Genomic DNA, 57,671 nt, shown 5'->3' with positions numbered 1-57,671 from the left:
GGCGGTTCGGTGACCGCGGGCGGCGAGGTATTCCAATTGAGCCCGCGCGCATCGGTTTTCGACGGCCCCGCCGACATGGTCTATATCGGCACCGGCCAGACCTACACGCTGGCTGGGGAAGGCCGGTTCGCGATCTGCGGCGCCCGGGCCAAACGCCCGCTGCCGAACCGCCGGGTGGCCGCTAGCGACGTACCGGTCGAGCTCCGCGGCACCGGCAACTGCAGCCGCCAGGTGCACAACTTCGGCACCGCGGGCGTTTTCGAAGCCGACTCGCTGATCGCCTGCGAAGTGATCACCCCCGGCGGCAACTGGTCGAGCTATCCCGCCCACAAACACGATCAGAACACTGCGGTCGAGTCGGAGTTGGAGGAGATCTACTATTTCGAAATCGATTCGGGCCCAGATAGTTCCCGCGGTTTCGGCTACCACCGTGTCTACGGCACCCCGGACCGCCCGATCGAGGTGCTCGAAGAAGTCCGCAGCGGCGACGTGGTGCTCGTCCCGCACGGTTACCACGGCCCGTCGGTCGCCGCGCCGGGCTATCACATGTACTACCTGAACGTGATGGCCGGTCCCGGCGAGGAACGCGCGTGGAAGATCGTCGACGATCCCGAACACGCCTGGTTGCGCGGCACCTGGGAAAGCCAGGAGGTCGACCCACGGCTGCCCCTGCGTTCACGGGGAGTGTGACGTGGTCTCCAAAGCATCCGCATTCAAGGCGCCCGATACCGAGCCGACGGTGCGACTGACGGTCGCCCAGGCCACCATTCGGTTCCTGGCGAATCAGTATGTCGAACGCGACGGTGAGCGCACCAAGTTCTTCGCAGGTTGCCTGGGCATCTTCGGGCACGGCAACGTGGCGGGCATCGGGCAGGCGCTGCTGCAAGCCGAACTCAGCGAGAACGAACCATCGCTGCGATATGTGTTGGGCCGCAACGAACAAGCCATGGTGCACACCGCGGCGGCGTACGCGCGGCAGAAGGACCGGTTGCAGACCTGGGCGGTGACAGCCAGCATCGGACCAGGATCGACGAACATGCTCACCGGGGCGGCGCTGGCCACCATCAACCGGCTTCCGGTGCTGTTGCTGCCGTCGGACACGTTCGCGACGCGGGTCAGCGCACCGGTGCTGCAGGGCCTGGAACAGCCCCACGACAGCGAGTTGACCGTCAACGACGCGTTCAAGCCGCTGTCCCGGTTTTTCGACCGGGTGTGGCGCCCCGAGCAGTTGCCGTCGGCGCTGCTCGGCGCGATGCGGGTGCTCACGGATCCGGTCGAGACGGGCGCGGCGACGATCGCGCTACCGCAGGACGTGCAGGCCGAGGCCTTCGACTGGCCGGAATCGCTGTTCGCCGAACGGACGTGGCACATCGCAAGGCCTGTCCCGGAACGCTCGGTGATCGCCAGGGCGGCGGAGGTGATCCGGTCCGCGCAGCGACCGCTGATCGTCGCGGGCGGCGGCGTGATCTACTCCGGCGCCAACGATGCGTTAGCTGCCTTCGTCGAGAAGACCGGCATTCCGGTGTCGGAGACGCAGGCAGGTAAGGGATCGCTGCCGTACGACCATCCGCAGGAGGTCGGCGCGGTCGGTTCGACAGGCACCACCGCGGCCAACGCGCTGGCCGCCGAGGCTGACGTGGTGATCGGGATCGGCACCCGCTACAGCGACTTCACCAGTGCGTCGCGCACCGCGTTCAACGACCCCAGCGTGCGATTCGTGAACATCAACGTCGCGTCGTTCGACGCCGTGAAGCAGAGTGGCCTTTCGGTGGTGGCCGACGCCCGCGAGGCGCTCGAAGCGCTCTCCGAGGCTCTCGACGGGTACACCGTCGGTGACCAATACCGCTCTCGGACAGTCCAGTTGGCTCAGCAGTGGAATGACACGGTGTCGGCGGCCTACCGGGTGGAGGACGACGGCAGTGCGCTGAACCAGAGCCAGGTGATCGGGCTCGCCAACACGCTGTCAGATCCACACGACGTGGTCGTGTGCGCCGCGGGGTCGATGCCCGGCGACCTGCACAAGCTGTGGCGCACCCGCGACCGCAAGGGCTATCACGTCGAATACGGCTACTCCTGCATGGGATACGAGGTGGCCGGCGGCATCGGGGTGCGGATGGCCGCACCCGACCGCGACGTCTTCGTGCTTGTCGGCGACGGTTCGTATCTGATGATGGCGACCGAACTGGCCACCGCGGTCCAGGAGGGCGTGAAGATCATCCTGGTGCTGGTGCAGAACCACGGTTTCGCGTCGATCGGCTCACTGTCGGAGTCGTTGGGCTCGCAGCGTTTCGGCACCGCCTACCGCTACCGCGACGACTCCGGGCGGTTGGCGGGCGACAAACTTCCCGTCGATCTGGCGGCCAACGCCGCGAGCCTCGGCGCCGACGTGATCAAGGTGACGACGGCCGCCGAATTCACCGACGCGGTCAAGGTGGCCAAGACCAACGAGCACACGACGGTCATCCATGTCGAAACCGATCCGCTGGTGTACGCGCCGGACAGCCAATCGTGGTGGGACGTTCCGGTGAGCCAGGTTTCGACGCTGGATTCCACCGCGGCGGCGTATCAGACGTATGCCGAGTGGAAGAAGGTCCAGCGCCCGTACGTGAAGCCCTACGATTCGAAGGATTGACCGTGAGCACGATTCTCGTCGGTTCGGCACCCGATTCGTGGGGTGTGTGGTTCGCCGATGACCCCCGCCAGACGCCCTACACCCGATTCCTCGACGAGGTGGCCGCGTCCGGCTACCAGTGGATCGAGTTGGGGCCGTACGGCTATCTGCCGACCGACCCGCAGAAACTGTCTGACGAACTCGAGTCGCGCAACCTGAAACTCTCTGCCGGTACGGTTTTCGAGCATCTGCATCAAGAGAATTCGTGGGATGCCGTGTGGCGGCAGATCGAGGACGTCGCGAAGCTGACCGCCGCGGTCGGCGGCAAGCACGTCGTCGTCATACCCGAGATGTGGCGCGACGCGGCCACCGGTGAAGTACTCGAGGACCGCAATCTGACCGCCGAGCAATGGAAGAAGAAGACCGGCGGGATGAACGACCTCGGCAAGGCGATGTTCGAAAAGTACGGTGTGCGTGCGCAGTACCATCCGCACGCCGACAGCCACGTCGACACCGAGGAGCACGTCTACCGCTTCCTCGACGGTACGGATTCCGAGTTCGTGAACCTGTGTCTGGATACCGGCCACATCAGCTATTGCGGCGGCGACAACCTCGCGATCATCAACCGCGCACCCGAGCGCATTGGATACCTCCATCTCAAGCAGGTCGATCCGGACGTGCGCGCCAAGGTGGAGGCTGAGGACCTGCCGTTCGGCGAAGCGGTCAAGTTGGGCGCGATGACCGAACCGCCGCGGGGCATCCCCGAGATGCCGCCTCTGCTCGATGCCATCGCCAAACTCGGTGTCGACGTGTTCGCGATTGTCGAGCAGGACATGTACCCCTGCGATCCCGACCAACCGCTGCCGATCGCGCAGCGCACCCGCAGCTACCTGGGATCGTGTGGCGTCCCGGCCGTGAGGTTCTAGGAAACGCCATGACAGACCTGCGAATTGGCGTGCTCGGTGTGGGCATGATGGGTGCCGACCACGTCGCCCGCATCACCGGTCGGATCAGCGGTGCCGTCGTCTCGGTCGTCAACGACTACCTGCCGGAAAAGGCGGCGGAGGTGGCGTCCGCCGTGCCGGGATCTCGCGTGGCGGCGGATCCGTTCGACGCGATCGCGGCAGACGACGTCGATGCGGTGCTGCTCGCGACGCCGGGCCCGACGCACGAGAAGCAACTGCTGGCCTGCCTCGAACACGGCAAGCCGGTGCTGTGCGAGAAGCCACTGACGACGGACTCGGCGTCGTCCATCGAGGTGGTGCGCCGCGAGGCGGAGCTGGAAAAGCCGCTCATCCAGGTGGGTTTCATGCGCCGGTTCGATCCGGAGTACCAGCAACTCAAGGCGCTGATCGACGGCGGAGAACTGGGCCAACCGTTGGTCATGCATTGCGTGCACCGCAATCCCGCCGTGCCGCCGACTTTCAACTCGGCGATGGTGGTCAGGGACTCGTTGGTGCACGAGGTCGATGTGACGCGTTTCCTGTTAGGCGAGGAGATGGCCTCTGTGCAGATCATCCGGCCCGCGGTGAATCCGGCGGCGCCGGAAGGTCTTCAGGATCCGCAGATCGCGATCTTCCGGACGGCGAGCGGTCGGCATGTCGACGTCGAACTGTTCGTCACCACGGGCGTCGCCTACGAGGTGCGCACCGAGGTGGTCGGCGAACTCGGCAGCGCCACAATCGGTTTGGACGTCGGACTGGTGCGCAAGTCGAGCCCGGGTAGGTGGGGCGGTCGCATCGCGCCCGGTTTCCGCGAGCGGTTCGGGACCGCCTACGACATCGAGGTTCAGCGGTGGGTGGACGCCGTGCGGTCCGGCGTCAACGTCGACGGTCCGACCGCGTGGGACGGATACGCCGCCGCGGCGGTGTGTGAGGCGGGTGTCCGGTCATTGGAGACGGGCGAGATCGTGGATGTGGAACTCGCCGCCATTTGACGGTCGTTTGCGCAAGATGGGCGGGGTGATGCGACTCAACGCGGGAATGGTCGGCGGCGGTCCCGGCGCGATGATCGGCGCCGCGCACCGCCACGCGATGTGGCTGGACAACCGATATGTGCTGACGGCTGGCATCTTCGGCAGAGACGAAGCAGCGTCGGCGCAGTTCGCGCAAACCCTTGGCGTCGAACGCGTCTACGGCGACTACCGCGAGATGGCCGAGCAGGAAGCCGGGCGCCTCGACGTCGTGGCCGTCGTCACCCCGAACGACAGCCACTTCGACATCTCCACCGCGTTCCTCGAGGCGGGCATCGCGGTGGTGTGCGAGAAGCCGCTGACCAACGATTCGGCCACCGCCGAGCAGCTCGTCGCGACCGCGGCCGCCAACAACGTGATTCTTGCTGTCCCGCACATCTATTCGGCGTATCCGATGGTGAGGCACGCGGCCAGGATGGTGCGCAACGGTGACCTCGGCAGGATACGGTTCGTCGCCGCGGAACATGCGTCGGGCTGGGCGGCGGCCGACGTCCACCAGTGGCGGATGGACCCGGCACGCGGCGGCGTCGCGACCGCCGTCGCAGACGTCGGCACCCACGCATTTCATTTGCTGCGCTACATCACCGGTCTCGAACCGATCCGGGTCTCGGCCGAACTCAGCACACTGGTGCCGGGCCGGCCGGTGTTCGACAACGCTACCGTGCGCCTGACCCTGTCCAACGGGGCACCCGCGACGGTGTGGGCGACCATGGCCGCCACCGGTCATGAGCACGGGCTGCGGATCCGGGTGTTCGGCGACAAGGCGAGCCTGGAATGGCGTCACGAAGATCCGCAACACCTGACGGTGCGCGACGCCGGAGGCGGCGCAACGATCCTGGCGCACGGCATGAGCGCGCTCTCCGACGACGCGGCCCGCCTCACCCGCATCGGCCTCGGCCATCCGGAAGGCTTTCTCGAGGCCTTCGCAAACTTTTATTCGGACCTCGCCGACCTGCTGCGCGGCAAACCCGCCCGCGATTTGTCGATCCCCACCGGCATCGATGGGCTGATCGGCGTCCGCTTCGTCGAGGCCACGCTGGCGTCGAACGCCAACGACGCCGTCTGGGTGGATTTCGACTCGGCCTAGGCTGGGGGCATGGGCAGAGTGACCGCGCGCAGGCGCGTCCAGCACGTCACCGCCGACGACGCTGTCGCACGGCCGGACACGCTGGTGGTCGAGGAACCGCTGGAGATCAGAGTCAACGGCACCGCGGTCACCGTCACCATGCGCACACCGGGTTCGGATATCGAACTAGCCCAAGGCTTTCTCCTCACCGAAGGTGTGATCGCCCAACGTGACGACGTGCTGGCCGTGCGGTATTGCCGGGGCGCCACCGACGACGGTGTGAACACCTACAACGTGTTGGACGTGACGCTGGCGCCGGGCGTCCGGATGCCCGATGTGGATGTGACCCGCAACTTCTACACCGCCTCGTCGTGTGGCGTGTGCGGCAAAGCATCGTTGGACGCCGTGCGGCTGAGCAGCCGTCATTGCCCCGGTGACGATCCGTCGACGGTTGCCATGGACACGCTGGCCGCGATGCCCGACAAGCTGCGCGCCGAGCAGAAGGTGTTCGCCAGCACCGGCGGGTTGCACGGTGCGGCGCTGTTCGACACCGACGGCACCATGCTCGCCGTGCGTGAAGACATCGGCAGGCACAACGCCGTCGACAAGGTGATCGGCTGGGCGCTGGAAGCCCGCCGCATCCCGCTGACCGGGACAGTGTTACTGGTCAGCGGACGGGCGTCGTTCGAACTCACCCAGAAGGCCGTGATGGCAGGCATTCCTGTGCTGGCCGCGGTGTCGGCGCCGTCTTCGCTGGCGGTTGATCTGGCGAGCCAGTCGGGACTGACACTGGTGGCGTTCCTGCGGGGCGAATCGATGAACGTATACGCCCGACCCGATCGGGTGACGCGCGGCACTTCGGAATCGGGGCGTTGACGGCACCGAAGCCGTTGGCCGGTGGGCCTTTTCGTAGCGGAGCGTCCGGCAGCCGGAAAAGCCTGAAGTCGAGGCCGGGCTCGAACAACAGCAGCACCCGGCGCCGGACTCCTGCAGAAAGGTGAAAGTGCGGCGCTCAACGTAGGTTTCGAACTGGGCTGGGAAATGCTCGACGAGATTCACGCTGTCCTGGCTTCGACGCAGAATCCGACCTGCCGTGGCAGCGGTGGTCATAGCTGATGATGCGGATGCGGTCGCCCCACTGCCGGGTCAGTTGTCGGATCTGGTCTGCCCATGAGCCCTTGTCCAGGCACAGGCCGTGCAGCAGCACCACGGTGGCCTCGGGGTGTCGCGGGCCATGGTCGCGCACTGCGAGCCGGACGCCGTCGCGTACGACGACGATCCGTTCGGTGCCCAAGCCTGCGGTGACCATGACGAAAATGGTCAGGGATCAGCTAGTGACTCCGTAATCGTCGCGACGCCAGATTCCGCTCCTCGATGGAGAGGGTTTCCTACCCGCCGGGTAAGTCTGCCTGCGATCTCCACCGGATCTCCACACAACCTCCAAGCCCGGGTGCCCGCTGTTGGCGAGCATCGAGCACATGCCCGAAATCCTGATTGCCTCGCTGTCGCCGGTCGGTCACGTCGCTCCCCTGCTGAACGTCGCGCAGGGTTTGGTGGACCGCGGCGACCGCGTCACCGTGCTCAGTTCCGCCGCCCACGCCGCAAAGATCCGCGCCGTCGGCGCGACGCCGGAGGCCATCCCGCCCGAGGCCGACTTCGACCTGACCCGGCTCGACATCGACCTGCCGGGCCGCGCCGAAACCTCCGGCATCAAGCGCGTCAACTTCGACATCGTCCGGTTGTTCGTGCAACCGATGCCGCACCAGACGAGGGCGCTGTCGGCGTTGATGTCGCAGACCCGGTTCGACGCGATCATCGCCGATGCCGGCTTCTTCGGGATACTGCCGTTCCTGCTCGGTGATCGCGCGGCCAGGCCACCGGTGCTGGCCTACAGCACCACCCCGCTGATGATCAGCAGCCGCGACACCGCGCCGGCCGGGATGGGTCTGCCGCCGTCAACGAGCCTGTTGGGCCGGTTACGCAACCGCGCGCTGCACCTGCTGTCGCAGAAGGTGCTGCTGCGCCAGTCGCACAACGCCGCCAACTATCTGCTCGACCAAGTGAACAGCCGGCGGCTGCCGATGTTCCTGCTCGATGCCGGGTTGCTCGCCGACCGCTGCATCGCGCCGACGGTCCCTGAATTCGACTATCCGCGCAGCGACCTGCCCGGCCACGTGCGCTACGTCGGTGCGGTGCATCCGGGGCCGTCGCGGGGCTTTCGGCTGCCGCCGTGGTGGGCCGAACTCGACGGCGACCGGCCGGTCGTGCATGTCACGCAGGGCACCATCGACAACGCCGATCTGGGCAGGCTGCTGACGCCGACGCTGCAAGCGCTCCAGGGTGAGGACGTCATCGTGGTGGCCACCACCGGCGGTCGCGACCCGGCGCAACTGACGCGGCCGGCGAATGCCTATGTCGCCGAATACATTCCGCATGATCTGCTGCTGTCGAAGGTCGACGTCATGGTCACCAACGGCGGTTACGGCGCGGTGCAGCGCGCACTGTCGATGGGTGTTCCGCTCGTCGTCGCAGGCAACACCGAGGACAAGCCTGAGGTCGCCGCACGCGTGGCATGGAGCGGCGCGGGCATCAACCTGCGCACCGGGACGCCGACGCCGGGTGCGGTGCGCGCCGCGGTGCGCGACGTGCTCAACGACGGCCGCTACCTCAACGCGGCGCGCAGACTCGAGGCGGCGTTCGCCAGGCGCTGCGGGGTCGCCGAGATCGCCGCACTCGTCGACGAGGTGATCGGCGAACACAGGGCGGCGGTGCGGCGATGAGTTGCGCCGATCCATTCGGCAGGCCGCCGATTGAACTTCTCGCTACCGACGGCCGTCGTGGAAACAGAAAGTCGCGTAGTCGGCTACTCGTGTGGATCGCCAACGGACGGAGAAGGCTCGAGTCATGTTCACCGAACTGCAATTCGTCGCGGTAGCGGTCTTCTTGATGTGGGGCCTGGCAGCGTCGCTATGCGGGCTAGTCAAACCGGACGCCGACGAACCGAAGCTGGTCCAAGCGGACCGCGGTTCGGGAACAGACTAAGCAGGGCGCAGACTACGCGGACTTATCCCGGCGCTCACTGCGCGACGGCTTACGCGGCACGATCGTCGGAAGCACGTTGTCCTGCACGGTCTCCTTGGTGACGACCACCTTGGCGACGTCGTCGCGGCTCGGGATGTCGTACATCACCGGCAGCAGAACCTCTTCCATGATCGCGCGCAGGCCGCGGGCGCCAGTGCCGCGGTGGATGGCCTGATCGGCGATCGCGTCCAGCGCGTCGTCGGTGAACTCCAACTCGACGCCGTCCATCTCGAACAGCCGAACATACTGCTTGACCAACGCGTTCTTCGGCTTGGACAGGATCTTGACCAACGACTCCTTGTCGAGGTTGGTCACCGACGCGACGACGGGCAGACGGCCGATGAACTCGGGGATCAGCCCGAACTTGATCAAGTCCTCGGGCATCACTTCGGCGAAGTGGTCCTGGGTGTCGATCTCGGCCTTGGAGTGCACCTCGGCGCCGAAGCCCAGGCCCCGCTTGCCGACGCGGTCGGAGACGATCTTCTCCAGCCCGGCGAACGCGCCCGCGACGATGAACAGCACGTTGGTGGTGTCGATCTGGATGAACTCCTGATGCGGATGCTTGCGCCCGCCCTGCGGAGGCACCGACGCCTGCGTGCCCTCCAGGATCTTCAGCAGCGCCTGCTGCACGCCCTCACCGGAGACGTCGCGGGTGATCGACGGGTTCTCGCTCTTGCGGGCGATCTTGTCGACCTCGTCGATGTAGATGATGCCGGTCTCGGCGCGCTTGACGTCGTAGTCGGCGGCCTGAATCAGCTTGAGCAGAATGTTCTCGACGTCCTCACCGACATAGCCGGCCTCGGTCAGCGCGGTGGCGTCGGCGATGGCGAACGGGACGTTGAGCATCTTGGCCAGCGTCTGCGCCAAATACGTCTTGCCGCAGCCGGTCGGCCCGAGCATCAGGATGTTGGACTTGGCAAGCTCGACGGGCTCAGCGCGCGAGTCGCGCATCTTCTCCTGCGCCTGGACCCGCTTGTAGTGGTTGTAGACGGCCACGGCCAACGTCCGCTTGGCGGTGTCCTGGCCGATGACATAGCCCTCGAGGAATTCCCGGATCTCCGCCGGTTTGGGCAGCTCGTCGAGCTTGACGTCGTCGGCGTCTGCCAGTTCCTCTTCGATGATCTCGTTGCACAGGTCTATGCATTCATCGCAGATATAGACGCCCGGGCCCGCAATGAGCTTTTTCACCTGCTTTTGGCTCTTGCCGCAGAACGAGCACTTCAGCAGGTCACCGCCGTCTCCAATGCGCGCCATGGTGGTGGGGTCCTACTTTCCTCGCGGTCGGTAAAAAGCTGTCTACAAGTCACCCGTCAGGTGTTGGTCCCGACGCTACCCGTATGTTCCGGCGCGGTGCGACCGATAAAGCCGAATCGCGTCGGTGGTATTTATCTGTGTTCGCAGAACATATCGCTTGGTACACCCTGTAGCCCCCCGGAACCCGCCGCCGTGTCCCTGGCGTGTCGCCGCCGTTATGAGACCGAGAGGCCGCCCCCGTGCGTGGCCGTAGAGTTGCGATGTGGTGTTCGCTGCGCCCCACGATACCGTGCTGATCGCCGACGGCGGCCTGGCGACCGAACTGGAGGCCCGCGGCCACGACCTCTCCGACGACCTGTGGTCGGCCCGCCTGCTGGTCGACGCGCCCGCCGAGATTGTGGCCGTGCACAGCGCGTTCTTCCGCGCGGGCGCCGCGATCGCGACCACGGCGAGCTATCAGGCGTCCTTCGACGGGTTCGCTGAACGCGGAATCGCGCGGACTGACGCCGCCGGGTTGATGCGGCGCAGCGTCGAGTTGGCTCGGCAGGCTCGCGACGAGGTGGGCCGCGGGTGGGTGGCCGCGTCCGTCGGACCGTACGGCGCCGCGCTGGCCAACGGCGAGGAGTACGTCGGCCGCTACGGGCTGTCAGTCGCCGCGCTTCGGGACTGGCACCGGCCCAGACTGGAGGTGCTGGTGGCCGCCGACCCCGACGTGCTGGCGGTGGAGACGGTGCCCGATGTCGACGAGGCCGAGGCGTTGGTCGACCTGGTCGAGGACATGGGCGTGCCCGCGTGGCTGTCGTACACGATCGCGGGGAAGACGACGCGCGCCGGGCAACCACTCGCCGACGCGTTCGCCGTCGCCGCCGACGTCGCGGAAATCGTTGCGGTAGGCGTGAATTGCTGCGCACCCGACGACGTGCTCGGCGCCGTCGAGATCGCCCGCGAGGTGACCGGTAAGCCCGTCGTCGTCTACCCCAACAGCGGCGAGTCCTGGGACGGCGAGCGTCGCACCTGGACCGGTCGAGGGCGTTGGTCGGCGGATCTCGCGCCGTCGTGGGCGGCCGCGGGCGCGCGGATCATCGGCGGGTGTTGCCGGGTGCGACCGGACGACATCGCCGCCCTGGCGTCGCGAGACTACGGTTTATGACGAAAATCGGCTGATTTCCGTCAGAAACCGTAGTCTCGGCGAACGAAAGCTAGGCCGTCTGGGCCGACAGCTTGCGGTATTCCAGGACCGTGTCGATCACGCCGTACTCCTTGGCCTCTTCGGCCGTCAGGATCTTGTCGCGATCGGTGTCCTTGCGGATGGTCTCCGGGTCCTTGCCGGTGTGACGGGCCAGAGTGGTCTCCATCAGGGTGCGCATCCGCTCGATCTCCTTGGCCTGGATCTCCAGATCGGAGAACTGGCCCTGGATCACACCGGACAGCGCGGGCTGGTGGATCAGTACGCGGGCGTTCGGCAGGGCGAGGCGCTTGCCCGGCGTGCCCGCCGCAAGCAGCACCGCAGCGGCCGATGCCGCCTGACCGAGGCACACGGTCTGAATGTCGGCGCGGACGTACTGCATGGTGTCGTAGATCGCCATCAGCGAGGTGAACGAGCCACCCGGCGAGTTGATGTACATGGTGATGTCGCGGTCGGGATCCAGCGACTCCAGCACCAGCAGCTGCGCCATGATGTCGTTCGCCGACGCGTCGTCGACCTGCACGCCGAGGAAGATAATGCGTTCCTCGAACAGTTTGTTGTACGGGTTGGACTCCTTGACGCCGAAGCTGGAGTGCTCGATGAACGACGGCAGGATGTAGCGGGCCTGCGGCTGCAGTCGGGGATCAGTGTGATCGGTCATTTGTCTAGTCCTGCTCCTGGTCCTGAGCCGTTAACTGAGGCGCTCGTGATGATGTGGTCGACGAAGCCGTATTCGAGGGCTTCCTGCGCGGTGAACCAGCGATCGCGGTCGGAGTCGGCCTCGATGCGTTCGATCGGCTGACCGGTGAACTCGGCGTTGAGCCGGAACATCTCCTTCTTGATGACCGCGAATTGCTCGGCCTGAATCGCGATGTCGGCAGCGCCGCCGGTGATACCGCCGAGCGGCTGATGCATCAGGATCCGGGCGTGCGGCAGTGCGTAGCGCTTACCCTTGGTGCCCGCCGCGAGCAGGAACTCACCCATCGACGCGGCCATGCCCATCGCGTAGGTCGCCACGTCACAGGGCGCCAGCACCATGGTGTCGTAGATCGCCATGCCGGCGCTGATCGAGCCGCCGGGCGAGTTGATGTAGAGGTGGATGTCTTTGGTCGGGTCCTCGGCTGACAGCAGCAGAATCTGCGCGCACAACCGGTTCGCGATGTCGTCGTCGACCTGGGAGCCGAGGAAGATGATGCGCTCGGACAGCAACCGCTCGTACACCGAGTCGACGAGGTTGAGCCCCGGCGCGGCATTACGCATCTCAGTCACGACTGGATACCTGCTTTCTTCTAAGTCTTGGTTCACTCGACACTAACCAACCTGCGCGGCCGTGCACTCCCTAGACGGCGCCCGTTCGCTCAGAGCGTCACTTGGCGTCGGCGGGTACCTCGTCGGAGGAGGTCTCCTCCGAGGCGTCCTCTGCAGCCTGCTCGGCCTGCTCGCCCGACGGCCCGAAGAACTCGGTGGTGTCGATCACGTTGCCGTCGGTGTCGGTGACGCTGCCACCGTGCACCACCGCGGCGACGGTCAGGCCGCGACGCACGTCGGCGAACATTGCGGGCAGCTGGTTGTTCTGCTGCAGATACTGCAGCAGCTGCTGCGGCTCCAGTCCGTACTGCCGCGACATCAGCACCAGCCGCTCGGTCAGGTCGTTCTGGCCGACCTGGATGTCGAGCTTGTCGGCGATGGCGTCCATCAGCAGCTGCGTCTTGACGGCCTTCTCCGCGTTGGTGCGGTTGTCGTTGTCGAACTCCTCGCGGCTGCTGCCCTGCGCCTCGAGCGCTTCCTCGAACTTCTTCTCGTCGTGGTCGAGGCCGTGGATGGCGTTGTGCAGCGTGTCGTCGATCTGGGCCTGCACGATCTCCTCGGGCAGCGGGATCTCGGTCTGCTCGAGCAGCACCTCGATCGCCTTGTCGCGGATCTGCTCGGCCTGCTGGACGCGCTTGACCCGCTGCACCTGCTCGACGAGGCTGGCCTTGAGCTCCTCGATGGTGTCGAATTCACTTGCCAATTGCGCGAACTCGTCGTCGGGCTCGGGAAGCTCGCGCTCCTTGACCGACTTCACGGTGACGGTCACCTGAGCCTCTTTGCCTGCGTGCTCGCCGGCGGCCAGGGTGGTGGTGAAGACGCGGGTCTCACCGTCCTTCAGGCCGATGATCGCGTCGTCGAGACCCTCGATCAGCTGACCGGAGCCGACCTCGTGGGACAGGCCCTCGGTCTTGGCCTCGGGCACGTCCTCACCGTCGACGGTGGCCGACAGGTCGATGGAGACGAAGTCGCCGTTCTCGGCGGCGCGCTCGACGCCCTTGAGCGTGCCGAAGCGGGCGCGCAGGTTCTGCAGTTCGGCGTCGACCTCCTCGTCGGTCACCTCGATGGGGTCGACGGTGATCTTCAGCCCCTCCAGGTCGGGAAGCTCGATCTCCGGGCGGATGTCGACCTCGGCGGTGAAGGTCAGGTCCTGTCCGTACTCCTTGTTGGTGATGTCGATCTCGGGCTGGCCGAGCGGCTGCACCTCGGAGGTGGTGACGGCCTCGGTGTAGCGGGCGGGTACGGCGTCGCCGATGACCTGGTCGAACATCGCCTGCTTGTCGACGCGCGCCTCGAGCAGCTTCACCGGCACCTTGCCCGGCCGGAATCCGGGCATCCGGACCTGCTTGGCCATCTGCTGGAAGGCGGTGTCAATGTCCGGTTGAAGCTCAGTGAAGGGCACCTCCACGTTGATGCGAACCCGCGTCGGGCTCAACTTCTCGACGGTGCTCTTCACGCTCTTGCTCCTTGTGTCTAGTGGTATGCGTCTGGAGTCGGGGTGACAGGATTTGAACCTGCGGCCTTCCGCTCCCAAAGCGGATGCGCTACCAAGCTGCGCTACACCCCGGTCTGCAACTGTTCGCTGCGCCGTGACCACCGGCGATATTACGGCCTGACACACCGAAGCCCTTAATTGGATTTGATTGACGGGGCGCCGGTAGCATGCTGATGCTGCACACGCGGGCGTAGCTCAATGGTAGAGCCCTAGTCTTCCAAACTAGCTACGCGGGTTCGATTCCCGTCGCCCGCTCCAACAGACCCGGCGGTGACGCTGGCCGAGTCGAAACAGCGGGCCCGTCCGTCGCTCGCGACGCTTTTCCGCCGGCCCCAGATGGCACGAGGCGCCGAGCGCCCGCCTCTCCGACTACGCGCTGCCACAACGCCGTATGCCGACGAAGACTTCGCTCAGGCGATATCCAAACACCACGACAAAGCGCGACGAGCGCGCGCAGCAGTCCACCCTGCGGGGCTGACCGCAGCCGCCGCGGGTCCTAATTCTTTAATGGTTACTATCCAAGTAACCATTAAATAGGGGACCGACATGACGCCGTATTCGAGCCGCTCGCTCAACGATCGCGTGCTGCACCTGCCGACCATCGATGTCATCGCGGGCGTCCTCGGCCGCTACGGGCTCGTGATCGTCATCGGGTGGATAGGAGCGCTGAAATTCGCGAACTTCGAGGCACACCAGATCCAGCCGCTGGTAGCACACAGTCCATTCATGGGCTGGCTGTACGACTTCCTGCCCGTGTACACCTTCTCGGCGCTACTGGGCGTCTTCGAAGTCGCCGCCGCAGCGTTGCTTGCCATCAAGCCGCTGGCTCCGCGCCTTTCAGTCGCCGGCAGCGTGATGTCCATCGCGTTGTTCGTATCCACGGTCAGCTTCCTGTTCAGCGCACCGGGCGTCGGCGAACCCGCCGGTGGTGGCTTCCCCGCGATTTCGCTGACGGGTGAGTTCCTCCTCAAAGACATCCCGCTGCTCGGTCTTTCGTTCTGGACGCTGGCGGATTCGATCCGCGCCGCCCGACGGCGCAGGACGACGGTTTAGCGCCCGGCGCACTGCCTGGTCGACGTCGAGGAGGGCCCGGGCCCGGCCGGCGACGACTGGGACCGCGCGTCGGGCGCCGCCGCAGCAAGTGCCCCGCTCCGATGGGACACCGCCCTGCCGATGGTGCCCAGCGCCAATGTGGCGGGCGATCCCGTCGCAGTCCTCAACTCGGTTCTCCAGATTTCCGAGACCTCGGCGCAGGTGACCGCGCAACTGGGTCGCTCGTTCCTGTCGGCGCTCGGCATCGATGTCGGCGGCCAGTCCGTTGGCACTGGGATCACGCGTTCGCGGGAGTCGGGATCAAACTTCCCCACTATTCGGGCGACCAATACAATTCCGACCGCAAGATACCGTCGTCCCAGATGCGGCGCGGCGATCTGACCTTCCACGGCCCCAACGCAACTCAGCACGAGGCGCTGTATCTCGGTCAGGGCAGGATGCTCGAAGCGCCCTTCACAGGTTCTGATGTGCACATCTCCCCCGTGCGCACCACGGGCATAACCCCGTGCGTGACTCGCCTCATCGAATATTGAGGCTGCACAACCGAAGTGGCGGACAGCAGCCACCAGCGTTGAGTCAGCCGCGTTGGCGTTGCGCGTGCCGGGCGACCCGGGCGCGGTTGCCGCAGAGAGCCGAGCACCACTCCCGACGGAAGTGATCCTTGACGAAGTAGTACGCGCAGCCCGGCGCCGTGCACGGCCGAAGTTGTTGCCACTGAGGGCCGGTGATGAGATCAATCGTCTGTCGGGCGATCAGGGTGATCAACGCGTCGGCGTAGGACTTCCCAGCCCAGAGTTGACGCCGTGTCAATCCGCGATCGTCGGGCTGAAGCTCGGGCCACACCGAAGTCGCAGTGGCAGCAGCGTTGACGATCGACATCGCTGTGGACAGATCGGGCACAGGCGATTGCCCCACAGTTCGCGGGTCGTCGGTGTGCTCGGCCGCTAGCCTGCGAACCGCGTCGCGTAGGCGGATCAGCCGTTCAACGGCGTCCACGGAGACTTCGTCGGCTTCCTGGCCTGCCGGAGTCAACTCGGACTGCGCGCCGATGGCCTTGACCCAATCATTCGCATACGTCCCATCGGCGATCGAGTCGTGAACGCCGTGACGATCGATCCAGACAGTGTTGGCGAGCGACAACGGTGCAGGCTCGTTCAGTCGGGGCGGGGGTGGCGCCGGCGTCATGTGTCCTCCCATCCTGTCGTCTGGGGCGAGCAGTCGCCTGAACCGCAATACTAATGGTGAGAGCAGACGCTGACATTAGCGTTGCCGGTTGCCCCAGCATTAATGCTCACATTGCCAATGAACGTTAGCTTAACCAGCGGAATTCCCGATGCCGCGTCGGCTGCCCGGGAGAGTGCTGGTGTGCGGACCCGCGATGCGATCCCGCCGACGGCCGATCAATTTCTGTCAGTGGAATTAATGGACTAGGTGCCTTGTTGCCATTAGCAGAACACAATTTCAGACCTCCAGGAAGAGAACCATCATGAAGAAGTTCGGAATCGCCTCGCTGATCGCAGGCGCGCTGACCGCCGGCGTTGTGGGCCTGGCGGGCCCCGCTCAGGCCGACATCGGCCACCACGTATGGGTGAACGACATCACGCAACCCCACGTCTACGTTCCCCACGTGGACACCTCAGTTCATCACTGAGACTCAGCGACAACACGAGATCGGGCAGCCACGGCTGCCCGATTTTTCGTTGCCGGGGGTGAAGCGATTCGGAAACCGCAATTCTTACGTAGCAGTCAATTAATCGTGGGATAGTTGCCACCGCAAACATTGATTTGAATCGGTGTTCTCCGGGGGTCGTCGTGACAAACACGCACGCGAAATACATCGGTCGAGTAGGCGCACTCGCAGTGGCGCTCGGTATCGGCAGTTGGGCCGTGACCACCCCCTCGGTGGCGCAGGCCGAAGATCCGCCGTCGACGTCGACCAGCGAACCGTCGTCGTCCTCGACCACCAAATCGGACTCGCCTGCGTCCTCAGATCCTTCGAAATCAGACCCGTCGGCGCCAGACACGACGCCAGCTGATTCGGAAAAGCAACCTGTTGACTCGAACCCGTCGACGTCACCCTCCGAGACCGAAGCGACGCTCGGCGATGGCGTGATCGTTCGGTCCTCCGGCGGCGCGGTGACGTCGACACCGGATCACGAAGTCGGGCCTTCGCACCCCGCCGACGACGCTGCCGCCCCCGATCCGGACACCGAAGAATCACCAGTCGACACCAAAACCATCACCCCGGCCGACAAAAAGGCCGGCAATGAGTCGCCACGGCCCTCGCGGAAGCCCGCTACGGCGGAAAACCATTCCAACACAACAGAACTCGGCATAAGCGACGATCCGGAAATCTCCGACAGCCGTGAAGTCGACGATCCGCAGTTGACTGGCAACACGCCCGTGCCGGAAGGCGTCGCCGCCGAGACAGTGATCGCGATGGCGGTCAGTACTGCTGGCGTCGCACCCGCGCCGACCCCTGCGCCGAAGGTGGTCCCCGACCTGCGGAGGGCTCCGGCCACGGTGCTCCAGACGGCGGTCCGGTTGCTCAACGTGGCGCTGGCGCCGCTGCTCGGACCCGGCCCAACATCACCACCCGAGTCACCGCTGCTGTGGGGGTTGATGGCATGGGTGCGAAGGCAATTCGGCCTTGACGCGCATAACCACACCGCGGCCGTCACGACCGCCCAAGCGACGCTCGCCGCGGCGTCGGGCCTGCCCGCCGACTTGGAACGCACCGTTCTGGTGTCGGGACTCGACCAGCCACTGGACTTCCGATTCCTGCCCAACGACGGCGGCATCCTGATCGCCGAGAAGAACGGCGCGATCAAGCTCTATCACGACGGCCACACCGAGACGGTGATCACGCTGCCCACCAGTTCGGGTGGCGAACGCGGAATCGGCGGCATCGAAGTCGACCCGGGCTTCGCAACCAACCACTACATCTACGCGTCCTACACCACCGTCAACGCCGCAGGCACCAACGTCAACCGGTTGTCCCGGCTCACCCTGAGCGACGACCTGCATTCACTGCAAGCCGAACGGGTCATCCTCGAGTTCAGCGAGCCCAACCTCATTCACCACGGAGGCACGATCCGGTTCGGGCCCGTCGACCACATGCTGTACTGGTCGACGGGCGAGAACAACTACGCCCCGAACGCCCAGGACCTGTCGAACCTGCACGGCAAAATCATTCGCATCGATCCGGAGACCCTCAAAGCCGCAGCGGGCAACCCGTTCATCAACACACCCGGCGCCCGACCGGAGATCTTCGCCTACGGCCTACGCAACCCGTTCCGGTTCACGTTCACGCCCGACGGCAAGCTACTGGTCGGCGACGTCGGCAGCGCCGACTGGGAAGAACTGAACCTCGTCACCGCGGGCGCCAACTACGGATGGCCGCTCGCCGAAGGCAATTGCAGCGGTTGTGGTTTCGTGAACCCGATCTATGCCTATCCGCACACCGGGCTACCCGCCCGGGCCGGGGCCATCACCTCCGTCCTCTACTACACCAGCGACGCGTTAGGAGAGCAGTACCAGAACCGGGTGTTCATCTCGGATTACACCCTCGGCTGGATCAAGATGCTGACCTTCGACAAGGACTTCACCAGTCTGATCGACGTAGAAACGTTCGACGATCACGCCGGTATCGTGCTGCAGCTGCTACAGGGACCGGACGGACACGTCTACCAACTCGACTATCGCGGCGAGCTTTCCGTCATCGCGCCCTCGGGCGGTAACCGGGCGCCCGAGGCCGTCATCTCGGCGACCCCCGACCAGGGCTATCCCGACCTGGCGGTGCAGTTCTCCGGCGCGGGTTCCAGCGACCCGGAGGGCGCTGCCCTGACCTATCTTTGGGACTTCGGCGACACCGGCGACGCGGACACGTCGACCGCGATCACCCCCACGTGGACCTACACCCAGAATGGGTCGTACCTCGTCACGCTGACGGTCACGGACGCCGGCGGCAAGACAAGCCAGGCCACCCATCAGATCGTCGTCGGCAGCGTCGCCCCCACGATCGACACCCTTACGGTCAGCCAGCCGAAATACAACGCTGGCGACACCATCACCTTCACCGCGACGGCCTCGGATGCCGACGACGGTGCGCTCGACCCCAGTGCCTACCACTGGAAAGTGTTGTTTCGCCACGCCGATCACATCCATCCGTTCGTCGACGACATCACGGGGACCAGCGGCAGCATCACCATCCCCCGCGACGCGCACAACGTCGATACGACGCGGTACGAGATCATCCTCACCGTCACCGACAGTTCTGGTCTGTCGACCAGCAAGTCGGTCACAATCAACCCCAACCTCGTTCAACTGCAGTTCACGTCGAACGATCCGGATGCCGTCTACACAATCGACGGCGTGCCACACAAGGGCACGTACATCGAGACCGCAGTCGTCGGCGTCGAGCGCGTAATCGGGGCGCTGCCATCACAATTCGTCAACGGCAAGCGACTGGTGTTCGGCTCCTGGTCCGACGCCAACCTGCCGACACACACCATCGTGACACCGGCGACGGCGACGACTTACGTTGTGACGTACGACGAATACGTCGCTCCGAAGAGTCCCGACCCCTGGTCGATCCCCTCGCAGATTCTCTTGTCGCAGCGCGCCAACCTCGACCGCCTCGCCGGCGCCATCACCACGTCGGTCGGGCTTCGCAGCGCCGCGCCGCTGATCAACGCCGTCACCGACGTCATCGCCGTCGAGACGATCCGCGCTGTCGGAGTCGCGGCGGCGCTGGCCTCCAACGTCATTCCCGTCACCGCGACCGTGCTCAGAGCGCCCGCCGAGATCGCCAACATCCTCGTCGACACCGCGGTTGCCTTGATCCAGGCCGCGATCAGTCCCGACGGTCCCGCCGCCCTAGGCGCACTCGACCTGGTGCAGGTACTGCTGAAACAAGAAGTGGCCGAACAACAAGGCCTGATCCTCGGCGCGTTGGCCAACCTGATCGACGACGTCGCCACGGCATACGCCGTCCCGCTGCCGCCACCGGCGGCGCCCGGGACGCAACCCATAGCGCGGTCGCTGACGATCGCGAACCATGTCGCCGATTCGGTGTTCGCGATCGTCCACGCCGCCGTCGCCGCGCCGGTTCAGGTGGCGAGTACGGCGACGACGGGACTGCAGGTATTCGCCGCGGCCAACCCGTCCGTCGACCTCGTCCCCGATTGGGTCGCGTTCCTCCTCGGTCAGATCGTGCGGGAGTCGACCGACGGACGACACGCGGTGTTACAGGCCATCATCAGGGCCGGTGAGGACCTCGTGACAGCGGCGAAAGCGCCGCTCTGAACAGGCAGTATGTGACTTCCTCAAGTTGTAGCGCCCCTGCCGGGTTAATGTCCGCAAGGGCGTTCCGAGGGGAGAAGGTTCATGGTGTCGTATCAATTCGGAGCGGTGGCCGTCGCGTTGGGCATCGGGTCGGCGGTCGTCGCCGGGCACGGGATCGCGTCGGCCGATACGACGGACGGATCCACCGACAAAGCGAAAGCGACGGAGTCGACGCAGACCGAGCACTCCTCGGATACGCCGAAGGTCGAAGACCCCAAGGCCACAACACAATTCGACGGTGACGTCAAGAAGCCGAAGAAGGGCACGAAGGGGCCGCGGTCATCTGTCACCCAGTCCGTGAAGCCCCACCGGGCGGCGGATACCGTCGACGAGGACACCAAGAACCCGCGACCGAAACGCACCGCGAAGGTCGACACCGCCGACGAACCCAAGGCCGCCGCCGTCGACACCGCACCGCTCCAAGCCGACACCACACCGGCGCTGGCGAAGGTGTCGACACCCCCCAAACCGCCGCAAGAACCCGCGCAGATGGTGACCGTTGCGGTCGCCAAGGCATTCGACGCGCTGATCCACCCGGCCACCGACAGCACGCCGAAGCCGCCGCTCGAGACCACCGCCATGTTGACGCTGGCCACCGCGGCGCGACGTGAATCATCAACCGATACAACGACTCGCGACAAAGCTGCGGACACGACGATCACCACCCTGGCCATCGATTCGACGCCCGTCGTCGCGATCCCGCAGATCGCCCCGCTGGCCTTCCTGCAGCACATCCCGGTCATCGGGCCGGTCGCCATCACCCCGATCGTCGCGATCATCCACCAGATCCCGTTCGTCGGCGACGTGCTGCATCCGTTCGTCGGATATCCGGTCGGGTCAGGCGCCCGTGACGTCAAGGTGGTCTCCCCCGACGCCACGCTGATCTATGTCCACTTCATGCCCGCGAGTGGGCTCAAACCCGGGCAGAAGGCACCCACCGTGCTCAACGGACCCGGCTTGGGACTCCCCGGTTCGACGAGCATCAACGGCACCCCGCTGGACGCCGTCCTGACCGACGCCTTTGGCATGATGAGCGTCGGAACACTGCGGCACGCCGGCTACAACGTGGTCACGTGGGATCCCCGCGGCGAATGGAATTCGGGCGGCCGACTGGAGCTCAACTCCCCCGAATTCGAGGGCCGCGACATGTCGACCATCATCAGCTGGATCGCCGACCAACCGGAGGCCCGCCTGGACGCTCCCGGCGATCCGCGGATCGGCATGGTCGGCGTGTCGTACGGCGGCGGTATCCAACTGGTGACCGCCGCCGACGACCACCGGGCCGACGCGATCGTGCCCGCCATCACGTACGACAACCTGACCACCACGCTGTACAAGAACGCCGCGTTCAGAAGCAGTTGGGCCACGCCGCTGACGGCGCTGATGCTGCTGACCGCCGGCGAGATCCATCCGCGGATCCTGCCGGTCGCGATCTACGGCGCCCTGACCGGGACGATGCTGCCGAGCGACCTAGCCATATTGAACTCGCGGAATCCCGACATCAGCAAGATCACCGCCCCGACACTGCTCATCCAGGGCACCGCTGACACGATCTTCTCGCTGCAGCAGTCCGATGCCACCGCGCAGACCCTGCTCGCCAACGGCGTACCGACCAAGGTGGTGTGGTTCTGCGGCGGACACGGTGTCTGCCTGAACAATCCGCTCGATCTCCGCGACGGCGCACTGATCCAGGACCGCACGCTCGACTGGTTGGACCGCTACGTGATGGGCCTGTCCGTGTCGACGGGGCCGCAATTCGAGTGGGTCGACCAACGCGGACAGTGGTATTCGTCCAACACCTACCCCGCGGCCGCCGGTTCGTCGATCGTCACCTCGAGCAGTGAGCGGCGTTCATTGCCGCTGATCCCCTACCTCGGCGGCTCCGGTATCCCATTCGTCCCGATCGCCTTCGCAGCTCCTTATGCGCTGAACCTCAGGACCGAAAAGGCAACGGCGACCACCTATGTCGTTGGCGCGCCGAAGCTTTCGTTGACCTACTCCGGCACCGGTACGAGCACCCACGTCTACGCTCAACTCGTCGACAATCAGACCGGTCTGGTGCTCAGCTACCTCGCCACCCCGATCCCGGTGACCCTGGACGGGGCGACGCACACGGTTGACGTTGGCCTGGAACCGGTTTCGTACACGATGCGGCCGGGCGACTCCGTCACACTGCAACTGGTCGGCTCGGCGGGGCTGTACGCGACGGTCATCCCGATGGGCGGTGTGTTGAACGTGTCGAACATGCGACTCACGTTGCCGACCGCCGACCCGTCGGCGGTGACGGCGGCGTAATTCACGCCACCCGCCGCCCGAACCGTGGCCATAACGTTGCTCAACCGCAACGATTCTCACAGTCTGCGTCCGTAGCGTTCACTCAATGCTCGGCGAATCGGCGGCCCCCATCGGCGGGTTGTGCGCGGCCGGTTTCGAGCGGGTGCGCGAGGAGTTCGCGGCGAACTTCACCGACCGCGACGACGTCGGCGCCGCGGTGGCGGTCTGGGTCGAAGGCGACCTCGTCGTCAACCTGTGGGGCGGCTTCGCCGACGCGGCGGGTGAGCGCCCGTGGCGGGAGGACACCCTGGCCAGCGTCTACTCCGGCTCCAAGGGGCTGACGAGCACGTGCGTGCACCTGCTGGCCGACCGCGGCGAACTCGATCTCGACGCGCCGGTGGCGCGCTACTGGCCGGAGTTCAGTCAGGCGGGAAAACACGACATCACGGTCGCGATGGTGCTCGGGCACCGGTCCGGGGTGATCGGGCCGCGCACCCGGATGCACTGGGCCGACGCCGCCGATTGGGATGCGGTGTGCGGGCGCATCGCCGCCGCCGAGCCGTGGTGGGAGCCCGGCACCGCGCAGGGCTACCACATGGTGACGTTCGGTTTCATCCTCGGCGAGGTGGTCCGCCGGGTCACCGGCCGCACCATCGGGCAGTATCTGCGCACCGAGATCGCCGAACCGCTCGGTATCGACGTCCACATCCGGCTGCCGATCGCCGAGCACGCGCGCTGCGCCGAGATGGTGAACAAACCGCACATCCGCGACGTGTTGGCCTGCGGTGCGGCGCCCGAGTATCCGTCGACGCTGACCGAACATCCCATGGCCGGGCTGGCGGTGGCGATGGGCTTCGTTCCCGACGACGAGTTGGGCTCGAATGCGTTGCAGAGGTGGCGGACGCTCGAGTTCCCGGCCACCAACGCGCATGTGACCGCGCTGGGCATGGCCACGTTCTACAACGCGCTGGCGCAGGACAAGCTGTTGTCGCGTGAGCACATGGACCGGGTTCGGGTATCGCAGGGTGGCTTCGACACCGACGTGGTGCTGGGCGCACGTGTGGCGGATCACGGCTGGGGGCTGGGCTACATGCTCAACCAGCGCGGTGTCGCAGGCCCGAACCGGCGCACGTTCGGCCACGGCGGATCGGGCGGCTCGTATGCGTTCGTCGACCTGGAACACCGCATCGGATATGCGTATGTGATGAACCGCTTCGACGCCACGAAATGCAATGCCGACCCGCGCAGCGTGGTGCTCTCCGACGCGGTTTACTCCGCTCTCGGCGTAAGGCGCGACTGACTTTCGGGCGGTTTCCTGTCGGTACGCTGGACGTCATGAACGGCGTCCTGCTCGTCCTGATCATTGTTGTCATCGCTGCGCTCGCGTTTGCGGTGTACAGCTCGTCGAAGGCGTCGGGTCGGCGCAACGCGGCGTCGCTGGCCGACGCGAAAGCCGACGCCCGTCGGCTCATCGAACGGCTCGGCGGCCAGGTGCTCAACGTCACCGGCACCAACGACGCCGCCAAGCAGGCGATGGCCGACGCGTCCGAGCGCTACACCGCGGCGTCGTCGCAGATCGAGCAGGCCACCACGGTGCGACAGGCCGCGTTGGCCAAGGAGAGCGCCGTCGAGGGGCTGTACTACGTGCGCGCCGCGCGCAGCGCGATGGGCATGGATCCCGGACCGGAGTTGGAGTCGCTGGCCGGGCAGCGGTCGGCGGGCACCGTGACCGAAGACCGCCGGATCAATTTCGAGGGCCGCGAGATCGAGGCGTCGCCGTCGCCCTCGCAGCGCACACCGAACTACTACCCCGGCGGCCGGGTGGCAGGCCGTCCGGTTCCGGCCGGATGGTATTCAGAGCCGTGGTGGAAACCCGCTCTGGTGGCGGGCGCGTGGGGACTCGGGTCAGTGCTGTTGTTCGATGCGTTGTTCGACGGCATGCACGGAGTCGACTACGGCGCACAGGGTTTCGAGAGCGGCTACGGTGACGGCTACTCCGACGGGTTCGCGGCCGGACAGGACGCAGGCGGATTCGACGGCGGCGCCGCCGACGCCAGCGGCTTCGACGGGTACAGCGGCGATGGTGGCGGCTGGGACGGCGGCGGCTGGGGTGGTGGTGACTTCGGCGGCGATTTCGGCGGCGGGGACTTCGGCGGCTTCTGACTCAGAAGCGGCTGTCCAGACGCGCCGAAACCCCGGCCTCCTGTAGGTCCAGTCGTTCGAGCATGGCGCGGGCCGCCTCCTCCTCGATGCGACCGGCATCGCGCTCGGCGATCAGCGCGCTGCGTTGCGCCGCAAGCACTTCCCGGTAGAGCCGGGAGAACACCTCCGCGCGCCGCGTGTGCGACTCCGGATCAGGCATCTCGTCGGCGTCCTGGGAGTGCCGGGCGATGGTCAGCCTGATGTTGGCCAGCGTCGCGGCGTCCAGTCCCGCGGGCGGCTCGGCGGCGAACTTGGCCAGCACGTCGCCGGCGGCGGTGTGCACGATCTGCTCGGCCTTGCGGGTATCGGCGTCGTCGAGCACCCGATCGGCTTCGAAAGACGGCCCGAGCCAACGGATAAGCAGCGGCAGCGTCCACCCCTGCAGGAGCAGAGTGCCGACGCTGACCGCGAACGCGATGGCCTGAATCGTCGCCCGTTCGGGAAACGGCTCACCGGCGGTGGTCAGCAGCGGAATGCCCGACGCCGCGGCCAGCGTCACCACACCGCGCATGCCGGTCCACGAAACGACGACGTTCTCCTGCCACGTCAGCAAGCGGCGGTCGATCAGAGCAGACCACTTGCCGTTCAACCGTTTTCGGGTGCCGAGCGCGCCGCGTGCACCGCCGGGGACCGGTACGCTGAGCCTGCTTTCGACATGACGCGACAGCAGGCCCCTGCCGAACATCAGGAACACGCATGCGGGCCGGATCACCAACACCACCGTCAGCACTACACCGGACGCCAGCGCGACCTCGGTCAGCGACTCGTGTGCCTCGCGCAGATCCTCGAGGACGAACCGCAACTGCAGCCCGATGTAGGCGAAGACGAACGCCTCGAGCATCACATCGACGGAGTTCCACACGTACCGCTCCTGCAGCCGTGTCTGATAACCCGCATCCAGCGAGCCGTGGCCGACGACGAACCCCGCCACGACGACCGCCAGCACCCCGGACGCGTGCAGGTGTTCTGCGGAGATGAATGCCGCGAACGGCACCACCAGACCCTGGATCGTTTCCAGCCCCGGATGCGCGAGCCTGCGCCGGATCCACAGGGTGATGTACCCCAGCGCCGCACCGAATGCCGTGCCGACTACGGCGCTGTAGCCGAACAACAGCACCGGGTTGGCGATGAACGCCTCGCTGCCCGCGACGTGCGCCACCGAAATCGAGAACAGCGACAGCGCCGCCGCGTCGTTGACCAGACTCTCCCCGGTCAGGATCGCCATCACCTTCTTGGGCAGGCCCAGTTTCCGGCCGACCGCCACCGCGGTTACCGCGTCGGGCGGCGCCACCACCGCACCGAGGATCAGGGCGGTGGCGAACGTCAGCGACGGCACCAGCCACGCGGCGACGCCCGCGACGGCAATCGCGGTGACGACGACCAGGCCGACGCCGAGGCCGAGGATGGGCCGGATGTTGCGCAGGAAGGTTGGGAACGAAAAGTCAAGGGCGGCAGAGTAAAGCAGCGGAGGTAGCACCACCGACAACAGCACTTCGGATTCCAGCTCGACGCCCTCGAATTCGGGGGCGAACGACACCGCGAATCCGACCACGACGAGAACGAGTGCAGGTTCCAGCCCGCGCCGATGCGCGACGGCTGTCACCACGATGGCGCCGACGACAACCAGGATCAGTTCCACCCGGCGATTGTCGCCGAGTTGTCTCCTCGACGCTGTCTCAGTCGGTGCCCGCCGCGCCCCGCCTGCCACATCCAGGAACGGACGACTCCAGCGAACCTGGCCTATTTCTGATCTGTCGGACACCAGAACAGATTGCGGCCCTCGAGTTCGGCGGTGCGGATCGCGGTGCCGCACACCCGGCACGGCTCGCCCGCCCTGCGGTAGACGTACGTGCGCGGGCGGTTCGGGGCATACGACGGCAGACCATGGTCGTCCTCGGGCCGCACCGTGATGATCTTGCCCCGCCGCAGTCCGACTTTCATCAGCGCGACGAGATCGGTCCACATCGCCTCGAACTCGACCTCGTCGATGCGTGTACCCAAGCGGTACGGGTCGATGCGATGCCGGAACAACAGTTCGTTGCGGTACACATTGCCGACCCCGGCGATCACCGTCTGGTCCATCAGCAGCGCCCCAATGGGTCTGCGGGACTTGCGGATTCGCGTCCAGGCCAGTGAACCGTCGGCGTCGCGACGCAGTGGATCCGGCCCAAGCCTGGCCACCACGTCGGCCACCTCCGGCTCCTCGATCACCTCGCATACCGTCGGACCGCGCAGATCGGTGCCGTACTCGGTGCCGATCATCCGCATCCGCACCTGTCCGACCGGCAGCGGCATGGGGATCGGCAGTTCGGTGAACGTGCCATACAAACCGAGGTGCACGTGCACCACCCGGCCACCCTCGTAGTGGTGGAACAGGTGCTTGCCCCACGCGGTGGCCTTCTTGAGCACCCGCCCGTTGACCGACGCAGCCCCGTCGACGAACCTGCCCTGCGGGCTGGACACCATCACAGGCGCCCGGCCGTACCGACGCTGATGCAGCCGGGCCAGCCGGTGCAGTGTGTGGCCTTCGGGCATGCCTCAGGCCGGTGCGCCGGGCACTGGTGGCGCGACGTGCGTCTTCTCGTACTCGGCCAGGATGTCGATACGACGCTGGTGACGTTCGGCTTTCGACCATTGGGCGGCCAGGAACGCGTCGATGATGTCTTTGGCCTGCTCGACGGTGTGCATCCGGCCGCCGATACCCATCACCTGAGCGTTGTTGTGTTCGCGCGCCAGCGTCGCGGTCTCCACGCTCCACGCCAGCGCGCAGCGCACACCGGGCACCTTGTTCGCGGCGATCTGCTCGCCGTTGCCCGACCCGCCGATGACGATGCCGAGGCTGCCAGGATCGGCGACCGTCTTCTCCGCGGCGGCGATGCAGAACGCGGGATAGTCGTCCTCGGCGTCGTAGACGTAGGCGCCACAGTCGACCGGCTCGTGGCCAGAATCGCGGAGATGCTCGATGATGGCCTGCTTGAGTTCGAAGCCCGCGTGGTCAGAGCCCAGGTAGACGCGCATGGCGGCCATTGTGGCAGACGCGGCTAGCCGACGGTGATGGCGTCGAGCCGCTCCTTGATGAATGCCGACGACGTCACCGGTCCCAGGCCCGACACCCGGCCGACGGGTGGCGCCAACGGAGTGACGATCGCGTCGTAGTTGGCCTCGTAGAAGTAGACCAGCGAGACCAAGTCCTCCTCGGGCGCATGCGGTTGCGGTGGTAGCACCCGGTGCCTGCCCGACGGCCAGCGCCGCCCGCTCCAGTACTCCAGCAGGTCGCCGATGTTGACGGTCAACGCGTCGCGGTCGTATGGGGCGTCGCTCCAGCCGTCGTCGTCCGAATAGACCTGCAGCCCACCGGCGCCCGGCTCGCGGTCGAGAATGGTCACCGTGCCGAAGTCGGTGTGCGGGCCAATGCGGAACTGACCGGGTTCGGGTTCGCCGACGACACTGACCGGCGGGTAGTGGTTGATGTTCATGGTCCACGTGGGTCGGCTGGCCAGTTCGGTGAACGGGTTCTCCGGCAACCCGAGCGCATCGGCGCACAGCGCCAGCAGGTCGTCGGCCAACTGGCGCATGGCGGCGGTGTACCGGCTGACCAGCGGTTGCAGCGACGGGACCTCGTCGGGCCAGACGTTCGGCGCGAACCACACCCGGTCCACCTCGCGGTCTCCGGTGCTGGTCTCCGCGCCCAGGCTGTAGCTCTCCTTCAGGTCCGGCGGCGTCTCGGTGCCCTCGGCGTACGCATTTGCCTCGACCCCGGGCGGCAGCCAACCGTGGCCGGCGACCGACACGGCGTAGCGCTGCTTGACCGCATCGGGCAGCGCGAAGAAATCGCGGGCGGCGGCACGCACCTCCGCCGGTAACGACGGGTCGATGCCGTGCCCGGTGACCAGGATGAAGCCGGCACGCTGCAGACCCTCGTCTACTGCCGCGGCCACCTTGTCGGCAGCGCCGCCGCCCTCGCGCCAGCGCGAAATGTCAACGGTCGCAATCACTCACTGACTCTCCTATTGCTCTTCGCGCAAGCGCTCATCGCCCAATGTCTTCATTCCACAATTGCGGGTTGGCCGCGATGAAGTCCGCCATCATCGTCACACACCGCTGGTCGTCGAGCACCGTGACCGCTACGCCGTGTTCGGCCAGCCAGTCGTGTCCGCCGGTGAACGTGCGGCTCTCCCCGATCACCACCGCCCCGATGTTGAACTGGCGCACCAACCCGCTGCAGTACCAGCACGGCGATAGCGTCGTCACCATCACCGTGGACCGGTAGTCGCGTTGCCGTCCCGCCGCCCGAAACGCGTCGGTCTCGGCATGTATCGACGGATCGTCCTGCTGCACCCGTCGGTTGTGGCCGCTGCCGAGCAGCACCCCGTCGGCGGTGAACAGCGCGGCGCCGATCGGAATGCCGCCTTCTGCCAACCCTTTTCGGGCCTCCTGATAGGCGACCTCGAGCATCGCGTCGACGTCCATCTAGCCGACGACCCGCTCCGCGGCGATTTTGGACCTGCACAGCGTCAGATAGGCAGCGCCGGCCAACAGGAACCCGACGAAGAACGTGACGTCACCCAGCGCCGGGCATGCCTTCGCGACGAAGCCGACGAACTTCGCCTGGTTGGAGAACAGCGCCACCGACACCACCAACCCGATCACGAACGAAAGCAGGCCGTTCCAGTTCGCATACGAGCGGTCGTAGAGGAAGCCTGCGACGGCCTGACCGCGGCGCAGATACTGGTCGGCGAACACCACGCCGAGCCACGGCCCGATCCAGTAGGCGATGATGAGCAGGAACGCCTCATAACTCTGGGCGGCGTCCGGCAGCGCCCACCAGGCCACCAGAAAGCCTGCCACGCCGAAGAACACGGTGACGACCGCCCTGGCGACCTGATGCGGGAGTTTGATGCCTAGCGTCACGAAAGCCATTGCTCCCGAATAGATGTTGATGGCGTTGGCGGCTACGGCGCCGATCGCGATGGCCAACAGCGTCGCCTTGGCCAGCGGTGAAGCCAACTGGCTGGTGAACTCGGCGGTCGGATTGTCCAGCGAGTCACCGCCGATGGTGACCGATGCCGCGCCGACCACCTCGAGGAACACACACGACACGAACAGCCCAGCCGCGGCGGAGAATCCGGTACGGGCGGTCGACACGGAGGCGGGCAGGTAGCGGGTGTAGTCCGCGGCGTAGGGCGTCCACCCCGCCGCGTAACCGAACGCGGTGCCGACGGTCAGCAGGAATCCGCCCATGCCGCCGACGCCGCCGCCGGCGGGAGCGCCCAGGTGGGATTTGGACAGGATGACCACCGACGCGACAGCGAAAATCACGGCGAGCACGGGGAACGTCCAACGCTCGAAGGCCTGCACCAGGTTGTGCCCGAAGAACGCCAGCGCGGTCTGCAGCAGCACGATGATGATCAGGCCGACCAGCGGGGCGAAGCCGAACAGGGTCGCCAGCGCGTAGGCGCCGCTGACGCTGTTGGTGGCGAACCAGCCCACGCCCGCCGTGATCGACATCAGCACCGCGGGCACCGCATTGCCCTTGAACCCGAACGGAAGTCGGCCCAGCACCATCTGCGGAACTCCGTGCAGGGGTCCGCGCGCAGACAGGAAGTAGTGCGCGATCGCGCCAAGTCCGGTGCCGAGGACGATGCCCAGGACCGCCTGCCAGAAGCTCATGCCGAACGCGGCGACCGCCAGCACGCCGACGAAGATCGTCGCGAATTCTAGGTTGGGCGAGGTCCACGTCCAGAACAACTGGCTGGGCCTGCCGTGGCGATCGGGCTCGGCGATGTATTCGTTGCCGCCGGGTTCTACGGCGACAACCTGGTCGCGGTAGCTGCCGTCGCTCTGGACGGTGGGTTCGGTGACTGTCACCGTCATACCGTCATGCCCACGTCGCTAACTCGCAACCGGAGTAAACGCGCCGGAAACAAAACGGACCGGCGAACGGGTTGGTACGCCACATGAAGACACTCGTAGTGAGCGCCAGCCCGCGCGAAGACGGCAACTCGCACATCCTCGCGCGCGCCGCCATCGAGGGCGCGCAAGACGCAGGCCACGCTGTCGAGCATCTGTTCCTCGACGAGTACATACAACGGATGCTCGGCAACTGCAGGCGGTGCCGGCTTGCCGACGGCACCTGCGCACTGGACGACCGCTACGAAGAACTCCTGATCGAGCACATGCTGCCCGCAGACGGCATCATCTTCGCGATGCCGCTGTACTTCTACGGCATGCCCGGCCGGCTGAAGACGCTGTTCGACCGGTTGTTCTGCTACACCGCCAACAGCGCGCCGCAACAGGCCCAGGTCGTCGACGGGATCATGCACAAGACGGTCGGCGTGCTGATCTCCTGCGAGGAAAGCTATCTCGGTGCCACGCAGGGTGTCATCGCTCAGTTCCAGGAACTCACCCGTTACCTCAACCAGGATCTGGTCGGGGTTGTCGTCGGAAATGCGAACAGCCGCGGCGAGATCGTGCGTGACCCCAGCGATCCGCTGGCGTGCGCACGCGATCTTGGCTCGCGGCTGTTCGATATTCGGGTCACCGACTACCGGCTCGATACGGTGCGCTCGAACCGGGTGTGGGACGGCGCGCCGGCCTGACTCAGTCGAACTGCGGCGCTTCGGTGCGGGTGCGCTTGAGTTCCCAGAAGTGCGGATACGACGCGAACGTCACCGAGGCGTCCCATAGCTTGCCCGCCTCTTCCCCGCGCGGAATCCGCGACAGCACCGGGCCGAAGAACGCCACACCGTTGACGTGGATGGTCGGCGTGCCGACGTCGTCGCCGACGGGATCCATGCCCTCGTGGTGGCTCTTGCGCAACGCCTCGTCGTACTTGTCGGTGTCGGCGGCCTCGGCCAACTCGGCGGGCAGGCCGACCTCTTCGAGCGACTCCTTGATGACCTTGGAGAAATCCGGGTCGTTCTCGCGATAGCCCTGATCGTGAATCCGGGTGCCCATCGCGGTGTACAGCGGCGCCAGGATCTCCGGGCCCTTGGCCTGTTCGGCGGCGATGGCCACCCGCACCGGCCGCCACGCCGCAGCAAGACCCTTCTTGTAATCCTCGGGCAGGTCGCGGCCCTCGTTCAGCACCGCCAAGCTCATCACGTGGAAGTTGACCTCGATATCGCGGACCTTCTCGACCTCGAGGATCCACCGCGACGTGATCCAGCACCACGGGCACAACGGGTCGAACCAGAAACCCGCAACCGACTTCTCAGCCATTACTAACTCGGTCCTCTCGGTAGAAGGGCAGAACACCGTCCAGCACAACCAAGCACCAACGCATCGTGTTCCCACTGCCACGTGCCCTGAAAAGTCGGCCCAAAGGACACGCATAGTGTGCAAATGGTTATCTAAGCGTGTTGTCGATGTGACCGTTGTCAATCAGTGTTTCCCTTGTGATTAAAGCGAAACGATTCCTGACCGCAACTCTGGTCGGCGCCGCGGCGGCAGTGACGCTCGCGGCACCGGCATCCGCCGACCCCGACACCTCGTTCCTCAACGCCCTGACCAGCGCCGGCATCGGCTTCAACGATCCGGCCAGCACCGAACAGTTGGGCCAGTCGATCTGCCCGATGCTGGTCGAGCCGGGTAAGAATCTGGCGCAGGTCTACTCCACGGTGTCCAACAAGGGCATCAACCCCGACATGGCGGCTTTCTTCACCGGGATCGCGATCCAGATGTACTGCCCGTCGATGATGACCTCGATCGGCAACGGGACCTTCTTGAACCAACTCAGCGGGCTGCACATCCCTGGCCTGTTGTAAGCCACCTGACCGCGCGGCCGATAAGTTGGACGCGTGGCACTTCCCAATCTCACTCGCGAGCAGGCCGTCGAACGCGCCGCGCTCGTCACCGTCGACAGCTATCGCATCGTCCTCGACCTCACCGACGGCGAGGGTAAACCGGGCGAACGCACGTTCCGCTCGGTGACGACGGTCGAGTTCGACGCCCTCGCCGGCGCCGACACCTACATCGACATCGCCGCCGATTCCATCCGCAGCGCAACGCTGAACGGCCGTGCCATCGACGTGTCCGGCTACGACGAGTCGACCGGCATCCCGCTGCAAGGGCTCGACAAGCACAACACCGTTGTCGTCGACGCCGATTGCCGGTACTCCAACACCGGTGAGGGGCTGCACCGCTTCGTCGACCCGGTCGACGGCGAGGTCTACTTGTACTCGCAGTTCGAAACCGCCGACGCCAAGCGGATGTTCGCGTGCTTCGACCAGCCCGATCTGAAGGCCACGTTCGACGTCACCGTCACCGCGCCGTCGCATTGGGAGGTCATCTCGAACGGCGCGACGGTGTCGAACGACAACGGCGTGCACACCTTCGCCGCCACCCCGCGGATGAGTACCTACCTGGTGGCGTTGATCGCGGGCCCGTACGCCAGGTGGGACGACACCTACAGCGACGACCACGGCGACATTCCGCTCGGCCTGTTCTGCCGCAAGTCGCTGGCCGAGTTCATGGATGCCGAGCGGCTGTTCACCCAGACCAAGCAGGGATTCGGGTTCTACCACAACAACTTCGGCGTGCCGTACGCGTTCGGCAAGTACGACCAGCTGTTCGTGCCCGAGTTCAACGCGGGCGCAATGGAAAACGCGGGCGCGGTGACGTTCCTCGAGGATTACGTCTTCCGCAGCAAGGTCACCCGCGCGTCGTACGAGCGCCGCGCCGAGACGGTGTTGCACGAGATGGCGCACATGTGGTTCGGCGATCTCGTGACCATGCAGTGGTGGGATGACCTGTGGCTCAACGAGTCGTTCGCGACCTTCGCCTCGGTGCTCTGCCAGGCCGAAGCCACCGAGTACAAGGAGGCTTGGACGACGTTCGCGAACGTCGAGAAGTCCTGGGCCTACCGGCAGGACCAACTGCCGTCGACGCACCCGGTGGCCGCCGACATCCCCGATCTGGCCGCCGTCGAGGTGAACTTCGACGGCATCACCTACGCCAAGGGCGCCAGCGTGCTCAAGCAACTCGTCGCCTACGTCGGCCTCGAGGAGTTCCTGTCCGGACTGCGGGACTACTTCCGCGACCACGCGTTCGCCAACGCCACCTTCGGCGATCTGCTCGGCGCGCTGGAGAAGGCGTCGGGCCGCGACCTGTCCGGCTGGGGTCAGCAGTGGCTCAAGACCACCGGCCTGAACACGCTGCGCCCCGACTTCGACCTCGACGGCGATGGGCGCTTCACCCGGTTCGCGATCACCCAGAGCGGCGCGCAGCCCGGCGCCGGTGAGACCAGGGTGCACCGGCTGGCGGTCGGCGTCTACGACGATGACGGCAGCGGCAAGCTGGTCCGCATCCACCGCGAGGAACTCGACGTCGAGGGTGCGACCACCGATGTGCCTGCGCTGCAGGGAGTTTCGCGTGGAAAGCTGATCCTGGTCAACGACGACGACCTGACGTACTGCTCGCTGCGCCTTGATGCCGAGTCGTTGCAGACGGCGCTGACCCGCATCGCCGACATCGCCGATCCGCTGCCACGCACGCTGGTGTGGTCGGCGGCATGGGAGATGACCCGGGAAGCCGAGCTTCGCGCCCGCGACTTCGTGGCGCTGGTCGCCGGCGGCGTGCACGCCGAAACCGAGGTCGGCGTCGCGCAGCGACTGCTGCTGCAGGCGCAGACCGCGCTCAGCGCGTACGCCGAGCCGGGTTGGGCGCGCGCTGAGGGTTGGCCCGCCTTCGCTGACCGGCTGCTGGAGTTGGCCCGCGGCGCCGAGGCCGGGTCCGACCATCAGCTGGCCTACGTCAACGCGCTGTGCGGATCGGTGCTGTCCGATCGGCACACCGACGTGTTGAGAGCGCTGCTGGACGACGATCCGACCACGCAAGGCCTGGCCGGCCTCGTCGTCGACACGGATCTGCGCTGGCGCATCGTCACCGCGCTGGCCGCCGCGGGCGCCGTCGACGCCGACGGCCAGGACACCCCGTTCATCGACGCCGAGGCACAGCGGGACCCCACCGCGGCGGGCAAGCGGCACGCCACCGCGGCATCGGCGGCACGGCCGCAGCCCGCGGTCAAGGAGGCGGCGTGGCAGCAGGTGATCGAGGACGACACGCTGGCCAACATCACCGCACGCTCGATCATCGGAGGCTTCGTCCGACCCGGTCAGGAAGAGGTGCTGAACCCGTTCCGCACCAAGTACTTCGACGCGATCTCGGGTGTCTGGCAGCGGCGCTCGAGTGAGGTCGCGCAGACCGTGGTGATCGGCCTGTATCCCGCCTGGGACGTCAGCCAGGCCGGCCTCGACGCCGCCGAGGAGTTCCTGGCCGAGGACGATGTGCCACCGCCGTTGCGGCGACTGGTGGTGGAAGGCCGCGCCGGCATCGAGCGGGCTTTGCGAGCGCGCGCCTTCGACATCACCTGACGTCTGCGCCATACGCTCCGTGCATGGTGGTCAGTCGCACGCGCCGAGCGCGTGCTGCCCGCAAGCGGAAGCGTCGGCTCGACGCCGTCGTCAACGACCTCAGCGCCGAGCAGTGGGCGGCGATCCAGGCGGCCTGGAATGGCTGCGCATACTGCGGCGCGACCGACAAGCCGCTGCAGCGTGACTGCGTGATGGCGATCTCGCGGGGCGGGCGTTACACCGTCGACAACGTGGTGCCCGCGTGTGCGGCGTGCAACACCAGCAAGTGCAACGAGGAAGTCACCGCCTGGCTGCGCCGCAAGCGCCTCGACGAGCGCGCCTTTCTGACGCGCTACGTCGAGATCCGCGCGATGTTAGCGGGGTGAGACGCCCGCGCTGAGCACCCGGACGGCACTGATCAGGCCGTCCATCAGGTTGCCCTCTTTGAACGACGCGGCGGCGGCCGAAACGCCGAGCGGCGCGGACTCCTCGATGCCGCGGCCTTGCACGTCGGCACCGTAGACCACCTCGATGGCGCGCTGGTTCGGCGAAACGGCCAGCAGCACAGCGTTGTTCGGCGTCGGCACCTTGGCCAGCATGGCCCTGGCGGTGGCTGCAGTGTCGGCACCGAGGTCGCCCAGGTACACCGCGAACCGGGCCTTGGCGTACCGCGAGCCGTACTTGAGCGCGTCGTCGAGCACTACCAGATCCTTGACCGGGAACGGGTAGCTCACCGACACCTCACCGGGCTCGGTGACGCCGGAGATCCGGCCGCTGTTGGTTACGACGAACCCGCGCGGCAGCTCAGCAGGGAGCGCTGATACGACAGTCGCGACATCACCACTTGCCACTTGCGCCCCCTCCAATCGTGACGCCGTGCGAACCATGACCGCCGTGGCCGTGATCGGCCGGCTCGTCGGACGCCCAGAGAATCGGCTCGTGGGTCCACGGCTCGGTCAACTTGTAGGTGTCGGGGTGCGGGCCCTTGCGGTTCTTGCTGACCCCGTAGATCAGGCCGATCAACACCAGCAGGACAACCAGCGGAACGCCTCCGAGGAGGGCATGAGTCAAAGCGGTGCTCACGACGCAAACCGTATACCAGGCACTGACTAGGCCGCGCCCTCACCCAGGTATCTGACCCACGCCGGGTCGAGTTCTTTCACCGACGACAGCAACCGCCAGTGCTGCCCCTTCGGCGGTACGGGAATCGAGCGCAGCGTCCATCCCAGTTCGGTGAGCAAGCGGTCGGCCTTGCGGTGGTTGCAGGTCGAGCAGGCCGCGACGCAGTTCTCCCAGGAATGGTCGCCGCCGCGACTGCGCGGCACCACGTGGTCGACGGTGTCAGCCTTGCCCCCGCAGTAGGCGCAGCGGAACCGGTCGCGGTGCATCAGCGCCGCCCTGGTCATCGGGATGCGCGCCCGGTAGGGCACCCGCACGTAGGACTGCAGCCGAATCACCGACGGCACCACGATCGACCTGGTGGCCGAGTGGATCACCGGGCCGTTCGGGTCGTCGTGCACGACGGTGGCTTTGCCGCACATCAGCATGATGACCGCTCGCCGCATGGGCAGAGCGGTCAACGGTTCGTAGGTGGAATTCAGCAGCAGCACACGCCGACGACCCCAGATCGAGGCCTCGCCGGTACTCGGCGGATGGGCGTCGACGCTGTGCAGGACGTGCGATTGCGCGTGGCCGACCGCGGGCCCGGATATGCCCGTCGCGGCCTGGTGGTGCCGGTGGCCGCGACCTTTCTTGCGCTGCGCCATACGTCCTCCGACCGACAGTCCACCATGGATTGGGGACAATCGCACGACAATTCTGCCCGTGTTCGCTGGTCACTCTGGTGAACAGTGGATGACCTCACCGGTTCGCGGCGCGCAACCGGCCACAGGGACAATGGAGCGCGTGACAGCTCCGCAGCGCTCGTTCTACGACGAAGTCGGTGGCCATGACACGTTTCACAAGATCGTGGCGCGGTTCTACCAACTGGTCCGCGAGGACGAGATCCTGCGTCCGATCTATCCGGAGGACGACCTCGACGGCGCGGAGGAGCGGTTGCGGATGTTCCTCGAGCAATACTGGGGCGGCCCGCGGACGTACTCCGATCGACGCGGCCATCCCCGGCTGCGGATGCGGCACGCGCCGTTCAAGATCGGTTATCTGGAGCGCGACGCGTGGCTGCGGTGCATGCACACCGCCGTCGCGGAGATCGACTCGCACACGCTCGACGATGAGCACCGCAAAGAACTTCTCAGCTATTTGGAAATGGCCGCGCACTCGATGGTGAACTCCCCGTTCTGATGAGCACACCCTGGTGGTCGCGCGCGCTGTTCTATCAGGTGTATCCCAGGTCGTTCCGCGACAGCGACGGCGATGGTGTCGGTGACCTCGACGGTGTCACCGCCGAGCTGGACTACCTGCACGCGCTCGGCGTCGACGCGATCTGGCTGAACCCGGTGATGGTGTCGCCGATGGCCGACAACGGCTACGACGTCGCCGATCCCCGCGACGTCGACCCGCTGTTCGGCGGCATGGACGCGCTGGACCGGTTGACCGATGCCGCACACCGGCGTGGCATCAAGGTGACGATGGACCTGGTGCCCAACCACACCAGCTCGCAGCATCCGTGGTTTCAGGCGGCGCTGGCCGCGGGGCCTGGCAGCGACCCGCGTGAGCGCTACATCTTCCGCGACGGCACCGGCCGCGGCGGCGTTCACCCGCCCAACAACTGGGTGTCGGTCTTCGGCGGGCCTGCGTGGACCCGCGTCACCGAGGCCGACGGCACACCGGGCCAGTGGTATCTGCATCTGTTCGATGCCGAGCAGCCGGACCTGAATTGGGACAATCCCGAGGTTTTCGACGACCTGGAGAAGACGCTGCGGTTCTGGCTGGAGCGCGGCGTCGACGGCTTCCGCATCGACGTCGCGCACGGGATGGCCAAACCGCCGGGGCTGCCCGACATGGACGTTGTCACGGCCGAGATGCTGCTGGCCGACATGGACGACGACCCGCGGTTCAACAACGACGGTGTGCACGAGATCCACCGCCAGATCCGGCGCGTTTTCGACGACTATCCAGACGCCGTGGCCATCGGCGAGGTGTGGGTCTACGACAACGAGCAGTTCTCCCGCTATGTGCGCGACGACGAACTGCACCTGGGCTTCAACTTCCGGCTGTTGCGCGCGGAGTTCGACGCCGCGGATATCCGTGGGGCCGTGGAGAATTCGCTTGCCGCCGCGGCGCTGGTGAACGCCGTGCCGACGTGGACGCTGGCCAACCACGACGTCGACAGGGAACCGACCCGATACGGCGGCGGGCCCGTCGGGTTGGCCCGCGCGCGGGCGATGGCGCTGCTGATGCTCGCGCTGCCAGGCGCGGTGTTCATCTACAACGGTGAGGAACTCGGCCTGGCGAACGTCCATCTGCCCGACGAGGCGCTGCGCGATCCGGTGTGGGAGCGCTCCGGGCACACCCGCCGCGGTCGCGACGCGTCGCGGGTGCCGCTGCCGTGGGGCGGCGACACTCCCCCGTTCGGATTCTCGTCGAATGCCGACACGTGGCTGCCGGTTCCGCCGGAGTGGGCCGCGCTGACGGTGGAGAAGCAACTCGCCGACCCCGATTCGACGCTGGCATTCTTCCGACGTGCGTTCGAGTTGCGCCGCGGGCGTGCAGAATTCGGCGGTAGGACGGTGACGTGGCTGGACTCCACCGTCGGCGGTGTGGTGTTCCGGGTCAGCAGCGGACTGGTCTGCGCGCTGAACGCCGGATCCGACGCGATGGCGCTGCCCGACGGCGAGGTGTTGTTGGCCAGCGGCCCGTTGGCCGACGGCATGCTGCCGCCGAACACCGCGGTGTGGGTGGTCTGACCATCCCGGCGAGCGACCGCAAAATGCACGCTCCGCGGGGCGTGTTGGCGTACAAACACGGTCGCTCGGCAGAGGGAAATTACCTCAGCACCACGGCCGGGTCGCCGCGGCGGCGGTACACCGACCCGAACCGAGCGTCGATGCGCAGCCACGTCGGCAGCGCCCGTACCCGGACGATCTCGTCGGCGGCGACGGTTGCCGGGTCCAGCTGTTCCGACGACTGCGGCAGGAAACCCATTGCGGTCAAGGCGAATACGCAACGCATCGGGATGCCGACGCTCTCGTCGCCCGAGCTGACCGAAACCACTTCCTGATCCAGCAGCGACGCCGGCGGGCCGTGCGCGCTCGAGTGCTCCTTCGCCAGCGCGGTGCCGCGCTGCGCCAGTTCGAGCACCGCGCGCGCGGGCACGTCGTCGAGATGTACGAAGCCGGTTTCGGGCGGCAGCGCACCCCGCCATGCGGAATCCATGGGGAACCCTGGGTCGACGTAGCCGCTGCGGTCCATCGCGGTCAGCCCCGCCGACAGCGCGTCGGCGCCTGCGCTGAGGTCACCCGGCTTGACCCGCCCCTGCACGACCCGGCTGGCCAACACGTCGAAACCGGTTGCCACCCAGGCCACCACAAGGCCGCCGGCCCGCTCACGAAGACGGATGACCGCCGCCTCGTCCAGCCGCATCGCTCGCTCGGTGAACGTCGTCAAGTCCTCCCGATGCGTGGCATCGTCGAGCCAGATACCGCGTTCCGGTGCGGTCATCGAAGATAGCGCTGCAGGTACTCGCGCTGGGCAGGCGAAAGTCGCTGCAGCCGTTGCTCTTTGATGTGCACCGCGGCCAGCTGGGTCTCGGCGATCACCGCGGGCTTGGAATCGGGATCCTTGCGCACCGACCGAACCTCGTAACCGATCGTGAAGTCGACGGCCCGCACCCGCTTGGAGAACATCGTCACCTGCAACGGCGAATCCCGCAGCCGCAGCTGGCCCTTGTAGAGGATCTTCACCTCGTGGATCAGCAGACCGATCTCCTCGATCACCGCCTCGAATGGCTCACGCAGAAACGGGATCCTGGCCTCTTCGAGGATGGTGACCATCGTGGCGTGGTTGATGTGCTGGTACATGTCGATGTCGGACCACCGCACGTGCACCGGCGCTACAAAACCATTGCTGTCTGCTCTTCGCGCGAGACGCTCATCGCTCACCCAGTCGTTCCTGTTCCGCTCGTCCTGGTCATACTGCGCAACTGGCGCGCCGCGACCGACAGTGTCGCCAGGTCCAGGTCACCGCTTTCATAGATCTCGGCGAGGGTGCGCTGTGCCCGGCTCACGCGCGAACTGTTGGTGGTCTCCCACTCGGCGATCTTCTCCTCGCCGCTTTCCTCAGGCTCACCGACCGCCAGCACGTCGAAGCACAGCGCCCTGATCGATCCGTAGATGTCGTCGCGAATAGCCAAGCGGGCCAACGAATGCCAGCGGTCGTCGCGCTCGAGGCGCGACACCGCCGTCAGCAGTCCATCGGTGCCGAGACGGGCCATCAACGCGAAGTAGGTGTCGGCGACTTCGGCCGGGTCGCGGTCAATGATGTCAGCGATGTCGATCACGTCGAGCAGGCTGTACTGGTACAGCCCGGTCGCCACCATGTACGCCAAACCGTCGGGCACACCTTGCGAGCTGAACTCGCGGGCTTCCTTCTCCACGATCCCCTTGTCGTCGCCGCGCAACCACTCCGACATCCGCGGCGTCAGCACCCGGACCTTCTCGGCGAACCGGTTGATCTCGGCACCCACCGCCAACGGTTGCGGCCGGTAGTTGAGCAGCCACCGTGCCGCCCGGTCGATGAGCCGACGCAGATCCAGTGTCATGCGGTCGGATACGGCCACCGAGATGTCGGCGGCGCGGATCTGTCGCCACACCTCGCCGACCCGGAAGATCGCATTGGTGGCCACGTAACTGCGCACCGCGTCGACAGGACGGACCCCGACGTCCTCAGAAACGCGGTAGGTGTAGGTGATTCCGCTGGTGTCGACGAGGTCGTTGACCAGCATGGTGGTGACGATCTCCCGGCGCAGTTGGTGCTGCCGGATCTCGGCGGCGAACTGGTCGCGCAGGTTGTGCGGGAAGTACCACGGTAGCCGCGAGGCGAACACTTCCTGGTCGGGAAGTTCGCTGGCCAGCACCTCGTCCTTGAGCACCAGCTTCACATGTGCCATCAGGGTCGCGAGTTCGGGTGATGTCAAGCCCAGTCCTGCCTCGGTCCGACGGTGGATTTCCTTCTCCGACGGCAGCGCCTCGAGTTCGCGGTTGAGCCCGTGTTCTTTGACGAAGTCCTTGATCATCCGCGCGTGCACCGGAAGCAGGCTGGCGGCGTTGGCGCGACTGGTGCCCATCAGATCGTTCTGATCCTCGTTGTCGGTCAACACCAATCGGCCGACCTCGTCGGTCATCGACACCAGCAGTTGCGTGCGGTCCTCGGCGCGCACCTTGCCTGCGGTCACCAGCGAGTCGACCAGGATCTTGATGTTGACCTCGTGGTCAGAGCAGTCGACGCCGGCGGAGTTGTCCATCGCGTCGGTGTTGCAGCGCCCGCCCGCCAGGCAGAACTCGATGCGGCCCAATGAGGTGACGCCCAGGTTGCCGCCCTCGCCGATCACCTTGGCGCGCACCTGGTTTCCGTTGATGCGCACCGGATCGTTGGCGCGGTCGCCGACGTCGGCGTCCGACTCCGTCTCGGCCTTGATGTAGGTGCCGATGCCGCCGTTGAACAACAAGTCGGCCGGCGCCTTGAGAATCGCCTTGATCAGTGCCGGCGGCGTCAACTCGTCGATGTCGTCGGCGATGCCGAGCGCGGCGCGGGCCTGCGGGCTGATCGGGATCGACTTCTGCTCGCGGCTGTAAACCCCGCCGCCCTCGCTGATCAGCGACCGGTTGTAGTCGTCCCACGACGACCGCGGCAGCTCGAACATGCGCTTGCGCTCATCCCACGACGTCGCGGCGTCGGGGCTGGGATCGATGAAGACGTGCCGGTGGTCGAATGCGGCCAACAGCCGGATGTGTTTGGACAACAACATGCCGTTGCCGAACACGTCGCCGCTCATGTCGCCGATCCCGACGACGGTGAAGTCCTCGGTCTGGGTGTCGACGCCCATCTCGCGGAAGTGTCGCTTGACGGCCTCCCATGCGCCCTTGGCGGTGATGCCCATGGCCTTGTGGTCGTAGCCCACCGAACCACCGGAGGCGAACGCGTCGCCGAGCCAGAAGCCGTAGGACGCAGCCACCTCGTTGGCGATGTCGGAGAACGTCGCGGTGCCTTTGTCGGCGGCCACCACCAGGTAGGCGTCGTCACCGTCGCGGCGCACCACCTCGGTCGGGGTGACGACGTTGCCGGAAGACTTGTCGACGTTGTCGGTCACATCGAGCAGCCCCGCGATGAACAGCTTGTAGCAGGCGATGCCTTCGTTGCGGAATGCGTCGCGATCCTCGGTGGGCGGCGGATTCTTGACCACGAAGCCGCCCTTGGCGCCGACCGGCACGATCACGGCGTTCTTCACCGCCTGCGCCTTGACCAGGCCGAGGATCTCGGTGCGGAAGTCTTCCTTGCGGTCCGACCAGCGCAGCCCGCCGCGCGCCACGAACCCGAACCGCAGGTGCACGCCCTCCACCCGAGGGGAGTACACGAAGATCTCGAAGCGGGGCCGCGGTAACGGAAGTTCGTCGATGAGTCCGGGATTCAGCTTGACCGAGAACGCGTTCTGCGCGCGCGCCGAATCGGGATGGGTGACAAAGTAATTGGTGCGCAGCGTGGCTTGAATCATCGATGCGAACGCCCGCAGCACGCGGTCGGTGTCCAGGCTGACGAGGGCGTCGATGTCGGCGGCCACTGCCGCGGCGGCGGCCTGCGCGTCACGACGGCGGTTGTCGTCCGACGGCGCCGGGTCGAACAGCGCCTCGAACAGCTCGACCAACGACCGCGCGGTGCCCGCGTTGCCATTGATGACGCCTTCGATGTGGGACTGGCTGTACGGAAAACCTGCCTGCCGCAGGTACTTCGCGTACATCCGCAGCAGCGCGACCTGTTGCCAGGTCAGCCCGGCGCGCAGCACCAACTCGTTGAAGCGGTCGATCTCGGCGCGACCGTGCCAGATCGCGGTGACAGCATCGGCGAACCGGTCGGCCATGCTGGCACGTTCGGGGCCTTCGGCTTCCGTCGGGATGTCGGGGTGCGGCGACACCTTGAACTGGTAGATCCACACCTGCAACCCGTCGGGCCTGGCCACGGTGAACGGCCGCTCCTCGAGCACCACCACGCCCATGGACTGCAGCATCGGCAGCAGATGGCTCAGCGACGCCGACCGTCCGCCGAGATACCAGGTGAGCTGCGCGACGCCGTCCGCGCCCCGGTCGCCGAGCACCAGACGGACCGAGTTGTCTTGCAGCTCTTCGATGATCGCGATGTCGTTGATGGCGTCCCACGGCGCGACGGCCTGCTTGTACACCTCCTGGAAGGCCCCCGAATAGTGTTCGGCCATGGCCTGGGTGATCGAACCGGTTTTCACCGCGCCGATCAGCCGGTCGCCCCATGTCCGCGCGGCCTCGGTCAGCAGGTCCTGGATCCGGGACTCGTTCTCCAAAGAGACGTCGATGTCCTGCTTGCGGCGCCCTTCGGGCAGCCGGACGGTGAAATGCACCACCGCCCACGGCGATTCGCTGACCCGAGCGGCGTAGTCGATGCTGACCCCGCCCAGTTCGCGGACCAGGATGTCCTGCATCTCCAGCCGCACCGCCGTGGTGTACCGATCGCGGGGCAGATACACCAGGCACGACACGAAATGCGCGAGTTGGTCGGCGCGAAGGAACAGCAATGTGCGCCGTCGCGACCCGAGGTCGACCACCGCCATCGCCATGTCGAGGAGTTCCTTGGCCGACAACGCGAACAACTCCGAGCGCGGGATGGTCTGGATGATGTCCAGCAGCAACTGGCCGGGATGGCTGGGATCGCGGTGCGCTATCGCGAGCGCATCGTTGACCCGCCGCGAGATCAGCGGTATCTCGAGCACATTGGCGTTCATCGCGGCCACGGTGAACAGCCCGACGAACCGGTGCTCGATGACGGTGCCGCGCATGTTCTCGCGCACCACCACGATGTACGGGTAGGCGCCGTAGCGCAGGAAGCTCGGCATCGTGGCCTGCGCGAGCACCAGCAGATCGTCGTTGCCGGTGAGTTGCGGGAGCACGTCGGTGCGCAGTCGCAGCACCCCGAGACGGCTCGACGGGTCGACGGCGGACTGCCCGTTGCTGACCTGGCAGCGCTGATAGCCCAGCAGCACGAAATGGCCGTCGGCGAGCCAACGCAGCAGCGCGGCAACGTCTTTGCGGTCCGAGCTGGGGAACCTGCCCTGGGTGTCGGAGTCGAGTTCGGCGGCGAGGCTGATCAGCATCGCGGTCATCGACGTGGAATCCAGCGCCACTTGGCGGGCGTCGGCGAGCACGCTGGGCAGCAACCGTTTGACCTCGTCGATGATCTTGGGATCGCACGAGTCGGCCAGTTGCACGTGGATCCACGTCTCGTCGATGCCGTCGCCGAACGGCGCGTCGGACGCGGGTTCGATGGCCAGCAGGTCGCCGCTGGGACCCCGGCGCGCCCGGAACACCGGATTCATGATGGCCTTGTACGCCACCCCGAGTCGGTGCAGCAGCACCGTGACGGAGTCCATCAGCATCGACGCGTTGTCGGTGACGATCTGCAGCGCGGGCCCGAACCCCGCCGGGTCGTCCTCGCCGTACACCGCGACCCTGGTGTCGCCGAACGACCGGTGCGCGCCCAGCCGCAACTGCGCATCGATCATGGCGGGCGAGATCAGCGTGCTGACGGCCGCCCGCACCGGTGCGGTGACCGCCGAGTCGGCGCCCGGCGCGTCACCGTGTGGTCCCCGATACGTCGACATATAGGCCCGCGCCAACCTGGCGATGGTGTCCTGGCTCAGCGGCGGCGGCGCGGTGGATCCGCCGACGCCTGTGCCAGTCCCCGGGTTGACCGTCATCGCCGCTCCTGCCTACGCATACCAGCACCAGTGCATGTCGCCGCCAGAAGCGGCTCCGTGGCACGCAAAGGCGACACTAGTCTCGCGTGAGGCGGCGGTGGGTCACCCTGTGCGGACGGGCCGCATCGATACCAAGTCGTTCCACCTTGTTCTCTTCGTAGGCCGCGAAGTTGCCTTCGAACCAGAACCATTTGGCCTCGTTGTCGTCGTCGCCCTCCCACGCGAGGATGTGCGTGCAAGTCCGGTCGAGGAACCACCGGTCGTGAGAGATCACCACCGCGCATCCGGGGAAGTTCTCGAGCGCGTTCTCCAGCGAACTCAGCGTCTCCACGTCGAGGTCGTTGGTGGGCTCATCGAGCAGGATCAGGTTGCCGCCCTCCTTGAGGGTGAGCGCCAGGTTCAGCCGGTTGCGTTCACCGCCGGACAGCACCCCCGCCGGCTTCTGCTGGTCCGGGCCCTTGAATCCGAACGCCGAGACGTAGGCCCGCGACGGGATCTCGTTCTGGCCGACCTCGATGTAGTCGAGCTTGTCGGAGACGACCTCCCAAACCGTCTTGGTCGGGTCGATGCCCGCCCGGCTCTGGTCGACGTAGGACAGCTTGACGGTGTCGCCGATCCTGACCGTGCCGCTGTCGGGCGCTTCCAGGCCGACGATGGTCTTGAACAGCGTGGTCTTACCGACGCCGTTGGGACCGATCACGCCGACGATGCCGTTGCGGGGCAGCGTGAAGGACAGGTCCTTGATCAGCGTGCGGCCGCCGAAGCCCTTGTCGAGGTGCTCGACCTCGACCACCACATTGCCCAGCCGCGGACCGGTCGGGATCTGGATCTCCTCGAAGTCCAGCTTCCTGGTCTTCTCGGCCTCGGCCGCCATCTCCTCGTAACGCTGCAGACGGGCCTTGCTCTTGGCTTGGCGTGCCTTGACGCCGGAGCGGACCCACGCCAGCTCGTCCTTGAGCCGCTTCTGCAGCTTGGCGTCCTTGCGGCCCTGCACCGCGATGCGCTCGGCCTTCTTCTCCAGATACGTCGAGTAGTTGCCCTCGTAGGGGTATGCCCGGCCGCGGTCGAGTTCCAGAATCCACTCGGCGACGTTGTCCAGGAAGTACCGATCGTGGGTGACGGCCAGGATGGCGCCCTTGTACTCGGCCAGGTGCTGCTCGAGCCACTGCACACTCTCGGCGTCGAGGTGGTTGGTCGGCTCGTCGAGCAGCAGCAGATCGGGCTTGGACAGCAGCAGCTTGCACAGCGCGACGCGGCGCCGCTCGCCGCCGGACAGGTTGGTCACCGGTTCGTCGGGCGGCGGGCAGCGCAGCGCGTCCATCGCCTGCTCCAGCTGCGAGTCGAGGTCCCACGCGTCAGCGTGGTCCAGCTGCTCCTGCAGCCGGCCCATCTCCTCCATCAGCTCGTCGGAGTAGTCGGTGGCCATCAGTTCGGCCACCTCGTTGAAGCGGTCGAGCTTGACCTTGATGTCGCCGAGGCCCTCCTCGACGTTGCCGCGCACGGTTTTCTCCTCGTTCAGCGGCGGTTCCTGCTGCAGGATCCCGACGCTGGCGCCGGGGGCCAGCAGCGCATCGCCGTTGTTGGGAGTGTCCAGCCCGGCCATGATCCGCAAGACGCTCGACTTGCCTGCCCCGTTCGGGCCGACCACGCCGATCTTCGCGCCAGGAAGGAAGTTCAGGCTGACGTCGTCAAGGATCACCTTGTCGCCGTGCGCCTTGCGGACCTTCCGCATCGAATAGATGAATTCGGCCATTGCCGTTGATTTGCCTTTCGCGAGTCTTTGGTACTGCTCGCGGACCATCGTAGGCGTGGCCGAACGCGGCTATGCGGACAGAGGCATCGGCTTCTCCTCTTCGGCGTCGACCACCGCTTCCTCGGCCGACTCGTCCGCCGTCGGACCGTCGTCGCGCAGGGAAGGCGTCTTCTCGATGATGCGCACGATCGAGCGCGCCAGATCAGGCCCGACCGAGGTGGCGCGCATCTCGAGGTTCGACCGGCGGTTGCCGTCGCGATCGTCGTATTCGCTGGTGTAGACGTGTCCGACGACGATCACCGGATCACCCTTGCGCAGGGCCGCGCCGACGCCGGTGACCAGCTTGCCCCAGCAGTTGACGGTGACGAACAGCGAATTGCCAGGTTCCCAGTTGCCGTCGGCGGTCCGCCTGCGCGAATTGCTGGCCACCCGGAACTTGATGACCTCCTGGTCGCCGACCCTGCGGCCCTGCGGGTCGTTGACGATGTTGCCGACGATGGTGATGGGCGTCTCGAACATTGCTGATTCCTCTCGTTTCATCGAAAACTGCGACGCGCGTCGCACCACCATTGACCGCCGCGGCCCCGACACCGCGGCCCGAACCGGTCAGCGCACCGACTCCCCTGTGGATGAAGTGCGCGCTGTGGATCGATCGGCCTTAGGTTGATCGTCATGACGGTGTGGATCACACGCAGACCCGAGGCCGAGGTGGCGGCCGAGCTGGACCGGAGCCAGGGCGCGCTGGCGGGCCTGCGGCTCGCGGTCAAAGACAATGTCGACGCAGCCGGGCTGCCGACCACGGCCGCCTGCCCGGAGTTCGGCTATCAACCCGATCGGGACGCCCCCGTCGTCGCGGCGCTGCGGGCGGCGGGCGCGGTGGTGGTCGGCAAGACGAATCTCGACCAGTTCGCGACCGGTCTGGTCGGCACCCGGTCCCCGCACGGTGCGGTGCCCGACAGTCGCAGGCCCGAATACATCAGTGGGGGGTCGAGTTCGGGATCCGCTGTGGCGGTCGCATCCGGTCAGGCCGACATCGCCATCGGCACCGACACCGCGGGTTCGGGCCGGGTGCCCGCGGGCCTGCAGGGCATCGTCGGGATCAAGCCGACGCTGGGGGTGATCTCGACCGAGGGCGTCGTGCCCGCCTGCGAGTCATATGACTGCGTCACGATTTTCGCGGCCGAACTCGAGCTGGCCAGCCGCGCGATGGGCGTGATGGCCGCAGGCGCCAGTGACCGGCCGTGGCCCGCCGACGTCCGGTTGGCATCGCCGCCCAATCCCGTGGTCGCGGTTCCCGGTGAGCTTCCCGAATTGGACCGCGAGTGGCGCGCGGCGTTCGACGCGGCCGTCGCCGGGCTGTCGGAGGCGGGAGCGCGCATCGTCACCGTCGACATCGCGCCGTTCCTGGAGGCCGCCAAGCTGCTGTACGACGGCGCGTTGGTCAGCGAAAGATACGCCGCTGCGGGCGAATTCATCGACACACATCCCGCCGCCGCGCTGGATCCAACCGTGCGCCGCATCGTCACCGGGGCCCGCGACATCCCGGCGCACCGCCTGGTCCGCGACCGGCGTGAGGTTGAGCGGTTGCGCAAGGTGGCGATGGCCGAATTGGACGGCGTCGACGCACTGTTCGTGCCCACCGCACCTACGCATCCACGCATCGATGAAGTCGCCGCCGACCCGGTCGGCGCCAACTCACGGATGGGCACCTACACCAACTTCTGCAATCTGTTCGACCTGTGCGCGGTTTCTGTGCCCGCGGGCACCGCAGGGCAGGCGCAGTTCGGCGTCACGGTGTTAGCACGCGCATTCGAGGATGCGGTCGCATTGGACATCGCTGCGCTGGTGACTGGACAGCAAGCGCCAGAACAGGTTTGGCCGCTGGCCGCGGCGGACGCCGTCGAACTGGTGGTGTTCGGCGCGCATCTGGTGGGCGGGCCACTGGTGCATCAGCTCACCGACCTCGGCGCGCGTTGGGCGGGTGAGGTGACGACCGCCCCGCGCTATCGGATGTCGGTGCTGCCGACCGAGCCTGCCAAACCGGCGATCACGCGGGTGCCCGACGGTGCGCAGGGCGCGGCGTTACTGGGGCACCGGTGGCTGCTGTCCCCCGCCGCCCTCGGCCGGTTCCTGGCCGCGTTGCCCGCGCCGATGCAGCTGGGCAAGGTCGAATTCGACGACGGCACATGGCGAACCGCGTTCGGCTGCGACGGCGCCGCCGCTACCGGCAAAGACATCAGCGCGTACGGCAGCTGGCCGGCGGCGATCTCGGCGGGCGCAGTCTAGCCGCGTCGTCAGATCAGCTTCTGCCAGACCGACACGTGTCGTGTGCTCTCGTGCGTGAACGGCCTTGTGTCCCAGTCTTCCCAGCGCTCGACCAGAGACATGCCTGCGATGCGCGCCATCAGGTCCAGTTCGGCGGGCCACACGTAGCGAAACGGCATCGAGCGCAGCTTGACTGCGCCGCCGATGTCGTCGACGTAGTTGGACGTCATCGACTGTGTCGCACAGTCATAGAGATCGTAGGCCCAGTAATCGTCGCCGACGTCGAACGGGACGGCGCGTTGCCCCGGCGGCAGCAGTCGTAGCGCAGGGAGGCCGACCTCGACGACGAAGCTGCCGCCTGGTCGCAGGTGTTCGGCGGCGTTGATGAAACACGCGACCTGCGCGTCTTGGGTGGTGAGGTTGCCGATGGTGTTGAACACCAGGTAAGTCAACGAGAACTCGCCGGGCACACGGGTATCGGCGAAGTCGCCGATCGTCACCTCTATCCCGGCTGCGCCGGGCTTTTCCCGCAAACGGGCGACCATCGCCTTCGACATGTCGATGCCGTGCACCTCGACGCCCCGCCCCGCGAGCGGAAGGGCGATGCGACCGGTCCCGATGCCGAACTCGAGAGCTCTACCGTCGCCGGCGAGTTCGGCAAGCACGTCAACGATGCGGTCGATGACGGCTTGGTCGTGCATGCCCGACGTCGCGGCGTCATAGGTGGCGGCGACCTCTTCGTCGAAGAACCCGTCGTCGGTGGTCACGTCGAACGGCTGTCCCGCTTGGCCAACTCCGACAGCATCGCGTTGTACGCGGTCAATTCCGCGTCGTCGTCCCGGTCGGCGGCCCGGTCCAGGCGTTTGGCGGTGCGTTGGTCGCTGCGCCGCCACTGGATCAGCAGCGCGATCATCACCAGAACCAGCGGGATTTCGCCTGCCGCCCAGGCGATTCCGCCGCCCAGTCGCTGATCGCCGATGAGGTCGGTGTGCCAGCTCAACGCCAGCGATCGGTAGAACGACGCGCCGAGCACGGTCTGCATCCCCATCAGCACCACACCGAAGAACGCGTGCAACGGCAGCGACGCGAACACCATCGCGACCTTGCCGAGTTGCGGTATCTGTCGCGGCGTCGGATCGACACCGATGACCACCCAGTAGAACAGGTATCCGCTGAGTAGGAAGTGCACATTCATCAGCACGTGCGCGGCATGGTTGCTCACCGCGGCATCGAAGATCCCGCCGAAGTAGAGGGCATAGAACCCGGCGACGAACACCACAGTGGCCACGACCGGATGGGTGAGAAACCGCGACACCCGCGAATGCAGCGCCGCCAGCAGCCATTCCCGCAGCCCAGGCGGCTGCCCGCGGCCTGCGGTCGGCAGTGCCCGCAGCGCCAGCGTCACCGGCGCGCCGAGCACCAGAAGCACCGGCACCAACATCGACAGCATCATGTGCGCCACCATGTGCATCGAGAACATCGCGGGCATGTAGCGGCCCAGCCCCGAGGACGTGGTGAACAGCAGCGCCGCGCAACCGCACAGCCACGCCACCGTGCGTCCGGTCGGCCAGGCGTCGCCGCGAAGCCGCAGCCGGCGCACCCAGAACAGATACAGGGCGGCCATCACGATCGCCGCGGTGCCGAAAATCAGGTCGAAACGCCAGTCGAACAGCACCCGCGCAACCGTCGGCGGCCCGTCGAAGCCGTACCCAATGGCCAGTTCGACGGGGCTCGGCTCGTACAGCAACGGCGGCGGTGGCGTGCGGCCCAGCCCAACCGCAATGCCGAACGTCGCACCGAACACGGCCGCCTCGATCAGAGCCAGTCGCAGCAACGGCCCGCGCGCCTGCGGATCGGACTGAAGCGCCGCCACCCCGCTGCGCCGCTGCCGCCATCCGATGAGACCAAGCACACACAACGCGACGACCTTGCCCACCACCAGCCAGCCGTAGCGGGTGTCGAACAGGTCTGCCGGCTGCATCCGCACCAGCGCGTTGATGACACCGCTGACTGCCATTGCCACGAAGCACCACAGCGCCAGCGCCGAGAACCGCCTGGCCGCCAGATCCGCATGCTGGCCGGACCGCAGCGCGTGGGCCAACAAGGCCAACAGGCCACCGGCCCACAGTGCGCCCGCGACCAGGTGGATCATCAGGCTGTTGGTGGCCAGATCGTGCGCCCCGCCCGCCGACGAGTGACCCGTCAGGCCCAGCGGCACCAGCGACACCAGCGCGCCGGCCAACAGCACCGGTGTCCACGCCCACCGCAGCACCGGAAGGCTGGCCAGCGTGACGGCGGCCGCGATGAACGCGGTCCAGCGCCACGCCGTCGCGGTGTCGACGAGGCTCGCCGCCGACCAGATGGCCATCGGATTGAGGTTTTCGCTGACGGGGTGCCCGGAGACATCCGACACCGTCAACGGCACGAGTAACGCCGCGCACACCGCCCAGACCGCCGAGGACGCCGTGCCCAGCCGCAGCGCCCGATAACCTGCGGCGTCGAGCACACCGTTGGGCTGCGGCGGCACCAAAAACGTCGCGAACAGGAACGATCCCACCGCCAGCACCGCGGCGATCTCCGCGGCCGCCCGCACGAACGGGAGGCCGTAGGTGGTCGCGGGCCCAGGGTCCGGCAGCCCGGTGGCGGCCAGCGCGTCGGCCAGCGACAGCGCTCCGATGCCCGCGGCGACGGCCCCGGCCAGCACCCCGACGCCGAGCAGCACAGGCCATACCGCGCTGCTGCGCACGCTGGAGGTCACGGTGGTCACCTGACCAGCGTATGGCGTCCCGCTGGGTGACCTACGCGGGCTCGTTGCGCAGCGCCCGTCGCGCCTTCTCGCGCGCATAGAACTGTTGGCGCGCGACCCGCTCGACAGCGTCCATGTCGGCCAGGATGCCGCGCAGTTCGTCGCGGAACGCCGCACGTCGCTGGTCGAGATCGGCGGCGGGCTCGAGCAGATGCTGATCGGCGGCGACCTGACGAGCGGTGGCGAACAGCAGCGCCGACACCGATTCGTTGCTGCGTACCCGGTTCTGTGCGACGTACTGGTTGCCCAGGCCCAGAGCGCGCTTGGTCAGTTCCTTTTCGTCGATTTCGGCGGGCGCGTCGCGCAGCACGTCGGCGACGATCTTGTACGCCTCGAAGAACGGCCGCAGCATGGCGCCCGCCATCAGCGGGGATTTGGCCCGCAGCAGGTCCTCGACCTGCTGCTCACCCGCCGACACCTGCTCCTGCCAGCCGTCCTGCCAGGACAGCTCCTCGGCGACGTGTTCACGGAACGCCGCGGAGTCGGCGAAGTAGAAGTCGAACTTGAGCAGATCGCGCAACCGCATCACCTGCGACCAGAACGCTTCCAGCCGGTCGGATTCGGCACGGCCTGCGTGCACGAGCGCCAGCTCCACCAACGACGTCTCCAGGAATGCGTCGACGAGTGTGTTGCGGTAGAACGCCGCTTCGTGTTCGTCCTCGGGAGCGATTCGCCATACCGGCTCGCTGCCCCCTTCGACGCAGGTGACGGGGTGACGGTTGGACAGCGCGTCGAGCGCGGCCCGAACACCTTCCTCCGTGCGTAACCGCAACGCGCTGTTGGTCATCGGTGTCTGCTTGCGCTCGAGGTAATCCAGCGACGGCTGCAGCGTGTGGTGAATCTGGCTGAGTGTCAACGCGATTCCGCGCGTGGTGAGCAGCAGCGCCGAGACCAGCGCCGTCGCATTGACCGGGGTCGCCCGAAGGATCCGCCACGACACCTCGAACGCCATCTTCTGCAGCGCAAGGCGTTTGGCCGCCTCGTCGGTGGTCATCGGGCCGTAGGGTTCGCCGAGGTACTCCCGCATCGACACGGCCTCGGGGAAGCGGACGTAGATCTTGCCGTAATTGCGTTCCCCCTGCGCCTTGATGAAGTTGTACATCCAGGAGAGGCTTTCGGGTGTCTTTTCACCGCCACGCGCATACGCCGCGTATTCCGCGGTCTCGTGCAACTGGTCGAAGCTGATCGACACCGGTTGCAGCAGGATGTCGTCGCTGCGGCCATCCAGGTAGGCGTCGGCGACGTAGGCGAGCAGACCGAGCTTGGGCGGCAACATCTTTCCGGTGCGGGACCGGGTGCCCTCGATCGACCAGCTCAGGTTGAAACGCTTTTCGACGATGTAGCCGACGAATTGCCGCAGCACGTATTTGTACAACGGATCGTCAAGTTTGCGGCGCAGGAAGATAACGCCGGAGTGGCGCATCAACGGGCCCATGAAACCGAACGACAGGTTGATGCCGGCGAAGGTGTGCACCGGCGGCAGCCGGTTCTCCTGCATGGCCACCGGAACGATCACACCGTCGAGATAGGAGCGGTGCGAGAACAACAGCACGGCCGGATGGTGTTCCAGCCCGCGTCGCATGGCTTCGACTTCGCTGCGGTCGTAGTCGATGTTCGGGTCGAAACCGCGGCTGAAGATGGCGCGGCCAAGGGACGGAATGAGGTCCACCGAGAAGCGGCTCCAGCCGGTGGACAGCTCGTCGAGCATCTCGCCGGCCTTCTCCACCGTCGCGCCGGGGATTTTCTCGAGGCCATCGCGGAATCGGGCCGACGTCAGCAGTTCGGGTTTGATCAGCCGCGGCGACTTGTATTCGGGGCCGAGCAGGCGCAGTTCCACGCGTTCGATCGCCAGGATCGCGCGTCGAATCACGAACCGTGCGAATTCCCTGGGGTTTTCGGCGACAGTGGTCTCATTCCACTGCTGACGCAGTTCGGACACCTTGGCCGGTTCACCGGCGACCACCCTGGCGCGGGACGGGTCCTTTTTCAGGATCCGCTTCTGCAGCACCTCGGGCGGGCGGTACGTATCGCGACCGGACAGAAACGCCACCACTTTCGAGCGCGTCGGCAGCCCGGCGGGCACCCAGAACACCCGCACCGGGACGACCGACCGATCCTCGTCAGCCTCGAGTTCCTCGACGAGCCGGGCCAACGCGCCCGGCGAGGGTTCCCCATCCGCGGGGAGCCGCAACACGTCGACCTTGGAATCGGGATGCTCAAGTCGCTGGCGAGCCAGCCAATCCTCGAGCAACTCCTCTTCAGCGGGTGAGGACACCGACGCGAGCACCAACGAGTCGTCGGTGGCGGTGAACGGTGCGAAGTGGTCGGCGGAGACTTTCACGGGCGACCTTCCGCGGCAGCGTTTTTGGCCGCCTTCTTGGCCGGCTGCTTCGTGGCGGCCTTGGTCGCCGTCTTCTTCGCCGCCGCCTTCTTCGCCGTAGCCTTCTTAGCTGCTTTCTTGGCCGCCTTCTTCGCAGGCGCCTTCGTGCGCTCGTACAGATCCGGGACCGGAAGCTCGTCGTGCGGCCAATCCTTGAGCGTGTCCAGATACAGCTGACGGACTTCGGCGATGCGCTCGGGGAGGTTCTCGTGGGTCCAGTCGTCGACCGGGATCGGTGGGTACACCACGACGTCGACGGTGCCCGGGTTGAAGGTGCTCGAGTCGCGGGCAGCGATCACCTCGGCGTTGCGAATCACGATGGGCACGATGGGAATTCCGGCCGACATGGCGATCCGGAACGGACCCCTCTTGAACTCACCCACCTCGGTGGTGTCCAACCGAGTGCCCTCGGGTGCGATGAGGATCGACAGTCCCTTGCGGGCCAGTTCCTCGACCTTCTTCAACCCTTCGACAGCCTTCTTGGGGTCGTCTCGGTCGATGAACGCGGCGTCCATGATCTTGCCCATGGTGCCGACGATCGGGTCGCTCTCGAGTTCCTTCTTGCCCACCGACGTGAAGTTGTCGTTCACCAGGCGACCGGCGATCAGCGGATCGGCCTGGTTGCGGTGATTGAAGATGAACACCGCGGGCCGCTGGGCGGTCAGGTTCTCCTTGCCCAGCACGTTGAGGTTGATCCCGATGATGTCGAGCAGCGTCCGCCCGAACGTCGACGTGAAGAAGTTCACGCCGGTGCGCCTGTTGCGGGTCAGCAGTCCCAGACCGAGCGCACCCGCCGCGATCGGCACCATCGACGCGATGCCTGCAGCCGTACGCAGCTGCGAAACCGGGCTGCTCCCACTGCGACTCGTGAAGCGCAGCACCGGCCACCCGCGTTTGGCCGCGACGGCGGCGAGCTTGCCCGCGGGGTTGGTCGGCCGCGGATTGCCGACCAGATACATCAGCGCAACGTCTTCGTCGCCGTCGGCGTAGAAGTAGCTCTTCGACAGGTCCACGCCGTTCTTGGCGGCGAAAGCCTGGACCGCCCTTGCCTTTCCGGGCCCCCAGATGATCGGCGTGAGCACTTCACCGGTGAGCCTGCCGTGCTCGTCGGTCTCGAACTTGTTGCTCAGCACGTTCTTGATGCCGAGGAACCGCGCCACCGGCTCCACCTGAACGGTCAGCGCCGACGAGCTGAGCACCACGGTGTGGTCCCTCGCCATGTGAGCACGGACCAGCTCCCGCATTTCGGGATAGATGCGGCTGACGATCTTCTGTACGAACAGCCGCTCGGCCAATTCGTCGATGTCGTCGAGGGAACTGCCGCGCAGCATGCGGGCGCCCTTGCCGATCAAGTCCTCGAACTCGGACCGGCCCAGTTGATGGTTCAGCCCCGCCTGCACCATGCCGATGAACTCGCCGACCGACATCTGCCGCCTGCGCAGCCGGTCCTGGGTCATGATGACGCCGGTGAACCCGGCCACCAGCGTGCCGTCCAAATCGAAGAAGGCGCCGACCTCGGGTCCCTCGGGGCTGGCCTGGATCTCGGCGACCGATCCGGGCAGCCGCATGGTTCGTGTGTTGGGCTGACCGTTGGCCGAAGTCATTGCGCCGCACTTCCATTCGGTGACACGGGACTCGGCTCATGGGCGTCGACGGTGAACGTTGCCGGCACGGCGCGGCCGTCGCCACCGAGCGCAAGCACCTCGTCGAAACCTGCGAGCAGGCACCGTGCCCACAGGTCGGGGTCGACGATCGACGCCCGGTCATAGCGGGTGCTCACGGTGCAATAGCCGGCCCGCGAGATCAGCACGACCATCATCGCCACGCCCGGCAGCGGGCCGATACCGTACTGGCGCAACACCTTCGCGCCCGCGATGAACGTGTCGCCTGCATAGACGGGCACGTTGCTGGCTTGCACATCGGAGTTGACGATCGAACCGGCCATCGACTCGAGCACCGAATCCGGCATCAGCGTGAGCACGGGGGCGATCGCACCGACCATGTCGATCGCGCGTTCTTCGCGCTTACGGGTCATCTGGGACCGGATGTTCTTCATCCGCGCTCCGGGGTCCTGCAGGCCGATGGGGGCGGCCAGGTTGACACCGGCAAATCGGTTGCCACCGGCGGGATCCGCTTCGGAGCGAAGGTTGACCGGCACCGCCATCGGCAGCGCGTCGATCGGCACGCCCTTGGCCTCGTGATAGAGACGCAGGGCGCCGCAGAGCCCGGCCAGATAGGCGTCGTTGATTGAGCCGCCGCCGGCCTTGGCGGCTTTGTGCAAGGCCCCGAACTCGATGTCGATGGCGTCGCTGCGCGACGAGAGGCTGCGGCGTCGCAGCACCGGCGACGGCGGGGCGACCGGGCCGACGACGCGCGCACCGGACATCGCGTACTCGACGACGTCGCCCATTCGCGATATCGGGTCGCGGACCATCTCGCCGACCACGTGCGCGGCGCCGAACAGCACGCCGCGGACCCGGCCGGCGATGGTGCCGGGCAGCCGGTTAAGGCCTTGTCGCATCAGGTCATTGGGTGACAGGTCCTGCGGCACCGGCAGTGGTGGCGGCGGCTGTTTCGGCGGGTCGCGTTCGAGGTCGTAGAGGTTGGCGAACATCTCGACGCCGCCGACACCGTCGGTGACGGCGTGGCTGAGGTGCACCAGTTGCGCGGCGCGGCCACCCTCGAGGCCTTCGACCAGCGTTGCCGTCCACAGCGGCCGCGAGATGTCCAGCGGCGACTGCGCGGCGATCTCGGCCAGGTCGAATACCTCGCGCATGGTGCCCGGTTGGGGTACCCGCATCCGTCGCACATGGAAGTCGAGGTTGAAATCGGGGTCGACGACCCACCGCGGCGCCACGGTCGGCAGCGTCGGCATCACGACCTTCTGCCGCAGCCGCAACACCTTGCGTGACGCGTGCTCGAACCGAGCCCGGTAGGTGTCCCAGTCCGGGGTGGTGTCGAGCAACTCGATGGTCAAGATGCCGGACCGGGTACGGGGGTGAGCCTCGCCGCGATGCAGTATCTGGTCGAACGGGCTGAGTTCCTCCGGAAGACCGTCCGCGTCAAGATCCGGCACGTCACTCATGCTCGTCGCTCCCCTCCTTCACGCCGATGTGCTGCCACCACGCTAGTCCGCCGCCCGTCGGCACGCTGTGCGTTTATACCTGTTGCGGACGCGGGGTTCCCGGTGGCCGGGCGATACACTCACCGCGCTGCCCCCGTAGCTCAGCGGACAGAGCAGCCGCCTTCTAAGCGGTAGGTCGCAGGTTCAAGTCCTGCCGGGGGTGCTCCATTACTGTATGACGTCGGTTGATGCTTGACGTTTCGGCTCCGGTTGATGGCTGACAGTGTTTCGGCTGATGCTTTACACCT

48 protein-coding genes, 3 tRNA genes and 1 pseudogene (1 of these 52 running past the window's edge) are annotated in these 57,671 nt (G+C 66.5%); 25 read left to right on the top strand and 27 right to left on the bottom strand.

What is annotated here, in order from left to right:
- The 6 genes in view from iolB to fdhD are tightly spaced (at most 28 nt apart) and all read left to right on the top strand, a layout consistent with a single transcriptional unit that may run on beyond the window.
- Nucleotides 1–690 carry the 3' portion of a 5-deoxy-glucuronate isomerase gene (iolB, locus tag A5724_RS20260; protein WP_067806078.1) on the top strand. Its footprint begins 171 nt before the window's first position, so only the last 690 of its 861 coding nucleotides appear in the window; its start codon lies off the left edge, out of view; it ends in the stop codon at nucleotides 688–690.
- A gap of 1 nt (nucleotide 691) precedes the next feature.
- Nucleotides 692–2,632, top strand: coding sequence for a 3D-(3,5/4)-trihydroxycyclohexane-1,2-dione acylhydrolase (decyclizing) (iolD, locus tag A5724_RS20255; RefSeq protein ID WP_067806075.1), 1,941 nt, complete (start codon nucleotides 692–694; stop codon nucleotides 2,630–2,632).
- A 2-nt stretch (nucleotides 2,633–2,634) separates the two neighbouring features.
- A complete protein-coding gene (locus A5724_RS20250; protein WP_067806073.1) occupies nucleotides 2,635–3,537 on the top strand; it encodes a sugar phosphate isomerase/epimerase in 903 nt (300 codons plus the stop codon).
- 8 nt (nucleotides 3,538–3,545) lie between these two features.
- Entirely contained in the window at nucleotides 3,546–4,547 is a 1,002-nt protein-coding gene (locus tag A5724_RS20245) for a Gfo/Idh/MocA family protein (protein WP_067806070.1), read from the top strand.
- A gap of 28 nt (nucleotides 4,548–4,575) precedes the next feature.
- Nucleotides 4,576–5,670: a Gfo/Idh/MocA family protein gene (locus A5724_RS20240; protein ID WP_232004913.1), complete on the top strand. Its 1,095-nt coding sequence runs from the start codon at nucleotides 4,576–4,578 to the stop codon at nucleotides 5,668–5,670.
- A 9-nt stretch (nucleotides 5,671–5,679) separates the two neighbouring features.
- On the top strand, nucleotides 5,680–6,525 hold the full coding sequence (fdhD, locus tag A5724_RS20235; RefSeq protein ID WP_067806065.1) for a formate dehydrogenase accessory sulfurtransferase FdhD: 846 nt from the start codon (nucleotides 5,680–5,682) through the stop codon (nucleotides 6,523–6,525).
- 136 nt (nucleotides 6,526–6,661) lie between these two features.
- Here the strand turns inward: fdhD and A5724_RS20230 are convergent, their stop codons facing one another.
- Nucleotides 6,662–6,958: an alpha/beta fold hydrolase gene (locus A5724_RS20230; RefSeq protein ID WP_067806062.1), complete on the bottom strand. Its 297-nt coding sequence runs from the start codon at nucleotides 6,956–6,958 to the stop codon at nucleotides 6,662–6,664.
- A 169-nt stretch (nucleotides 6,959–7,127) separates the two neighbouring features.
- On the opposite strand from A5724_RS20230, the gene A5724_RS20225 reads away from it, so the two are divergent.
- Both A5724_RS20225 and A5724_RS33845 read left to right on the top strand, forming a co-directional pair.
- A complete protein-coding gene (locus A5724_RS20225; protein ID WP_067806059.1) occupies nucleotides 7,128–8,429 on the top strand; it encodes a nucleotide disphospho-sugar-binding domain-containing protein in 1,302 nt (433 codons plus the stop codon).
- Between the two features lie 124 nt (nucleotides 8,430–8,553).
- On the top strand, nucleotides 8,554–8,691 hold the full coding sequence (locus tag A5724_RS33845; protein ID WP_156752374.1) for a hypothetical protein: 138 nt from the start codon (nucleotides 8,554–8,556) through the stop codon (nucleotides 8,689–8,691).
- 12 nt (nucleotides 8,692–8,703) lie between these two features.
- Here the strand turns inward: A5724_RS33845 and clpX are convergent, their stop codons facing one another.
- Entirely contained in the window at nucleotides 8,704–9,984 is a 1,281-nt protein-coding gene (clpX, locus tag A5724_RS20220; protein ID WP_067806056.1) for an ATP-dependent Clp protease ATP-binding subunit ClpX, read from the bottom strand.
- Between the two features lie 292 nt (nucleotides 9,985–10,276).
- On the opposite strand from clpX, the gene mmuM reads away from it, so the two are divergent.
- Entirely contained in the window at nucleotides 10,277–11,134 is an 858-nt protein-coding gene (mmuM, locus tag A5724_RS20215) for a homocysteine S-methyltransferase (RefSeq protein WP_067806508.1), read from the top strand.
- A 49-nt stretch (nucleotides 11,135–11,183) separates the two neighbouring features.
- Here the strand turns inward: mmuM and clpP2 are convergent, their stop codons facing one another.
- From clpP2 to A5724_RS20195, 4 genes are all read right to left on the bottom strand, one after another.
- A complete protein-coding gene (clpP2, locus tag A5724_RS20210; protein WP_067806054.1) occupies nucleotides 11,184–11,831 on the bottom strand; it encodes an ATP-dependent CLP protease proteolytic subunit ClpP2 in 648 nt (215 codons plus the stop codon).
- The gene (locus A5724_RS20205) at nucleotides 11,828–12,475 is read right to left on the bottom strand and encodes an ATP-dependent Clp protease proteolytic subunit (RefSeq protein WP_369830650.1); all 648 of its coding nucleotides are present in this window, start codon (nucleotides 12,473–12,475) and stop codon (nucleotides 11,828–11,830) included. The genes clpP2 and A5724_RS20205 overlap by 4 nt, the downstream gene beginning before the upstream one ends.
- A 61-nt stretch (nucleotides 12,476–12,536) precedes the next feature.
- Nucleotides 12,537–13,934: a trigger factor gene (gene tig / locus A5724_RS20200; protein ID WP_067806048.1), complete on the bottom strand. Its 1,398-nt coding sequence runs from the start codon at nucleotides 13,932–13,934 to the stop codon at nucleotides 12,537–12,539.
- 37 nt (nucleotides 13,935–13,971) lie between these two features.
- A tRNA-Pro gene (locus tag A5724_RS20195) sits at nucleotides 13,972–14,045 on the bottom strand.
- A 112-nt stretch (nucleotides 14,046–14,157) separates the two neighbouring features.
- Between A5724_RS20195 and A5724_RS20190 the strand changes: the two genes are divergently transcribed.
- The 3 genes and pseudogenes from A5724_RS20190 to A5724_RS33230 all read left to right on the top strand — a co-directional run.
- A tRNA-Gly gene (locus tag A5724_RS20190) sits at nucleotides 14,158–14,231 on the top strand.
- Nucleotides 14,232–14,519: 288 nt separating this feature from the next.
- A complete protein-coding gene (locus A5724_RS20185) occupies nucleotides 14,520–15,026 on the top strand; it encodes a YkgB family protein (RefSeq protein ID WP_067806045.1) in 507 nt (168 codons plus the stop codon).
- Nucleotides 15,027–15,053: 27 nt separating this feature from the next.
- Nucleotides 15,054–15,559, top strand: a pseudogene (locus A5724_RS33230) (NlpC/P60 family protein); the annotation flags it as partial.
- Nucleotides 15,560–15,602: 43 nt separating this feature from the next.
- On the opposite strand, the gene A5724_RS20175 reads toward A5724_RS33230, so the two are convergent.
- Nucleotides 15,603–16,211 (bottom strand): ABATE domain-containing protein, encoded by a 609-nt coding sequence (locus A5724_RS20175; protein WP_067806039.1) that lies wholly within the window; start codon nucleotides 16,209–16,211, stop codon nucleotides 15,603–15,605.
- A 301-nt stretch (nucleotides 16,212–16,512) separates the two neighbouring features.
- Between A5724_RS20175 and A5724_RS34245 the strand changes: the two genes are divergently transcribed.
- The 5 genes from A5724_RS34245 to A5724_RS20155 all read left to right on the top strand — a co-directional run bounded on the left by A5724_RS34245 (nucleotide 16,513) and on the right by A5724_RS20155 (nucleotide 24,809).
- Complete coding sequence (locus A5724_RS34245; RefSeq protein ID WP_197518727.1) at nucleotides 16,513–16,677, top strand: hypothetical protein; 165 nt, start codon at nucleotides 16,513–16,515, stop codon at nucleotides 16,675–16,677.
- A gap of 161 nt (nucleotides 16,678–16,838) precedes the next feature.
- A complete protein-coding gene (locus A5724_RS35035; protein WP_067806037.1) occupies nucleotides 16,839–20,333 on the top strand; it encodes a PQQ-dependent sugar dehydrogenase in 3,495 nt (1,164 codons plus the stop codon).
- Between the two features lie 81 nt (nucleotides 20,334–20,414).
- Nucleotides 20,415–22,667, top strand: coding sequence for a CocE/NonD family hydrolase (locus A5724_RS20165; RefSeq protein ID WP_067806034.1), 2,253 nt, complete (start codon nucleotides 20,415–20,417; stop codon nucleotides 22,665–22,667).
- An 85-nt stretch (nucleotides 22,668–22,752) separates the two neighbouring features.
- On the top strand, nucleotides 22,753–23,946 hold the full coding sequence (locus A5724_RS20160) for a serine hydrolase domain-containing protein (protein WP_067806032.1): 1,194 nt from the start codon (nucleotides 22,753–22,755) through the stop codon (nucleotides 23,944–23,946).
- Nucleotides 23,947–23,981: 35 nt separating this feature from the next.
- Complete coding sequence (locus tag A5724_RS20155) at nucleotides 23,982–24,809, top strand: hypothetical protein (protein ID WP_067806029.1); 828 nt, start codon at nucleotides 23,982–23,984, stop codon at nucleotides 24,807–24,809.
- Nucleotide 24,810: 1 nt separating this feature from the next.
- Here A5724_RS20155 and A5724_RS20150 read toward each other — a convergent pair whose 3' ends face one another.
- From A5724_RS20150 to A5724_RS20125, 6 genes are all read right to left on the bottom strand, one after another.
- The gene (locus tag A5724_RS20150) at nucleotides 24,811–26,487 is read right to left on the bottom strand and encodes a sodium:proton antiporter (RefSeq protein ID WP_067806027.1); all 1,677 of its coding nucleotides are present in this window, start codon (nucleotides 26,485–26,487) and stop codon (nucleotides 24,811–24,813) included.
- Between the two features lie 101 nt (nucleotides 26,488–26,588).
- Nucleotides 26,589–27,383, bottom strand: a complete 795-nt coding sequence (locus A5724_RS20145) for an Fpg/Nei family DNA glycosylase (protein ID WP_067806025.1) — start codon at nucleotides 27,381–27,383, stop codon at nucleotides 26,589–26,591.
- A 3-nt stretch (nucleotides 27,384–27,386) separates the two neighbouring features.
- Nucleotides 27,387–27,866 carry a ribose-5-phosphate isomerase gene (locus A5724_RS20140; RefSeq protein WP_067806506.1) on the bottom strand — a complete coding sequence of 160 codons (480 nt, stop codon included), beginning with the start codon at nucleotides 27,864–27,866 and terminating at the stop codon, nucleotides 27,387–27,389.
- Between the two features lie 23 nt (nucleotides 27,867–27,889).
- On the bottom strand, nucleotides 27,890–28,843 hold the full coding sequence (locus A5724_RS20135) for an isopenicillin N synthase family oxygenase (protein WP_067806022.1): 954 nt from the start codon (nucleotides 28,841–28,843) through the stop codon (nucleotides 27,890–27,892).
- 34 nt (nucleotides 28,844–28,877) lie between these two features.
- The gene (locus tag A5724_RS20130; protein ID WP_156752385.1) at nucleotides 28,878–29,303 is read right to left on the bottom strand and encodes a nucleoside deaminase; all 426 of its coding nucleotides are present in this window, start codon (nucleotides 29,301–29,303) and stop codon (nucleotides 28,878–28,880) included.
- Nucleotides 29,304–29,318: 15 nt separating this feature from the next.
- Nucleotides 29,319–30,722 (bottom strand): cytosine permease, encoded by a 1,404-nt coding sequence (locus A5724_RS20125; RefSeq protein ID WP_067806011.1) that lies wholly within the window; start codon nucleotides 30,720–30,722, stop codon nucleotides 29,319–29,321.
- An 83-nt stretch (nucleotides 30,723–30,805) separates the two neighbouring features.
- Between A5724_RS20125 and A5724_RS20120 the strand changes: the two genes are divergently transcribed.
- Nucleotides 30,806–31,447: a flavodoxin family protein gene (locus tag A5724_RS20120; RefSeq protein ID WP_067806009.1), complete on the top strand. Its 642-nt coding sequence runs from the start codon at nucleotides 30,806–30,808 to the stop codon at nucleotides 31,445–31,447.
- 1 nt (nucleotide 31,448) lies between these two features.
- On the opposite strand, the gene A5724_RS20115 is transcribed toward A5724_RS20120, so the two are convergent.
- The gene (locus A5724_RS20115; protein WP_067806006.1) at nucleotides 31,449–32,069 is read right to left on the bottom strand and encodes a DsbA family protein; all 621 of its coding nucleotides are present in this window, start codon (nucleotides 32,067–32,069) and stop codon (nucleotides 31,449–31,451) included.
- A gap of 179 nt (nucleotides 32,070–32,248) precedes the next feature.
- Between A5724_RS20115 and A5724_RS20110 the strand changes: the two genes are divergently transcribed.
- Genes A5724_RS20110 through A5724_RS20100 form a run of 3 tightly spaced genes read left to right on the top strand, consistent with a single transcriptional unit; the run spans nucleotide 32,249 to nucleotide 35,586 of the window.
- Complete coding sequence (locus tag A5724_RS20110) at nucleotides 32,249–32,614, top strand: DUF732 domain-containing protein (protein WP_067806503.1); 366 nt, start codon at nucleotides 32,249–32,251, stop codon at nucleotides 32,612–32,614.
- 33 nt (nucleotides 32,615–32,647) lie between these two features.
- The gene (gene pepN / locus A5724_RS20105; RefSeq protein ID WP_067806002.1) at nucleotides 32,648–35,221 is read left to right on the top strand and encodes an aminopeptidase N; all 2,574 of its coding nucleotides are present in this window, start codon (nucleotides 32,648–32,650) and stop codon (nucleotides 35,219–35,221) included.
- A 23-nt stretch (nucleotides 35,222–35,244) separates the two neighbouring features.
- Nucleotides 35,245–35,586 carry an HNH endonuclease gene (locus A5724_RS20100; protein ID WP_067806000.1) on the top strand — a complete coding sequence of 114 codons (342 nt, stop codon included), beginning with the start codon at nucleotides 35,245–35,247 and terminating at the stop codon, nucleotides 35,584–35,586.
- Here A5724_RS20100 and A5724_RS20095 read toward each other — a convergent pair.
- From A5724_RS20095 to A5724_RS20085, 3 genes are read right to left on the bottom strand one after another with little or no spacing between them, the layout of a single operon-like run.
- A complete protein-coding gene (locus A5724_RS20095; RefSeq protein WP_067805997.1) occupies nucleotides 35,575–36,051 on the bottom strand; it encodes a DUF5130 domain-containing protein in 477 nt (158 codons plus the stop codon). The genes A5724_RS20100 and A5724_RS20095 overlap by 12 nt on opposite strands.
- On the bottom strand, nucleotides 36,038–36,283 hold the full coding sequence (locus A5724_RS20090; protein ID WP_067805995.1) for a hypothetical protein: 246 nt from the start codon (nucleotides 36,281–36,283) through the stop codon (nucleotides 36,038–36,040). The genes A5724_RS20095 and A5724_RS20090 overlap by 14 nt, the downstream gene beginning before the upstream one ends.
- A gap of 26 nt (nucleotides 36,284–36,309) precedes the next feature.
- Entirely contained in the window at nucleotides 36,310–36,966 is a 657-nt protein-coding gene (locus tag A5724_RS20085) for an HNH endonuclease (RefSeq protein ID WP_067805992.1), read from the bottom strand.
- A gap of 130 nt (nucleotides 36,967–37,096) precedes the next feature.
- Between A5724_RS20085 and A5724_RS20080 the strand changes: the two genes are divergently transcribed.
- Nucleotides 37,097–37,501: a globin gene (locus tag A5724_RS20080; protein ID WP_197518734.1), complete on the top strand. Its 405-nt coding sequence runs from the start codon at nucleotides 37,097–37,099 to the stop codon at nucleotides 37,499–37,501.
- A complete protein-coding gene (locus A5724_RS20075; protein WP_067805989.1) occupies nucleotides 37,501–39,066 on the top strand; it encodes an alpha-amylase family glycosyl hydrolase in 1,566 nt (521 codons plus the stop codon). The genes A5724_RS20080 and A5724_RS20075 overlap by 1 nt, the downstream gene beginning before the upstream one ends.
- 79 nt (nucleotides 39,067–39,145) lie before the next feature.
- Here the strand turns inward: A5724_RS20075 and A5724_RS20070 are convergent, their stop codons facing one another.
- The 5 genes from A5724_RS20070 to A5724_RS20050 all read right to left on the bottom strand — a co-directional run bounded on the left by A5724_RS20070 (nucleotide 39,146) and on the right by A5724_RS20050 (nucleotide 47,367).
- Complete coding sequence (locus tag A5724_RS20070; protein WP_067805986.1) at nucleotides 39,146–39,820, bottom strand: hypothetical protein; 675 nt, start codon at nucleotides 39,818–39,820, stop codon at nucleotides 39,146–39,148.
- Nucleotides 39,817–40,260 carry a thioesterase family protein gene (locus A5724_RS20065; RefSeq protein ID WP_082965154.1) on the bottom strand — a complete coding sequence of 148 codons (444 nt, stop codon included), beginning with the start codon at nucleotides 40,258–40,260 and terminating at the stop codon, nucleotides 39,817–39,819. Before A5724_RS20065 ends, A5724_RS20070 begins: the two co-directional genes overlap by 4 nt.
- A complete protein-coding gene (locus A5724_RS20060; RefSeq protein ID WP_067805984.1) occupies nucleotides 40,257–45,095 on the bottom strand; it encodes an NAD-glutamate dehydrogenase in 4,839 nt (1,612 codons plus the stop codon). Before A5724_RS20060 ends, A5724_RS20065 begins: the two co-directional genes overlap by 4 nt.
- A gap of 76 nt (nucleotides 45,096–45,171) precedes the next feature.
- Nucleotides 45,172–46,848 carry an energy-dependent translational throttle protein EttA gene (gene ettA, locus A5724_RS20055; RefSeq protein ID WP_067805981.1) on the bottom strand — a complete coding sequence of 559 codons (1,677 nt, stop codon included), beginning with the start codon at nucleotides 46,846–46,848 and terminating at the stop codon, nucleotides 45,172–45,174.
- Nucleotides 46,849–46,917: 69 nt separating this feature from the next.
- Nucleotides 46,918–47,367: a single-stranded DNA-binding protein gene (locus A5724_RS20050; protein WP_067805978.1), complete on the bottom strand. Its 450-nt coding sequence runs from the start codon at nucleotides 47,365–47,367 to the stop codon at nucleotides 46,918–46,920.
- 153 nt (nucleotides 47,368–47,520) lie between these two features.
- Between A5724_RS20050 and atzF the strand changes: the two genes are divergently transcribed.
- Nucleotides 47,521–49,134, top strand: a complete 1,614-nt coding sequence (gene atzF / locus A5724_RS20045; protein WP_067805976.1) for an allophanate hydrolase — start codon at nucleotides 47,521–47,523, stop codon at nucleotides 49,132–49,134.
- 8 nt (nucleotides 49,135–49,142) lie between these two features.
- On the opposite strand, the gene A5724_RS20040 is transcribed toward atzF, so the two are convergent.
- From A5724_RS20040 to A5724_RS20020, 5 genes are read right to left on the bottom strand one after another with little or no spacing between them, the layout of a single operon-like run.
- Nucleotides 49,143–49,880 (bottom strand): class I SAM-dependent methyltransferase, encoded by a 738-nt coding sequence (locus A5724_RS20040; protein ID WP_067805973.1) that lies wholly within the window; start codon nucleotides 49,878–49,880, stop codon nucleotides 49,143–49,145.
- Entirely contained in the window at nucleotides 49,877–51,880 is a 2,004-nt protein-coding gene (locus tag A5724_RS20035; protein ID WP_067805969.1) for a cytochrome c oxidase assembly protein, read from the bottom strand. The genes A5724_RS20040 and A5724_RS20035 overlap by 4 nt, the downstream gene beginning before the upstream one ends.
- A 31-nt stretch (nucleotides 51,881–51,911) precedes the next feature.
- Entirely contained in the window at nucleotides 51,912–54,260 is a 2,349-nt protein-coding gene (locus A5724_RS20030) for a glycerol-3-phosphate 1-O-acyltransferase (RefSeq protein ID WP_067805966.1), read from the bottom strand.
- A complete protein-coding gene (locus A5724_RS20025) occupies nucleotides 54,257–55,903 on the bottom strand; it encodes an HAD-IB family hydrolase/lysophospholipid acyltransferase family protein (RefSeq protein WP_067805963.1) in 1,647 nt (548 codons plus the stop codon). Before A5724_RS20025 ends, A5724_RS20030 begins: the two co-directional genes overlap by 4 nt.
- Entirely contained in the window at nucleotides 55,900–57,384 is a 1,485-nt protein-coding gene (locus A5724_RS20020) for a wax ester/triacylglycerol synthase family O-acyltransferase (protein ID WP_067805959.1), read from the bottom strand. The genes A5724_RS20025 and A5724_RS20020 overlap by 4 nt, the downstream gene beginning before the upstream one ends.
- A 129-nt stretch (nucleotides 57,385–57,513) precedes the next feature.
- On the opposite strand from A5724_RS20020, the gene A5724_RS20015 reads away from it, so the two are divergent.
- Nucleotides 57,514–57,586, top strand: a tRNA-Arg gene (locus tag A5724_RS20015).
- Nucleotides 57,587–57,671: the final 85 nt, after the last annotated feature.

The sequence above is a fragment of the Mycobacterium sp. ACS1612 genome (assembly GCF_001667505.1).
Taxonomy (GTDB): Bacteria; Actinomycetota; Actinomycetes; order Mycobacteriales; family Mycobacteriaceae; genus Mycobacterium.
This window is presented reverse-complemented; position numbering and strand designations above follow the sequence as displayed.

Coding starts and splice junctions, on each gene's coding strand:
- A5724_RS20245 (WP_067806070.1), top strand. CDS start 3,546: ATGACAGACCTGCGAATTGGCGTGCTCGGTGTGGGCATGATGGGTGCC.
- A5724_RS20240 (WP_232004913.1), top strand. CDS start 4,576: ATGCGACTCAACGCGGGAATGGTCGGCGGCGGTCCCGGCGCGATGATC.
- fdhD (WP_067806065.1), top strand. CDS start 5,680: ATGGGCAGAGTGACCGCGCGCAGGCGCGTCCAGCACGTCACCGCCGAC.
- A5724_RS20230 (WP_067806062.1), bottom strand. CDS start 6,958: ATGGTCACCGCAGGCTTGGGCACCGAACGGATCGTCGTCGTACGCGAC.
- A5724_RS20225 (WP_067806059.1), top strand. CDS start 7,128: ATGCCCGAAATCCTGATTGCCTCGCTGTCGCCGGTCGGTCACGTCGCT.
- A5724_RS33845 (WP_156752374.1), top strand. CDS start 8,554: ATGTTCACCGAACTGCAATTCGTCGCGGTAGCGGTCTTCTTGATGTGG.
- clpX (WP_067806056.1), bottom strand. CDS start 9,984: ATGGCGCGCATTGGAGACGGCGGTGACCTGCTGAAGTGCTCGTTCTGC.
- clpP2 (WP_067806054.1), bottom strand. CDS start 11,831: ATGACCGATCACACTGATCCCCGACTGCAGCCGCAGGCCCGCTACATC.
- A5724_RS20185 (WP_067806045.1), top strand. CDS start 14,520: ATGACGCCGTATTCGAGCCGCTCGCTCAACGATCGCGTGCTGCACCTG.
- A5724_RS20175 (WP_067806039.1), bottom strand. CDS start 16,211: ATGACGCCGGCGCCACCCCCGCCCCGACTGAACGAGCCTGCACCGTTG.
- A5724_RS34245 (WP_197518727.1), top strand. CDS start 16,513: ATGAAGAAGTTCGGAATCGCCTCGCTGATCGCAGGCGCGCTGACCGCC.
- A5724_RS20165 (WP_067806034.1), top strand. CDS start 20,415: ATGGTGTCGTATCAATTCGGAGCGGTGGCCGTCGCGTTGGGCATCGGG.
- A5724_RS20160 (WP_067806032.1), top strand. CDS start 22,753: ATGCTCGGCGAATCGGCGGCCCCCATCGGCGGGTTGTGCGCGGCCGGT.
- A5724_RS20155 (WP_067806029.1), top strand. CDS start 23,982: ATGAACGGCGTCCTGCTCGTCCTGATCATTGTTGTCATCGCTGCGCTC.
- A5724_RS20145 (WP_067806025.1), bottom strand. CDS start 27,383: ATGCCCGAAGGCCACACACTGCACCGGCTGGCCCGGCTGCATCAGCGT.
- A5724_RS20140 (WP_067806506.1), bottom strand. CDS start 27,866: ATGCGCGTCTACCTGGGCTCTGACCACGCGGGCTTCGAACTCAAGCAG.
- A5724_RS20130 (WP_156752385.1), bottom strand. CDS start 29,303: ATGCTCGAGGTCGCCTATCAGGAGGCCCGAAAAGGGTTGGCAGAAGGC.
- A5724_RS20125 (WP_067806011.1), bottom strand. CDS start 30,722: ATGACGGTGACAGTCACCGAACCCACCGTCCAGAGCGACGGCAGCTAC.
- A5724_RS20120 (WP_067806009.1), top strand. CDS start 30,806: ATGAAGACACTCGTAGTGAGCGCCAGCCCGCGCGAAGACGGCAACTCG.
- A5724_RS20115 (WP_067806006.1), bottom strand. CDS start 32,069: ATGGCTGAGAAGTCGGTTGCGGGTTTCTGGTTCGACCCGTTGTGCCCG.
- A5724_RS20100 (WP_067806000.1), top strand. CDS start 35,245: ATGGTGGTCAGTCGCACGCGCCGAGCGCGTGCTGCCCGCAAGCGGAAG.
- A5724_RS20085 (WP_067805992.1), bottom strand. CDS start 36,966: ATGGCGCAGCGCAAGAAAGGTCGCGGCCACCGGCACCACCAGGCCGCG.
- A5724_RS20080 (WP_197518734.1), top strand. CDS start 37,097: ATGGAGCGCGTGACAGCTCCGCAGCGCTCGTTCTACGACGAAGTCGGT.
- A5724_RS20075 (WP_067805989.1), top strand. CDS start 37,501: ATGAGCACACCCTGGTGGTCGCGCGCGCTGTTCTATCAGGTGTATCCC.
- A5724_RS20070 (WP_067805986.1), bottom strand. CDS start 39,820: ATGACCGCACCGGAACGCGGTATCTGGCTCGACGATGCCACGCATCGG.
- A5724_RS20060 (WP_067805984.1), bottom strand. CDS start 45,095: ATGACGGTCAACCCGGGGACTGGCACAGGCGTCGGCGGATCCACCGCG.
- ettA (WP_067805981.1), bottom strand. CDS start 46,848: ATGGCCGAATTCATCTATTCGATGCGGAAGGTCCGCAAGGCGCACGGC.
- A5724_RS20050 (WP_067805978.1), bottom strand. CDS start 47,367: ATGTTCGAGACGCCCATCACCATCGTCGGCAACATCGTCAACGACCCG.
- atzF (WP_067805976.1), top strand. CDS start 47,521: ATGACGGTGTGGATCACACGCAGACCCGAGGCCGAGGTGGCGGCCGAG.
- A5724_RS20025 (WP_067805963.1), bottom strand. CDS start 55,903: ATGACTTCGGCCAACGGTCAGCCCAACACACGAACCATGCGGCTGCCC.
- A5724_RS20020 (WP_067805959.1), bottom strand. CDS start 57,384: ATGAGTGACGTGCCGGATCTTGACGCGGACGGTCTTCCGGAGGAACTC.